The organism is Methylomonas sp. Uni0009 (genome assembly GCF_054188105.3).
Genome location: NZ_JBTAFN010000001.1, coordinates 4,420,132 through 4,477,802 on the forward strand (window position 1 = coordinate 4,420,132; position 57,671 = coordinate 4,477,802).

Annotated in this window: 55 protein-coding genes and 3 tRNA genes (2 of these 58 only partly in view); 16 read left to right on the top strand and 42 right to left on the bottom strand. The window is 47.1% G+C overall.

What is annotated here, in order from left to right; genetic code table 11:
- The 8 genes from nqrM to ACWAU0_RS20440 all read right to left on the bottom strand — a co-directional run.
- Positions 1-152, bottom strand: partial view of a (Na+)-NQR maturation NqrM gene (gene nqrM, locus ACWAU0_RS20405; protein WP_033159346.1) — the 5' portion only. Its footprint begins 37 nt before the window's first position; 152 of the gene's 189 nt are visible here — the first part of the coding sequence; it begins with the start codon at positions 150-152; the stop codon falls past the left edge of the window.
- A gap of 88 nt (positions 153-240) precedes the next feature.
- On the bottom strand, positions 241-1,461 hold the full coding sequence (gene nqrF, locus ACWAU0_RS20410; protein WP_033159347.1) for an NADH:ubiquinone reductase (Na(+)-transporting) subunit F: 1,221 nt from the start codon (positions 1,459-1,461) through the stop codon (positions 241-243).
- 10 nt (positions 1,462-1,471) lie between these two features.
- Complete coding sequence (nqrE, locus tag ACWAU0_RS20415) at positions 1,472-2,080, bottom strand: NADH:ubiquinone reductase (Na(+)-transporting) subunit E (protein WP_101052580.1); 609 nt, start codon at positions 2,078-2,080, stop codon at positions 1,472-1,474.
- Entirely contained in the window at positions 2,080-2,748 is a 669-nt protein-coding gene (locus ACWAU0_RS20420; protein WP_020481963.1) for an NADH:ubiquinone reductase (Na(+)-transporting) subunit D, read from the bottom strand. Before ACWAU0_RS20420 ends, nqrE begins: the two co-directional genes overlap by 1 nt.
- An 8-nt stretch (positions 2,749-2,756) precedes the next feature.
- Positions 2,757-3,620, bottom strand: coding sequence for a Na(+)-translocating NADH-quinone reductase subunit C (locus tag ACWAU0_RS20425; RefSeq protein ID WP_033159350.1), 864 nt, complete (start codon positions 3,618-3,620; stop codon positions 2,757-2,759).
- A complete protein-coding gene (locus ACWAU0_RS20430) occupies positions 3,613-4,812 on the bottom strand; it encodes an NADH:ubiquinone reductase (Na(+)-transporting) subunit B (protein WP_319961502.1) in 1,200 nt (399 codons plus the stop codon). Before ACWAU0_RS20430 ends, ACWAU0_RS20425 begins: the two co-directional genes overlap by 8 nt.
- Complete coding sequence (locus ACWAU0_RS20435; RefSeq protein WP_458137740.1) at positions 4,812-6,158, bottom strand: Na(+)-translocating NADH-quinone reductase subunit A; 1,347 nt, start codon at positions 6,156-6,158, stop codon at positions 4,812-4,814. The genes ACWAU0_RS20430 and ACWAU0_RS20435 overlap by 1 nt, the downstream gene beginning before the upstream one ends.
- A 186-nt stretch (positions 6,159-6,344) precedes the next feature.
- Complete coding sequence (locus tag ACWAU0_RS20440) at positions 6,345-7,073, bottom strand: metallophosphoesterase (RefSeq protein ID WP_458137741.1); 729 nt, start codon at positions 7,071-7,073, stop codon at positions 6,345-6,347.
- 102 nt (positions 7,074-7,175) lie between these two features.
- Here ACWAU0_RS20440 and ispG point away from each other — a divergent pair, with 102 nt between their 5' ends.
- Positions 7,176-8,396 (top strand): flavodoxin-dependent (E)-4-hydroxy-3-methylbut-2-enyl-diphosphate synthase, encoded by a 1,221-nt coding sequence (ispG, locus tag ACWAU0_RS20445; protein WP_319961503.1) that lies wholly within the window; start codon positions 7,176-7,178, stop codon positions 8,394-8,396.
- A gap of 328 nt (positions 8,397-8,724) precedes the next feature.
- Here the strand turns inward: ispG and ACWAU0_RS20450 are convergent, their stop codons facing one another.
- The 3 genes from ACWAU0_RS20450 to ACWAU0_RS20460 all read right to left on the bottom strand — a co-directional run bounded on the left by ACWAU0_RS20450 (position 8,725) and on the right by ACWAU0_RS20460 (position 11,197).
- Positions 8,725-9,897 (bottom strand): NnrS family protein, encoded by a 1,173-nt coding sequence (locus tag ACWAU0_RS20450; protein ID WP_458137742.1) that lies wholly within the window; start codon positions 9,895-9,897, stop codon positions 8,725-8,727.
- A complete protein-coding gene (locus tag ACWAU0_RS20455) occupies positions 9,890-10,705 on the bottom strand; it encodes a ferritin-like domain-containing protein (RefSeq protein ID WP_458137743.1) in 816 nt (271 codons plus the stop codon). The genes ACWAU0_RS20450 and ACWAU0_RS20455 overlap by 8 nt, the downstream gene beginning before the upstream one ends.
- A 102-nt stretch (positions 10,706-10,807) precedes the next feature.
- Positions 10,808-11,197 carry a lipocalin-like domain-containing protein gene (locus tag ACWAU0_RS20460; protein WP_033159357.1) on the bottom strand — a complete coding sequence of 130 codons (390 nt, stop codon included), beginning with the start codon at positions 11,195-11,197 and terminating at the stop codon, positions 10,808-10,810.
- A gap of 197 nt (positions 11,198-11,394) precedes the next feature.
- Here ACWAU0_RS20460 and ACWAU0_RS20465 point away from each other — a divergent pair, with 197 nt between their 5' ends.
- The 3 genes from ACWAU0_RS20465 to ACWAU0_RS20475 all read left to right on the top strand — a co-directional run bounded on the left by ACWAU0_RS20465 (position 11,395) and on the right by ACWAU0_RS20475 (position 14,106).
- A complete protein-coding gene (locus ACWAU0_RS20465; protein ID WP_033159358.1) occupies positions 11,395-12,105 on the top strand; it encodes a DUF6901 family protein in 711 nt (236 codons plus the stop codon).
- A 249-nt stretch (positions 12,106-12,354) separates the two neighbouring features.
- Positions 12,355-12,441, top strand: a tRNA-Leu gene (locus tag ACWAU0_RS20470).
- Positions 12,442-12,549: 108 nt separating this feature from the next.
- Positions 12,550-14,106 (top strand): DUF6538 domain-containing protein, encoded by a 1,557-nt coding sequence (locus ACWAU0_RS20475; protein ID WP_458137744.1) that lies wholly within the window; start codon positions 12,550-12,552, stop codon positions 14,104-14,106.
- A 10-nt stretch (positions 14,107-14,116) separates the two neighbouring features.
- Here ACWAU0_RS20475 and ACWAU0_RS20480 read toward each other — a convergent pair whose 3' ends face one another.
- The 3 genes from ACWAU0_RS20480 to ACWAU0_RS20490 all read right to left on the bottom strand — a co-directional run bounded on the left by ACWAU0_RS20480 (position 14,117) and on the right by ACWAU0_RS20490 (position 16,014).
- A complete protein-coding gene (locus tag ACWAU0_RS20480; RefSeq protein WP_458137745.1) occupies positions 14,117-14,632 on the bottom strand; it encodes a hypothetical protein in 516 nt (171 codons plus the stop codon).
- Positions 14,633-14,815: 183 nt separating this feature from the next.
- Complete coding sequence (locus ACWAU0_RS20485; protein ID WP_458137746.1) at positions 14,816-15,565, bottom strand: hypothetical protein; 750 nt, start codon at positions 15,563-15,565, stop codon at positions 14,816-14,818.
- Positions 15,562-16,014 (bottom strand): AAA family ATPase, encoded by a 453-nt coding sequence (locus ACWAU0_RS20490; protein WP_458137747.1) that lies wholly within the window; start codon positions 16,012-16,014, stop codon positions 15,562-15,564. The genes ACWAU0_RS20485 and ACWAU0_RS20490 overlap by 4 nt, the downstream gene beginning before the upstream one ends.
- A gap of 73 nt (positions 16,015-16,087) precedes the next feature.
- Here ACWAU0_RS20490 and ACWAU0_RS20495 point away from each other — a divergent pair, with 73 nt between their 5' ends.
- A complete protein-coding gene (locus ACWAU0_RS20495; protein WP_129871393.1) occupies positions 16,088-16,837 on the top strand; it encodes an IS5 family transposase in 750 nt (249 codons plus the stop codon).
- Here ACWAU0_RS20495 and ACWAU0_RS20500 read toward each other — a convergent pair.
- The 4 genes from ACWAU0_RS20500 to ACWAU0_RS20515 all read right to left on the bottom strand — a co-directional run bounded on the left by ACWAU0_RS20500 (position 16,818) and on the right by ACWAU0_RS20515 (position 19,321).
- Positions 16,818-16,928 carry a hypothetical protein gene (locus ACWAU0_RS20500; protein WP_458137748.1) on the bottom strand — a complete coding sequence of 37 codons (111 nt, stop codon included), beginning with the start codon at positions 16,926-16,928 and terminating at the stop codon, positions 16,818-16,820. The genes ACWAU0_RS20495 and ACWAU0_RS20500 overlap by 20 nt on opposite strands.
- On the bottom strand, positions 16,909-17,607 hold the full coding sequence (locus tag ACWAU0_RS20505) for an HsdM family class I SAM-dependent methyltransferase (RefSeq protein ID WP_458137749.1): 699 nt from the start codon (positions 17,605-17,607) through the stop codon (positions 16,909-16,911). Before ACWAU0_RS20505 ends, ACWAU0_RS20500 begins: the two co-directional genes overlap by 20 nt.
- 74 nt (positions 17,608-17,681) lie before the next feature.
- Positions 17,682-18,779, bottom strand: coding sequence for an IS5 family transposase (locus ACWAU0_RS20510; RefSeq protein ID WP_458137750.1), 1,098 nt, complete (start codon positions 18,777-18,779; stop codon positions 17,682-17,684).
- A gap of 182 nt (positions 18,780-18,961) precedes the next feature.
- Positions 18,962-19,321, bottom strand: a complete 360-nt coding sequence (locus tag ACWAU0_RS20515) for a type I restriction-modification system subunit M N-terminal domain-containing protein (protein ID WP_458137751.1) — start codon at positions 19,319-19,321, stop codon at positions 18,962-18,964.
- Between the two features lie 197 nt (positions 19,322-19,518).
- Between ACWAU0_RS20515 and ACWAU0_RS20520 the strand changes: the two genes are divergently transcribed.
- Both ACWAU0_RS20520 and ACWAU0_RS20525 read left to right on the top strand, forming a co-directional pair.
- The gene (locus tag ACWAU0_RS20520; RefSeq protein WP_458137752.1) at positions 19,519-20,127 is read left to right on the top strand and encodes a helix-turn-helix domain-containing protein; all 609 of its coding nucleotides are present in this window, start codon (positions 19,519-19,521) and stop codon (positions 20,125-20,127) included.
- Between the two features lie 45 nt (positions 20,128-20,172).
- The gene (locus tag ACWAU0_RS20525; protein WP_458137753.1) at positions 20,173-20,469 is read left to right on the top strand and encodes a hypothetical protein; all 297 of its coding nucleotides are present in this window, start codon (positions 20,173-20,175) and stop codon (positions 20,467-20,469) included.
- A gap of 516 nt (positions 20,470-20,985) precedes the next feature.
- On the opposite strand, the gene ACWAU0_RS20530 is transcribed toward ACWAU0_RS20525, so the two are convergent.
- Together ACWAU0_RS20530 and ACWAU0_RS20535 are read right to left on the bottom strand one after the other, a co-directional pair.
- The gene (locus tag ACWAU0_RS20530; protein WP_458137754.1) at positions 20,986-21,762 is read right to left on the bottom strand and encodes a hypothetical protein; all 777 of its coding nucleotides are present in this window, start codon (positions 21,760-21,762) and stop codon (positions 20,986-20,988) included.
- A gap of 91 nt (positions 21,763-21,853) precedes the next feature.
- Positions 21,854-24,427: a tetratricopeptide repeat protein gene (locus tag ACWAU0_RS20535; RefSeq protein WP_458137755.1), complete on the bottom strand. Its 2,574-nt coding sequence runs from the start codon at positions 24,425-24,427 to the stop codon at positions 21,854-21,856.
- A gap of 550 nt (positions 24,428-24,977) precedes the next feature.
- Here ACWAU0_RS20535 and ACWAU0_RS20540 point away from each other — a divergent pair.
- The 3 genes from ACWAU0_RS20540 to ACWAU0_RS20550 all read left to right on the top strand — a co-directional run bounded on the left by ACWAU0_RS20540 (position 24,978) and on the right by ACWAU0_RS20550 (position 28,925).
- Positions 24,978-26,060, top strand: coding sequence for a hypothetical protein (locus tag ACWAU0_RS20540; protein ID WP_458137756.1), 1,083 nt, complete (start codon positions 24,978-24,980; stop codon positions 26,058-26,060).
- Positions 26,057-28,222 carry a DEAD/DEAH box helicase family protein gene (locus ACWAU0_RS20545; RefSeq protein ID WP_458137757.1) on the top strand — a complete coding sequence of 722 codons (2,166 nt, stop codon included), beginning with the start codon at positions 26,057-26,059 and terminating at the stop codon, positions 28,220-28,222. The genes ACWAU0_RS20540 and ACWAU0_RS20545 overlap by 4 nt, the downstream gene beginning before the upstream one ends.
- 313 nt (positions 28,223-28,535) lie before the next feature.
- On the top strand, positions 28,536-28,925 hold the full coding sequence (locus ACWAU0_RS20550; protein WP_458137758.1) for a hypothetical protein: 390 nt from the start codon (positions 28,536-28,538) through the stop codon (positions 28,923-28,925).
- Between the two features lie 751 nt (positions 28,926-29,676).
- Here the strand turns inward: ACWAU0_RS20550 and ACWAU0_RS20555 are convergent.
- From ACWAU0_RS20555 to hemF, 13 genes are all read right to left on the bottom strand, one after another.
- Positions 29,677-30,759: a phosphotransferase gene (locus ACWAU0_RS20555; RefSeq protein ID WP_458137759.1), complete on the bottom strand. Its 1,083-nt coding sequence runs from the start codon at positions 30,757-30,759 to the stop codon at positions 29,677-29,679.
- A gap of 188 nt (positions 30,760-30,947) precedes the next feature.
- Positions 30,948-31,024 (bottom strand) — tRNA-Pro (locus ACWAU0_RS20560).
- Between the two features lie 70 nt (positions 31,025-31,094).
- On the bottom strand, positions 31,095-31,448 hold the full coding sequence (locus ACWAU0_RS20565; protein WP_020481982.1) for a MerR family transcriptional regulator: 354 nt from the start codon (positions 31,446-31,448) through the stop codon (positions 31,095-31,097).
- Positions 31,432-31,728, bottom strand: a complete 297-nt coding sequence (gene ihfA / locus ACWAU0_RS20570) for an integration host factor subunit alpha (protein ID WP_026146839.1) — start codon at positions 31,726-31,728, stop codon at positions 31,432-31,434. Before ihfA ends, ACWAU0_RS20565 begins: the two co-directional genes overlap by 17 nt.
- Positions 31,729-31,730: 2 nt before the next feature.
- Positions 31,731-34,106 carry a phenylalanine--tRNA ligase subunit beta gene (gene pheT / locus ACWAU0_RS20575; protein WP_458137760.1) on the bottom strand — a complete coding sequence of 792 codons (2,376 nt, stop codon included), beginning with the start codon at positions 34,104-34,106 and terminating at the stop codon, positions 31,731-31,733.
- Positions 34,107-34,121: 15 nt separating this feature from the next.
- Positions 34,122-35,141 carry a phenylalanine--tRNA ligase subunit alpha gene (gene pheS, locus ACWAU0_RS20580; RefSeq protein WP_458137761.1) on the bottom strand — a complete coding sequence of 340 codons (1,020 nt, stop codon included), beginning with the start codon at positions 35,139-35,141 and terminating at the stop codon, positions 34,122-34,124.
- Positions 35,142-35,281: 140 nt separating this feature from the next.
- A complete protein-coding gene (gene rplT / locus ACWAU0_RS20585; protein WP_020481986.1) occupies positions 35,282-35,644 on the bottom strand; it encodes a 50S ribosomal protein L20 in 363 nt (120 codons plus the stop codon).
- Between the two features lie 29 nt (positions 35,645-35,673).
- Entirely contained in the window at positions 35,674-35,871 is a 198-nt protein-coding gene (rpmI, locus tag ACWAU0_RS20590; RefSeq protein ID WP_033158016.1) for a 50S ribosomal protein L35, read from the bottom strand.
- A 159-nt stretch (positions 35,872-36,030) separates the two neighbouring features.
- Positions 36,031-36,555: a translation initiation factor IF-3 gene (gene infC / locus ACWAU0_RS20595; protein WP_081607885.1), complete on the bottom strand. Its 525-nt coding sequence runs from the start codon at positions 36,553-36,555 to the stop codon at positions 36,031-36,033.
- A 22-nt stretch (positions 36,556-36,577) separates the two neighbouring features.
- Positions 36,578-38,485 carry a threonine--tRNA ligase gene (gene thrS / locus ACWAU0_RS20600; protein WP_458137762.1) on the bottom strand — a complete coding sequence of 636 codons (1,908 nt, stop codon included), beginning with the start codon at positions 38,483-38,485 and terminating at the stop codon, positions 36,578-36,580.
- Positions 38,486-38,533: 48 nt separating this feature from the next.
- Positions 38,534-38,610: transfer RNA gene (locus ACWAU0_RS20605), tRNA-Val, on the bottom strand.
- A gap of 74 nt (positions 38,611-38,684) precedes the next feature.
- Positions 38,685-39,632 carry a hypothetical protein gene (locus tag ACWAU0_RS20610; RefSeq protein WP_458137763.1) on the bottom strand — a complete coding sequence of 316 codons (948 nt, stop codon included), beginning with the start codon at positions 39,630-39,632 and terminating at the stop codon, positions 38,685-38,687.
- Positions 39,633-39,867: 235 nt separating this feature from the next.
- The gene (gene hemF / locus ACWAU0_RS20615) at positions 39,868-40,782 is read right to left on the bottom strand and encodes an oxygen-dependent coproporphyrinogen oxidase (RefSeq protein ID WP_458137764.1); all 915 of its coding nucleotides are present in this window, start codon (positions 40,780-40,782) and stop codon (positions 39,868-39,870) included.
- A 266-nt stretch (positions 40,783-41,048) separates the two neighbouring features.
- Between hemF and ACWAU0_RS20620 the strand changes: the two genes are divergently transcribed.
- The 6 genes from ACWAU0_RS20620 (at position 41,049) to ACWAU0_RS20645 (ending at position 46,287) form a co-directional block, all read left to right on the top strand.
- Complete coding sequence (locus tag ACWAU0_RS20620) at positions 41,049-41,516, top strand: ProQ/FinO family protein (RefSeq protein WP_033158021.1); 468 nt, start codon at positions 41,049-41,051, stop codon at positions 41,514-41,516.
- A 507-nt stretch (positions 41,517-42,023) separates the two neighbouring features.
- Positions 42,024-42,770 carry a DUF5765 domain-containing protein gene (locus tag ACWAU0_RS20625; RefSeq protein ID WP_458137765.1) on the top strand — a complete coding sequence of 249 codons (747 nt, stop codon included), beginning with the start codon at positions 42,024-42,026 and terminating at the stop codon, positions 42,768-42,770.
- 133 nt (positions 42,771-42,903) lie between these two features.
- Positions 42,904-43,647, top strand: coding sequence for a TorF family putative porin (locus ACWAU0_RS20630; RefSeq protein WP_458137766.1), 744 nt, complete (start codon positions 42,904-42,906; stop codon positions 43,645-43,647).
- A gap of 119 nt (positions 43,648-43,766) precedes the next feature.
- Positions 43,767-44,327 carry an RNA polymerase sigma factor gene (locus tag ACWAU0_RS20635; RefSeq protein ID WP_458137767.1) on the top strand — a complete coding sequence of 187 codons (561 nt, stop codon included), beginning with the start codon at positions 43,767-43,769 and terminating at the stop codon, positions 44,325-44,327.
- A 4-nt stretch (positions 44,328-44,331) separates the two neighbouring features.
- Positions 44,332-45,039, top strand: a complete 708-nt coding sequence (locus tag ACWAU0_RS20640) for an anti-sigma factor family protein (protein WP_415878449.1) — start codon at positions 44,332-44,334, stop codon at positions 45,037-45,039.
- Positions 45,040-45,045: 6 nt separating this feature from the next.
- On the top strand, positions 45,046-46,287 hold the full coding sequence (locus tag ACWAU0_RS20645) for a S8 family peptidase (RefSeq protein WP_458137768.1): 1,242 nt from the start codon (positions 45,046-45,048) through the stop codon (positions 46,285-46,287).
- Here the strand turns inward: ACWAU0_RS20645 and ACWAU0_RS20650 are convergent.
- The 9 genes in view from ACWAU0_RS20650 to ACWAU0_RS20690 are tightly spaced (at most 20 nt apart) and all read right to left on the bottom strand, a layout consistent with a single transcriptional unit that may run on beyond the window.
- Positions 46,284-47,426 carry a glycosyltransferase family protein gene (locus ACWAU0_RS20650; RefSeq protein WP_458137769.1) on the bottom strand — a complete coding sequence of 381 codons (1,143 nt, stop codon included), beginning with the start codon at positions 47,424-47,426 and terminating at the stop codon, positions 46,284-46,286. The genes ACWAU0_RS20645 and ACWAU0_RS20650 overlap by 4 nt on opposite strands.
- A 13-nt stretch (positions 47,427-47,439) precedes the next feature.
- Entirely contained in the window at positions 47,440-48,963 is a 1,524-nt protein-coding gene (locus ACWAU0_RS20655) for an alginate export family protein (protein ID WP_458137770.1), read from the bottom strand.
- Between the two features lie 14 nt (positions 48,964-48,977).
- The gene (locus ACWAU0_RS20660; protein ID WP_458137771.1) at positions 48,978-49,820 is read right to left on the bottom strand and encodes a polysaccharide deacetylase family protein; all 843 of its coding nucleotides are present in this window, start codon (positions 49,818-49,820) and stop codon (positions 48,978-48,980) included.
- Complete coding sequence (locus ACWAU0_RS20665) at positions 49,810-51,021, bottom strand: glycosyltransferase family protein (protein ID WP_458137772.1); 1,212 nt, start codon at positions 51,019-51,021, stop codon at positions 49,810-49,812. Before ACWAU0_RS20665 ends, ACWAU0_RS20660 begins: the two co-directional genes overlap by 11 nt.
- Positions 51,018-52,820 carry an ABC transporter ATP-binding protein gene (locus ACWAU0_RS20670; protein ID WP_458137773.1) on the bottom strand — a complete coding sequence of 601 codons (1,803 nt, stop codon included), beginning with the start codon at positions 52,818-52,820 and terminating at the stop codon, positions 51,018-51,020. Before ACWAU0_RS20670 ends, ACWAU0_RS20665 begins: the two co-directional genes overlap by 4 nt.
- 20 nt (positions 52,821-52,840) lie before the next feature.
- A complete protein-coding gene (locus tag ACWAU0_RS20675; protein ID WP_458137774.1) occupies positions 52,841-54,118 on the bottom strand; it encodes a phosphotransferase family protein in 1,278 nt (425 codons plus the stop codon).
- Entirely contained in the window at positions 54,115-54,762 is a 648-nt protein-coding gene (locus ACWAU0_RS20680; RefSeq protein WP_458137775.1) for a histidine phosphatase family protein, read from the bottom strand. The genes ACWAU0_RS20675 and ACWAU0_RS20680 overlap by 4 nt, the downstream gene beginning before the upstream one ends.
- Entirely contained in the window at positions 54,746-56,074 is a 1,329-nt protein-coding gene (locus ACWAU0_RS20685; RefSeq protein ID WP_458137776.1) for a phosphotransferase, read from the bottom strand. Before ACWAU0_RS20685 ends, ACWAU0_RS20680 begins: the two co-directional genes overlap by 17 nt.
- Positions 56,071-57,671, bottom strand: the 3' portion of a protein-coding gene (locus ACWAU0_RS20690) for an alginate lyase family protein (protein ID WP_415878459.1). The gene runs 532 nt beyond the window's last position; 1,601 of the gene's 2,133 nt are visible here — the last part of the coding sequence; the start codon falls outside the window, past its right edge — the gene reads right to left on this strand; it ends in the stop codon at positions 56,071-56,073. The genes ACWAU0_RS20685 and ACWAU0_RS20690 overlap by 4 nt, the downstream gene beginning before the upstream one ends.

The following is a 57,671-nucleotide window of genomic DNA, read 5'->3' on the forward strand; positions in this document are numbered from 1 at the left end:
AACTTCTTTCTTTTGTCACATTTCTCACTACACACACAGTTGCCGGTGCCTCCGCAAGACCCCTTGATGGCATTCCGACCGAAAAGCACACCGACTGCCATGACGGCAATAACGATCAACATAAATAAAAATGTTACTAAAAAATAACCCATTTTTTTCTCCTGTTTTTTCTAATCACTGAAACGAAAAAAGGAGCGATCCGAAAATCGCTCCCTGTGCTTCGCGTCAGATTAATACAACTTAACCGCCGAAATCATCCAACATAATATTTTCAGGATCCACACCATTAGCCAGCAGCATGTTAATCACTGAGGAGTTCATGATTGGCGGCCCGCACATGTAATATTCACAATCTTCTGGGTTCGGATGTTTCTTGATGAATTCTTCGAACAATACGTTGTGAATGAAGCCGGTATAACCTTTCCAGTTATCTTCAGGTAAAGCATCTGACAAGGCTACATGCCATTCAAAATTGTCGTTTTCTTTGGCCAGCATATCGAAATCTTCAACGTAGAACATTTCGCGTTTGCTACGTGCGCCATACCAGAAAGTCATTTTACGCTTGGATTTCAGTCTGCGTAGTTGATCGAAGATATGCGAACGCATCGGCGCCATACCGGCACCACCACCGATAAAGACCATTTCAGCATCGGTTTCTTTGGCAAAAAACTCGCCGTAAGGACCGGATACGAACACTTTATCACCTGGCTTCAGGTTGAAGATAAAGGACGACATGATGCCTGGCGGAATGCCATCCGGCGCCCCTGGAGGCGGCGTAGCGATCCTGACGTTCAACATTATTTCTTTTTCTTCAGGATAGGATGCCATTGAGTAAGCACGCAGGGTTGGCTCTTTTACATCCGATACATAACGCCACAGATTGAATTTGTCCCAATCAGGACGGTATTCCTCGGCAACATCCATATCCGCATATTTTGAAATATGTGGCGGACATTCGATTTGGATATAACCACCTGCACGGTAATTGATGGCTTCGCCTTCAGGCAATTCCAACACCAATTCTTTAATGAACGTTGCGACGTTGTCGTTGGACTTAACGGTGCATTCCCATTTTTTTACACCGAATACGCTATCTTCAACTTCGATATCCATGTTTTGCTTGATGGACACTTGGCAAGCCAGACGTTCACCATGTGCAGCTTCCCGTTTGGTGATATGCGATTGCTCGGTTGGCAGAATGTCGCCACCGCCGCTGTGCACTTTCACTTTACATTGACCACAAGTGCCGCCACCGCCGCAAGCTGAGGACACGAACAATTGGTTGTCCGCCAATGCGGTCAACAATTTGGAACCAACTGGTACATGGATTTTCTTTTCGTTATTGATCAGAATTTCCACATCGCCAGAGGCCACCAGTTTACTTTTCGCGCCGATGATCAAAAATACCAGCGCTATCACGATGACCGTGAAGAAAATAACACCTAATGCAATTTCCAGCATTACGATACCCTTATAATTGAATTCCAGAGAAAGCCATGAAGCCCAGAGACATCAAGCCAGCGGTAATAAAAGTGATGCCCAGACCTTGTAATGCAGCAGGAATATCGCTGTATTTCAATTTCTCACGCACACCGGCCATCACGGTAATCGCCAAAGCCCAGCCGAAACCACTGCCTATACCGTATACCACGCTTTCACCAAAATTGTAGTCACGTTCGATCATGAACAAGCTGCCAGCCAAGATCGCACAGTTCACTGTAATCAACGGCAGGAAAATACCCAAGGCTTGATACAGAGCCGGAAAGAATTTATCCAAAATCATTTCCAGAATCTGCACAATCGCAGCGATCATACCGATGCAGCTCAACAAGCTTAAAAAACTTAAATCCACGCCAGTAATGCCTATCCAAGATAATGCATCTTCTTTCAACAAAGTTTGGTAAATGAAGTTATTGGCAGGCACTGTTAGGGTTTGCACCACCATAACGGCAATACCCAAACCCATGGCCGTGGAGATCTTCTTGGACACCGCCAAGAAGGTACACATACCCAGGAAGAATGACAGCGCCAGGTTTTCAATGAAAACCGCTTTAACAAACAGACTGATATAGGCTTCCATTAGTGATGTCCCCCTTCACCGTGAGCAATCGACATGATTTTGAACTCGTTGTGTTCCACCTGTTTGGGTTTCCAGGTACGGAAACCCCAAATGATCAAGCCGATAATGAAAAACGCGCTGGGCGGCAGTAGCATCATACCGTTAGGCACATACCAACCACCATCTTTGACCAAAGGCAGCACATCGAAACCAAGCAGTTTGCCTGAACCCAAAGTTTCTCTGAACAGCGCCACGATGACCAGAATCAAACTGTAACCTAAGCCGTTACCGATACCGTCAACAAAGCTTTGCAGCGGCGGATTTTTCATCGCATAGGCTTCAGCACGCCCCATGACGATACAGTTGGTAATAATCAAACCAACGAATACCGACAGCTTTTTGCTGACATCAAAGGCAAAGGCTTTAAGCAACTGATCGACCACAATAACCAGCGAAGCAATGATGATCATCTGCACGATAATCCGAATGCTGCTCGGTATATGCTCGCGCACCGCACTAATCGCTGCGCTTGAACAGGCAGTAACCGAGGTCAAGGCCAATGCCATGATCAATGAGGTAGACATTTGCGACGTTACCGCCAGCGCCGAACACACACCAAGCACCTGCAGGGTGATTGGGTTGTTATCGACCAACGGTTCGAATAATACTTTTTTAGTTTCTTTATCCATGATAAGTCCTAACCGTTTTTTCTAATTTTGTTTAGATAGGTGGCAAAACCTTCGGTACCCATCCAGTATTGGATCAAATTACTGACGCCACGACTGGTTAGGGTTGCGCCGGCCAAACCATCCACTTTGTAAACAGAATCCGGGCGACTGGAATCGACACCACCTTTCACTAAAGTCAAAGCCACTTCGCCTTTATCGGAATAGACTTTTTTGCCTTTCCACAACGCGCGCCAGTTAGGATTGACTACCTCACCACCCAGGCCAGGGGTTTCACCTTGGTCGTACAGGTTGATACTCTGTACCGTTTGCGCATCAGCTTCCAAGGCTAAAAAGCCGTACATCGTAGACCACAAACCGTAACCGTTGATAGGCAGAATAATGGATTGCAACTGGTCGCCGTTTTTAACCAAAAACACTTTGGTGTATTTGGCTTTTTGACGGATGCTGGCAATATCTTTCTCGACCGGAATCAACTCGTTCTGCGCAGGGTCTTTAGCAGCCTTGCGTTGGTCGTATTCGTCGACATTGATATTGTCTACGTAATCACCCGTTTTCAGGTCGACAATCTTGCTTTCGATTCTTTCCGCAAAGGCTTTATCTATATCAGTACCCTCTTCCAACAAACCAGCCACATCAAGAATGTTTTTCTTCATGTCCAGGGCTTTGTTGTAGCCTTGCAAAGGCCGTAAAGCGACTGTAGCGATAGATACCAATACGGCGCACACCAAACATAAGGCCAAAGCCACGTTGACGGTTTTTTCCAGGCTGTCGTTACTTAAAGCCAGGATTCTGTCGGCGTAAACTCTGAACTGTTCGTAGTACTTGCAGAGCTGCTCGTTGTACTTACAGGTTTTTTTCTCGGCATTAAGCATGGCGTTTGATCCTTCTTCTAATATTTGCTTGAACAACAAAGTAATCAATCAATGGTGCAAACATGTTTGAGAAAAGAATTGCAAGCATCACACCTTCCGGGAAAGCCGGGTTAATAACCCGAATGATGATAATCATCACGCCGATCATGCAGCCGTAAATCCAGCGACCGGTGTCGGTCACAGCGGCAGAAACAGGATCAGTTGCCATAAACACCGTACCGAAAGCAAAACCACCGACTACCATATGCCAGTACCAAGGCATCGCAAACATTGGGTTGGTTGTGCTGCCAACGATATTCAATAAAGTGGACATAGCGATCATACCGATCAACACACCAGCCATAATGCGATAAGAAGCAACGCGAGTGTATAACAAGAATGCTGCGCCCAACATACAAGCTAATGTGGATGTTTCACCCATCGAGCCGGGAATGAATCCCAAAAACGCTTGGATCCAACTGAAACTCTCTTTAATCGCCTCCACGCCACCAGCCGATGCCAACGATAAAGCCGTCGCGCCACTGTAACCGTCCACCGCAACCCATACCGCATCGCCGGAAATTGAAGCCGGATACGCAAAAAACAGGAACGCACGACCTGTCAAAGCGGGATTAAGGAAATTTTTACCGGTACCACCGAAAACTTCTTTACCCAACACGATACCGAACGAGATACCTAAAGCCACTTGCCACAAGGGGATATCAGGCGGCAAGATTAAGGTATACAGCATTGACGATACCAAGAAACCTTCGTTGACTTCATGCTTGCGTACGGTTGCAAACAACACTTCCCAAACGCCACCTACCGCTAAGGTAGTGATGTAAACAGGGAAGAAATACAACATGCCGTGCACCAGACAGGAAATCGGGTTGTACGGGTTGTAGCCGAATAGCGCCATTGGAATGCTGCGCCAGTTGTTGATCGACTCGACACCCATACCCTTCATGGCTAAGTTGGCTTGATAACCCGTGTTGTACCAAGCCATCAAAACACAAAACGCCGTGGCGATTACCACAAACGTCATTGTGCGTTTCAGATCGTTACCGTCACGTACATGGGTTTTTCCGCGCGTTACATCGGATGGCGTGTAAATAAAAGTATCCACCATCTCGTAGAGACCGTAATACTTTTCAAACTTGCCGCCCTTTGTAAAATGCGGCTCTATGCTATCTAAAATATCTCTAGCCGACATTATCCTTCCTTCTCGATTTTAGTTAAATTAGCTCTGAGCACAGGCGCGAAGTCATGCTTGCCTGGATCGACAAAGGTGAACAAAGACACGTCTTCTTCACTCAGTTCCAGGCAGCCAAGAGACTGTGCAGTGTCGGTATCGCCGACTACAATGGCTTTCAATAAAGGTGTAGACAAAATATCCAAAGGCATAACTGTCTCGTACACTCCCACCGGCACAATGGCGCGATTGCTACCATTTTTGTCAGTGGTTAACGGGAACAGGCGATTATCTTTGCGATCTTTGCTCGACACGTACACATTCATAGCCGAGTATTTGTCTTTGCCGGGAACGATCCAACCGAAAAGCTCACGTTCACGACCTTCTTTAATAGCAGAAACTTGCAAACTGTAAGCACTCAAAAATGCCACAGATCCGGCAGCCTCGTGGCCATACAAAACAGAGCCCGAAATTACGCGGTTTTCAACATCTTGCAATTCGCCGGCAACCAAATCGTCCAGATTGGCGCCCACACGTGTGCGTACCAATCTTGGGTTTTTAACCGTTGGACCAGCCAAAGAAACGATGCGTTCTACATTCAGCTTACCTGTAGTAAACAATGCGCCAATAGCAATCACCGCCTGGTAATCAATATGCCATACGAATTTATGGATATTGACCGGATCGATAAAATGAATATGGGTGCTTGGCAAGCCGGCAGGATGCGGCCCGGAAAACTCCGCTACCTGAACGGCTTGATTCGCTACCAAATCAGTGCCAGTCGCTTTGCAAAGATAGGTTTTACCGGATGTCAACTTAGAAACTACAGTCAAGCCATTAGCAAAATCGGCAGCACGTTCCTTGATAATGACAGCAGGATCTGCCGCCAGCGGACGAGTATCTATCGCTGTGACAAAAATTGAACTAGGCGTTGTATCGACAGCAGGGATTTTGCCGTAAGGACGTGTCAGGAACGCAGTCCACAATCCTGATGCCAGCAAATTTTCCTTAACCTGTTCTTGAGTCAAATTGCCTAACTCAGCTTCGCCGTATTTGGCGAAAGACTCTTGCTGATTTCCTTGCAATTCAATGACCACAGACAACAGCGCACGCTTGTCGCCACGGTTAATAGCTTTAACCACACCCGCACCGGGTGAGGTAAAGTTGACGCCAGGATTTTTTTTGTCAGAAAAAAGGGCCTGTCCTAATTTGACCTTATCTCCTTCGGCAACCATCATTTTCGGCTTCAGATCGATGTAATCGGCACCCAATAAGGCGACCGATTTGATGCTGTTACCATCGCTAATCTTTTGTTCGGGTCCGCCTGTTATAGGCAAATCCAAACCTTTCTTTATATTAAATTGCATAGTTAATACGCCTGCTCCCCAGACTAGTTGCAGCAAAAAGCCCATTGCGAAACACCGATCCCAAAGGGCACTTCAAGACAAAACATGTTCATTACATCACAAGTTATCGGCTTTCTCAACGGAAAATCCCAAGGCTTGTAGCCCTTTAAGCCGAGCGATAGCGCCCTGCATAAGTGGAAATACCGCTCAAATATCAACCACTTTATCGATATCAAAACCACTCACATACTTGCGCCCGACATACCCCCGGGTATTGCTTAAGATACGGGCATCCGCTATCCGGTAATCACCCAAATTGTGCACATGACCGTGAAACCAGGCTGCTATTTCATATTCGTGAAATAAAGGCTTCAAGTCATTACAATAAGCCAGCTTTTTAAGTACGTTGGGTGAATCGATCCAACTCCATTCGGTGGGCGCATGATGAGTGACCACTATGGTCCTGCCGGCAAAGGGCGTGGCAAGTTGTTGTTCTAACCAGAATTTAGATTCCCGATGTAGTTCGGTAAAGTGTTTGGGCTCGAAAGTTTGGCCTGCAAATGACACCTTGCGAAAGTCATTCAAGGTATTTCCCAGCACTTCGGCCTTTTCGGCGCCCTCGATAAACAAATTCGTCCACAAGGTGCAACCCAAAAAGCGCACACCCTGGAAGATAAACTGATCTTTTTCCAGGAACTGAATTTGACTGCCCGCACATTCCCTACGCAACATATCGATAGTCTGTTGATATTCGTAACCATAAAACTCATGGTTACCCGCCACATAAACCACAGGCTTGCCGATAGACCTCAACCATTCGACACCTTGTTTGAATATGCCGATATCGCCTGCCGCCACGACCAAATCGGCATCGGTTTCCGGCAGACTCTGCTCGCCAAATTCCAGATGCACATCAGAAAAGTAATTTATCCGCACAATTTGCTCTTTCGTCCTGTTACTAAGGAGGTATAATTTATATCCTAAGTGAATTACTTGGTATTTTTTAGATAACTTTCAGTTTTTGCAGACCACACTTCTATGTCGATTAGCTCCAGAAAACACACCCAACAGGTTTTGGTAGGAAACGTAAAAGTCGGCGGCGACGCTCCGATTGTAGTTCAATCCATGACTAATACCGACACAGCTGATGTTGCAGGAAGCGTTCAACAGATCATGGAATTAGCAACAGCCGGCTCGGAAATGGTCCGCGTCACGGTCGACCGTGAAGAAGCTGCGCAAGCCGTACCGGAAATCGTCAACCGACTGGCACAAAAAGGCTTTTCGGTGCCCATTATCGGCGACTTCCATTTTAACGGCCACAAGTTACTGGAAAAATATCCGGATTGCGCTCAAGCACTTTCCAAATACCGTATCAACCCCGGCAATGTCGGCAAAGGCAAAGCGCGGGACCCACAATTTCAGCAGATGATAGAGTTTGCGATTCAATACAACAAACCCGTGCGGATTGGCGTCAACGGTGGCAGTCTTGATCAAGCCGTGTTAACCCGCTTGCTTGACGAGAACAGACAATTAGCGCAACCCAAAGAATTACCCCTGATCACCCGGGAAGCCATCATACTCTCCGCCCTGGAAAGCGCGGCTAGAGCCCAGGAAATCGGGCTAGGCAAAGACAAAATCATCCTATCCTGCAAAATTAGCGATGTTCAGGAGTTGATCAGCATTTACCAAGACCTGTCCAGCCGTTGTGATTACGCCTTGCACTTAGGCCTTACCGAAGCTGGCATGGGCTCCAAAGGCATCGTCGCATCAGCAGCAGCGCTCGGCGTACTGATGCAACAAGGCATAGGCGACACCATTCGGGTATCCCTAACACCCGAACCCGGCGCAGCGCGCACCAAAGAAGTCATTGTGGCCCAGGAAATTCTGCAAACCATGAATTTTCGCTCCTTCACACCCATGGTAGTGGCCTGCCCCGGTTGCGGACGCACCACCAGCGATTATTTCCAACGTCTGGCGCAAGACATTCAAGGCTATTTACGCGACCAAATGCCTATTTGGAAAGATAAATACAAAGGCGTGGAAGATATGAAAGTCGCGGTGATGGGCTGCGTCGTCAACGGCCCCGGCGAAAGCAAAAATGCCAACATCGGCATCAGTCTGCCCGGAACCGGCGAGTCACCTGTTGCGCCGGTTTTTGAAGACGGTTTCAAAACCGTCACCCTAAAAGGCGAACATATCGCTGAAGAGTTCCAAGCTATAGTCGAGCGTTATATCGAATCGCATTACAGCGCGCAGTAAAAACGTTTCGACACAAAAAAAGGCGGCTGAAAGCCGCCTTTTTTACAACCCTATCAAAGCCCGCTATCACTGACCAAGATCATTACTCCTGCCAGGAACAGACTCGCTTACACCCTTGACGCCGTTGACCAAAGTCAATCCGTCCGACTCATGTTCACATCAAACCTGTCGCGCAATTTGCTTCCATTCACTCTCATTTCATTGACCAGATCGCGCAGTAAACCGATATAGCAACCCTAACACTGTCGCTCCAACAAATTCAATGTATAAAAAATACGGCACGCTTGGACGAGACCATCCGCCATCGCCACTGTTTTTATGAACTACGCTACCCCGGCTGCCCATCCAACCTGGGCGACATCAAAATTGGCGAATAATAAAATGCGAACAAGGAAAACGCCGCCAACCAGCAATAGGTGGACACCATCACCAAACCGCCATACCAGTTTGGCAACAAAGCCGGAAATAACACCCGAAACAACGCGGCCAGATTTATCAGCACAAAGGCCAGCGCCATCACATTCGAGGCTTTTAGCGCCCTGCCGGTATGGCCCAACGCAACGCGGGCCATCATGCCCAAAGTCAAAATACCGATGCCGCCCACAGTAAAGGCGTGTAAAGCCAAAGACTGCGGAACCACAGCAAAAGCAGAGAGGGATACCAAGCCAAATCCAAGGATCAACCAACCATAGCCGATGTACAAAACCCAAAGCAGGGGCACAAACCAAATCCGCGGGTTGTACCAAGCCGCCACTCGCACAATATTAATCACAATCGCCGCTACCGCAGCACCAGCCAACAATGCGCCGGATATATTCAGCATCAATAATGCAAACACCGCCAAACTCACCGCAACAGCGGCTATATCCAATGCCGGATTGCGAATACAAATAACCCCAGATAGCCCCCGTTCGGTAAAAAACGGAAATACCCGGCCAGCGATGACCAAAATCATCGCAACGATAACGGTAACCACCAGGATCAGCCCTAGCGAGGCACTAGCGGCCATACCCAAAACTTGGGCGTGAATCAAACCATTGCCCAAGGCCAATAACAGCAATAAGGCGATAAAAATCAGATTTTGATAGTTGCCAGTTTTTAGAATTGGCTTACCCACAAAATACGCCAACACCGGTAAAAATACGAAATCGACGGTGCCTATCAACAAATCGGGCAATAGTTCGGAATAAAAAGGCAATACCCGGCCATAAATCCATAAAAAACACAGCGACGCCAGTTGATCGGGAGTCACTGTTTGTAAGCCAGTCCAGTTTCTAACTGCTGTTAGTAAAAAACCGGCAATCACCGCTGTGGTGTAGCCAAGCAACATTTCATGAGCATGCCACGTGCTGCCGGTGAAGTAATTATCGATATGCAGCGAACCGTTGGACATTGAGTTCCATACTGCAATCAAAGCCAGAGCTGATAATCCCGCCAGCGCGAAAAAGGCCCTAAAGCCCATCGCAAACAGTGGATAATCAAAAACCGGTTTGTTATTCATGCAAACGCTCCTCCAGCCAATCGATTTCGTTATTCGAGAAGCCGGCAATTATACGCACTTCTCGGTTAAAGGGTCCCTTGGGCTTGCCTTTGAAATAATTCAGTATCAGGTCTTTAAAGCAGTGTTCAGGTTCCATACCGCGCTGTCTGGCCAGATTATTGAACCAGTAAGAACCGCGCTCGACATGCCCGACTTCGTCGTCGTAAATCCGCTGCAAGATAGCCAGACCGGGCTGATCGTCAATAGCGACTAATTTATCCATCATACCCGGCGTCACATCTAATCCGCGCGCCTCCATGCAACGCGGCACTATCGCCAAACGCGCCAAAATGTCATCCGAAGTCTCTTCGGCATGCGACCAAAGCCCGCGATGTGCGGGCAAATCGCCGTAATCGAATCCTAAACCAAGCAAATGAGTGCGAATCAACTCGAAATGCTGCGCCTCTTCGTCGGCGATGATCAGCCAATCCCGATAAAAATCGTCCGGCAAGCCGGGAAATCGGTAAATGATGTCCCAAGCCAAATAAATTGCCACGAACTCGATATGCGCGAGTGCATGAAAAAAAGCCGCTTTACCCTCGTTGGAATCCAGACGACGTTTAGGCATTTCTCGCGGCATCAACAATTTCGGCCGGCTTGGAAATACGGTGTTGCATATCGGCAAGACCGCCCGGTCTGTTTGCAGGGACAATAAGCCGTTATCCAACAACTGCCTGGCTTGATGAGTTAAAACAAGCTTTTGCTCAATGTCGCCATTGAATAAACAATGCTCCGCAAAATCGGATAGGCTTTGGGGCTGCTCTGCCAAAATCGAAGTTCCTGTTTTCTCGCTACCGATGAGTCCATCCCATCCGACAACCACGTAAATAGGTCAAACTAAGCACGACAATATCAGAAGTGCCCGGCGTTTTTATTTTTTAGACATAAAGAAATAAACGGTTTGGCACTTCAAAACCATATTGTTGCCGGATTTTTCGATTGCCTCGCAGGTTTCCATCTTCGAGCGACCCGGCGCCGCCTGTTTGACAATCTTGCCGCCTTCGACGGCGTAATTCAGCACAGCCCGCATTTGGTCAAGTCTGGCATGCGAATCGTTTTCATGGGTCATGCCTTCGATAGTGCCATCGTCTTTAAACGTCCAGGTGGTATTAGAGCTTCGGGCCTTGCTGCCATCACTGGTGTTGGATTCTTTGTCGATTTGCCATGTACCCAAAACATCGGCTTTGGTCAGCTGAACTTCCGCTGTGGCGTGAAAAGATAAAAACAATAAAGCAACAGCGGAGAGTTTAATAAATTGCATGGTAAAGCCTTTTTGAGATTATGTTTTTAGAGCCGTCGATTGTAACACGGAGCCGGAGGCAGCCTCCTTTACTTGAATACCGCAGCTATACTCAAGCCAAACTAGTCAGACGACGCCCCTACAATCGGCCAATAACGCGGCTTAGCCAGGTTAAAATCCATCCAAGAAAACGCACATCACAAGTTTGCTGAATTTATATGTCCGAAGACATCCTACATTTTACCTACCGCTTAAGCGCAGAAGATTACGACAGCGCCGATTTCCTAATCGAAGTTGATAAACAAAGCATGACCCTTATTTCTGCCGCCCCCCCTCCCTATCCTCTATGGACGGAACTCACGTATCAACAATGCCGCAATTGCCCGTTAAAACCGGAGCAGGTTCCGCATTGTCCTGTCGCGATTAATTTGGTGTCACTGTTAAATTTATGTGGGCACCTAGTGTCCCACAAGCAAATGGCTGTAGAAGTCATTACCGATAGAAGAACCATACGCGCCGAAACCACTGCTCAACATATCGCCAGTTCGATTCTAGGCTTAATTATGGCCACCAGCCCGTGTCCGCATACTGAATTTTTAAAGCCAATGGCACGTTTTCACTTACCCTTGGCCGATCAAACTGAAACGATTTACCGAGTAACCACGATGTTCCTATTGGCACAGTATTTTCGGCAAAAAGACCACCTACCCTATTCCCTGGAACTGGATGAACTGCTCGCGCTATATCAAAACTTACAAGTTATCAACCTCCATTTAAGCCAACGGTTAAAAACTGCGATTAGCGAAGATGCGGCGGTAAACGGCGTGATTTTACTGGATTTATTGTCAAAGTCGGTTTCTTGGTCAATCGAAGACGGTCTTGAGGAAATTCATCATTTATTCGATGGATACCGCAAATTAGCTCAATAGTCTGCCGACAAAAACTTTCTTGCACAAACTATCGCTCGCCAATGGAAGCAGCCAAATAGACCAAGCCACCCTAATACCCAAGCCACTGCCTCAGAACGACTGCATCACCTGGCGACAACAACCAATCCTTCAGGAGTGCCGACGTTAAGCTGCTCAGCGATGTGTATAATCATGATGTGTATAATCATAAGGTTGACACATCCCATCCATACACTTATAATAACCAAATTACTTACCTAGATAAGTAATGCCGAGGTGGTGAAATTGGTAGACGCGCTAGCTTCAGGTGCTAGTAGGGGTAACTCTGTGGAGGTTCAAGTCCTCTCCTCGGCACCATAACTTATTGATTTTCCTCATATTTTTCATGAGGAGAGTATTCTTCTTCCTTGTTACACAACTTGCCACACATTTTGCTACACAAGATGTGCTGATGAGGAGAGGAAAATGCTCGAAAAATCCCCGCACAAATATCTCTGCCAGCGAAAGGACATCCTGTACTATCGCCGCAGAATCCCCTCCCTTCTAAAATCTCACTTCAATAGACCTGAGTTCATCGTTTCGCTAAGGACTTCAAATATTAGCGATGCAAAAAAACTTTGTTCTGGATATGATCGATACTTTGACGATCTGATAACAAACGAAATCCTCAGAAATATGAGTTCCAGACGCCCTCCTAACGCGATAGACTTCACCGTTAAACAAACAGTCGCTCCTGATGGTACCGTCACCAATGAAGTCGAGATAAAACCTGAAGACATAAAAGCATGTTTAGATTCAGGAATGTCCCCTGAAGAATCCGCCGCATACTTCCGCGAATTATCCAGAATCAATAACGAACTGCACTCATCTAAACCACTACAAGATCCTGCCGAGAACAAGACCGCTCAATCAACGGCGAAATCAAACGAAACAAGAACGAAAAAGGGAAATCCAGCAGCGAATTCCGCGAAACATAGTTTGAGCGAAATTATTGAACGCTACTATGACGATTTGAAAATCGTTAAGTACGGAGAAGATTGGAAGCCTTCGAACAAACACACTACATTTTTTCGACGTCTAATTGAAATCACTGGCGATAAAGCAATCAGTGAAATCACAAGAGATGATGCAAAACAGGTACTAAAGCAATTGAAGCTACTACCTGCAAATACAGCAAAGTATCGAGGAATGACAGTCGATAAAATAATTTCCCTAAACATTGATGAAGAGAAGTTCACTACGAAGACCATCAATGATCATATGGAGATGTATAGCAGATTGTTTAAATGGATAGTATCTGAATACAAAGAATATACGGACAATCCATTTGTTGAATTACGAGTACAAGCCAACAAGAAAATAAAGCAGAATCAACGTAGACAGAGCTTTACCAGTCAAGATCTAGTAAGAATTTTCTCTACAGAGCTTTATACCAACGGTCAATATGATTCAGTTTACAAGTTTTGGACACCATTGATCGCATTGTACACTGGCGCAAGAAATGCAGAAATAGCAGCACTTTACAAAGAAGATATAAAACAAATTGACAATAACTGGGTATTTGATTTTAACGAAAATACAAAAGACAAGCGGTTAAAATCAGCGAACAGTTTCCGGAAGACACCCATTCACCCCCATCTTATAGAAATTGGATTCATAGACTTTGTAGAATCCTGCAACGATAATCATAGACTATTTCAAGAATTATCCAATTGGACAACTAAGGATGGATACTCAAGACCAATCGGAGATTGGTTTAATCGAGAATACTTGGTAAAACTAGGTATATACATTAAAACCAAAAAAGTGTTCTACTCCTTCAGGCACACAATGACGTCCGCATTGGATAGAGCCGGCGTAATGGATTATATAACTGAACAAATATGCGGAAGAGAAGCAGGAAATAACACTCTTGGAAGAGAAAATTATGCCGATGACGTTAGTGTTGCAAGATTATTAACAGAAATAATTAAGGTGGACTTTCGTAATGAACTTAGCAATGTTCGCTGGATACCAAAATAATATAAATGATCTACAAATAAAGCCTTCTAATAGAGTCAATCACCATATCATTCATAGTTCCTAAATGACTATTTCGAACTATTTTCATTTGGTTGTTTATATCAATGGCAATAGCAGAAAAGGCATCATTACTACCCAGCAATTTATCAGGGAATATTGCTGACGCTAATGATGATTTAACACCATCATAGAACATATGCTGAATGGCAAGTTGATTGATTTTATCAATGTTATCTTCTGATAACTCAATCATTACCGGATAATAACCAGACAATCTCGCCATTGTAATGTTTTTATCATTCCATTGGTCAATGATATAGATATGTTGACATCTATTGTCTTCTGCAAACTGAACCAGAATATTCAATCCACCGATGAATGAACGTTCACCATCATAAGTAAAGTCAAAATCATGATCCTGCCCAAGCTGAAAATATCCTGGTGGATAATGTCTAACAGTTGCATTGCTGAATGTTGTGTGGATGATTTCTTGATGGTTATGGGAGAATAGAATAAGATTGGTCACAAAATCATAAAATTATAAAGTTTAGAGATGTATTTATATAACTATGATAGGCTGTGAACAATTAATAAAAGACATTTAAGTTCAAAGATTGGCACCTCAAATAGGTCGATCTCAAAACTGTTAAAGTTCAGGTACAGTTAAGAATCGAGACATTTCTGAAAAGATCTTAGCTCATTTCTTTGCCTAGCTTCCATATAGTGTAACAATTGCAGAGGAAAGTTCAGTCATAGCAATATTAAAATGCTCACACTCATTAATTACCTTTGCGATGTTTGCAACGGCTCTATCTGATAATTTTTTGTAGTTGTTAGCTGCTTTATTTGGTTTTTTGATATTTTCTGGAACATCTATTTGCTTAACAATCTTATGATCTAGAATTGCCAAATACTTTCCGATATCTTCATGCGATTCATAATCTATTGAAGTTTCTGGGCAGATGCCTGCTGCAAGCCAACACTCTATTGACTCAACAGAAACAGCAAGAACATGTTTATGATCTTGCTCCGAATCATCAAGCCACAACCATTCTTGAAGAAAACTCCTAACAAAAAAACCTTTTTCACGAGGCGTGTCTGTTTGAGCTGGCACTGGAGTTATATTTGTTTTATCACCAATTCTAAGATATATATCGGAATCCATTTGTACTAAAATTATATCGCATATAAAGTTATCCATGTCATTAGCAAACATGGCAGATCCAAGAATTTGATTTTTTCGAACTTGTGGTGTATTGCGTTGACACCATTTATATATCATTTCCCAGCCACCATTAAACGATCCAGAAGAAGTTATATCTAGAGAAGGCTGAAGATCAACAAACGTTAGTGCATGACCAAAATTTTCAATCTTATTAAAATATTCTACTATGAATTTTTTGAGAACAATCTGATCACTTGGTCCCTCGGAAACAATGCCAATCTTGATTAAACTCATAATCCTAACGCACCCTTTATTTGTCCCTCAATCCATAATTCAGATAGATTTCTACCACCAGACATTTTTATCCAATCAGATCTTTCCATCCCTTTGGAAGGCTGCAACCTATTTACTTTAGTAGCACCATCTTTTTCGCGTCCAACAACAAATATCCTCTGATTATCATCAAAAATATCAAAAGCATCGAGAGACGTGGGATTATGAGAAGTAAGGAATATTTGCTTAGGACTAATTGTCACATCGCTATGATCACTAGCACATAATACGTATATTATTGTTTCTATTAGTTTTTTGGTAATTGCTGGATTAAGAGCGTTGTCTATATTATCAATTGCAAAAATTGCAGGAGTTTCCCTGTGCAGCAATAATACGACTAAAAATAATAAATATAGTGTACCTTCAGAGCTATCGTATGCAGACAAATAATTCCTAGGGGCTGTTGCCATTTTGTCATAATCCCTTTGAAAATCGATTGGCGAGCCATATTGATTGAGTTTTCAATCAAACGATAACTAGCGAATGCCACGCCAACTGCTTACAGATACCCACTGGGAAAAGCTAAAAACGATTATGTTGAGTTTCAGCATTTACGACAAACCCGGTCTTCGGCAAACGGTCGAAGGGATTTTTTATCGCTTGCGTGTTGGCTGCCCTTGGCGAGACTTGCCCGTCGCTTTTGGCAAGTGGAATGCCGTGTACAAGCGCTTCAATGCCTGGTCACTGCAAGAAAAGCTGAGGGGTATCTTTCAAGCGCTAGTGATTGAGCCTGATTTGGAATGGCTATTTATTGATGGCAGCATTATTAAAGCCCATCAACACAGTAGCGGCGGCGCCCATGAAAATCCAACAGCCATCGGGAAATCGGTCGCAGGCAACACGACCAAAATCCATATGGCGGTTGATGCCGGTGGACTTCCCATCCAGTTTTCGATTACGGGGGGCGAAGTACATGACTGCAAAGAAGCGCCGGAATTTGTGGCCAAGCTCCCCCAGGCGGGCTACATGATTGCAGACAAAGGGTATGACAGCGAGCCGTTACGGATTCAAATTCGAGACCAAGGCACAGTCCCCATCATCCCAAGAAAACAAAATTCAATAGTCGGGAATGAGGAAATGGACTGGTGTCTCTATAAATATCGCCACCTCGTTGAAAACGTATTTGCGCGACTGAAACATTTTAGAGCTATTGCCACCCGATATGACAAACTAAAACGCAATTTTGAAGGTGCTATCGCCCTGGCTTGTGCATTTATATGGTTACCGATGTGAAACGGCAACAGCCCCTAGCTTTTAATTTTGCTTTGACATTGTGTTTGATAGTCCAATCAATGGATGCGTTTTCACGTATCGCCTTCACCACTGGTTTTACTGGTTAATGCACCCTTCGCCAGTACCACACCCGCTTTACCATTTGGGGACAGGTGGTAAATAAAATGCTGTAACCAGGCGAAGTTAGCATTACCAACGGGTGGTGTACCGTATTGCCAGCGTCCATCGGTTCGTAACAATTCACCACTCCAATCACTAACATTGAAGGGAGGATTAGCAATAATAAAATCTGCCTTCACATCTTTATGGGCATCATTCAGGAATGACCCCTCATTGTTCCATCTAACTTGTGAACTATCGATACCCCGGATAGCAAGGTTCATTTTTGCTAACCGCCAGGTGGTTTGGTTACTCTCCTGACCATAGATGGAAATATCATTGATTCTGCCCTGATGTTCCTCCACAAACTTTTCGGATTGTACGAACATCCCACCGCTGCCGCAGCATGGATCAAACACCCTACCTTTATAGGGTTCCAACATAGCAACCAATAATTCAACGATGCTACGGGGTGTATAGAACTGACCACCTTGTTTACCTTCCGCTAACGCAAACTCCCCCAGAAAGTATTCGAAAACGTGTCCTAGAACGTCAGCACTACGCGCTTTTGCATCACCTAACAGGCTGGTGAAAAACCCGCCGATATTTCCCCTTACCCACGATGTTCGTGATTTTTTCGAGTTGAAATCGGTCATGACATCGAGTTTCAAGCGTTTTGCCCCGGTTTCAAGGGCTTTTTATTCGCCTGAAGCCGTCTGTGGACGGTTTTCAGGCGAACTCCACCCTAGGCGGGTGCACTCCACGCCGGTTTCGGCGTGAACACCAATAGGTTGAGCATGCGCGTCAGGTTGTAGGCGGCAAAGCAAAACAAGGCCTGACCCGCGACTTTGGCTAAGCCGATGTGACGGGTTTTGCGCAGGCCGCCGACCGTTTTGACCCAGCCAAAGGCTTCTTCGACGATTTTGCGGCGCTTGAGACTTTGGGCGTAACCTTTGCCGCGCGCGGTGCGGCCGTCGACGGCACTGCCAATCTTTTTGCGGGCCACATGGGCTTTGATATCACGGGACTCGAGTCCGTTGACGAACGCCGGTTGGTCATAGCCTTTGTCGGCACCGACGCTGCCACCTTGGGGCACGCGGCGTTTGATCATTTTTTGCGCGGCTTCGATTTCGGCGGTGCCGGTGGCTTGAGTGGTTTCGACATCGACAATCAGGCCGTTGCGATTCTCGGACAAGGCATGGGTGATGTAACGCAGTTTGGCCTCGGTGTATTCGCCTTTCTTGTAAAGCCGGGCTTCGGGATCGGTTGTACTTTGATGGGTGGCGTTGCTGCGCTTTTCGCCACTGAAGTCGATCTCGGGATTGCGGCCGGCGGGTTTATCGGGACCACTACCATCTTTTTTGACGAAGCTTTTGTGCGAGGCCCAGGCTTCAATGAGGCTACCGTCGACACTGAAGTGTTCGTCGGACACCAGATTTTGCCATTCGGCTATGGCCAGTACCCGCTCAAAAAATTCGCGACTCAGGGCTTCGGACAGCAGGCGTTCGCGGTTGGCACTGAACACTGTGCGTTCCCACACGGCGTCGTCGATGCCCAGACCGACAAACCAGCGAAACAACAGGTTGTAGTCCAGTTGTTCCATCAACTGACGCTCGCTACGGACCGTATACAGGACTTGTAACAGCAAGGCGCGCAGCAGTTTTTCAGGGGCAATCGAGGGACGGCCTGTGTGCGAGTAACGCTCGGCAAAGACGGCATCCATCGAGGCCAATACGCCATCAACCAGTAGCCGTAAACGACGCAACGGATGCTGTTTGGGAATACGGTCTTCCAGGCCAACATAGCTGAACCAGCTGTTTTGAATGGCATCGTGTCCGCGCATTGAAAGGCTCCAAATTTAGGTAGCCTATTTTAACAGTTAGCCGCTCATCTATGCCTTAGCTTACTTGGCTTTTCGAGTTTTTCACCAGCCTGCTAATGCAATGTTACCCACCAAATCAATTAACCCTCCCAAACTGGTAGGATCGAGATTTTGACGGGCAAATACTTTGGGCAGTACACCCTTTAACGATGGGTTCTCCTTTTCGATAGCATCCATTGCACCATCAACAAAAGTCCGATATCGGGTTGCTTTGCTTTACCCAGCAGATAGGACCAGCGTGCCTCCATCGGTACGAAGAAGATGTTTTCACCGGAATATTCATCCTTATCTTCTGGATCAGCGCCGGCATATTCACCTTCACCAGCCGCTAATTTACTGAACATCTCTTCAAATGCATCCGAGATATATTTCAGGAAAATCAACCCCAGTACGACGTGTTTGTATTCGGCGGCATCAATGTTCTTACGGAGCTTGTCAGCTGCTTTCCACAGCTGTTTTTCTAACGGTTCTTCTTTAGCGGGTTGTTTGGGGGCTTTCGCCATTGACTGTCCTTTTTGAATGATATCCTGATGACTACAGGGTGGTGAACTAATGTTATCTCAAGGATAGCAATAGATGATCGGTTCAGCAAATACACCCATAAACGCAAGTGGCATCACATAATGCATTGCTTCTGTACACTATAAAAATCAAAAATTGCTAAACTATCGTTTACATTTCAACTCATTTTTAAAATCAATTGTTAAACAATCGTTTACCTTCCAATCTGGGCAATTCTCTAAAAACTGTTAGGAAAAACCAAAGTCTGAAACAGTTAGATATAGCAACAAAGTGCGCGTTTTCATTACCCACTATTATCAAAGCAGAACAAGGACAGGGATTATTTAATAGTTTTCAAACCATAGCGAAATGTTTGGATTATGAAATTTCGGGGCGCACTTTACCCAGTGCTGAATCATTAGGCGAAAGCTTAGCAATACTCAGGGAACGTCAGAAAATATCATTACGGTCACTTTCCGAACTGACCAAGGTGAGTGTTCCAACGATATTAGCAATTGAATCCAATCATCCAGGTCATCTATTCCCTATAGAACAGATCGCAACAGCATTGGGTGCTGGATTGTTTCTGCATCCTATTGGTACACCATTGCCATTTTATAAGACAACGGCTATCAGTAGTAATTACCAATCATGGTCAACACCACCGGAAATATTAGACAAATTATATCCAATAGTGGGTGGGCAATTTGATTTAGACCCTTGTAGTACTACTAAAGACAAAAATAAAGCACCCGTCAAAGCGAAGATTCATTATACCGGTGAAGATGGAGACAATGGATTGATCTAACCTTGGTATGGCAAGGTATTTGTCAATCCACCTTATGGTAAATCATTGAAACAATGGATTAAAAAATCTCATGACGAAACAATGATGGGAAATATCAAGCTTTGCATCGCTGTTATTCCTGCTAGACCCGACACCATCGCTTGGCATAATTGGATTATCAATAAAGCAGATATATTTATGTTGAAGGGGCGTATCAGATTTGCAGCTGAAGGTAAGAATGATGTTGCCCCTTTTCCGTCAGCAATCATAATTTGGAATGCTAATTCAACCACTATTCAGATGATGCAATCAGCATTCCCAAACGCATGGCATATTTCACCAACCCATTCTGCATTATATTAAATCATGTTGATCACGATACATTGATATCGTCATACATTACTTATTGATTTTATATATTTTGGGAACAGACCATTAATCCATGTAAATGAATTTTTAACAAAAAACTCATTTTAGATTGAAAATGTAAGCGATTTTTTATCAAATGCTGTTCATCAACTATTCATTCGACTGTTTCTGGATGTATTTGCAAATTCCAATTAAATCCACCGCTGATTCCTATTTCAAAACCACCATTCACCCCGTTCAGTAACTTGCTGCGTGTCGCGATTGTAATTTGCTTTATTCAAATTATTAAAAACCGACACTCCGTTTCAATCTATATTAACTCATTCTTGAACTAAAAAATATTTTTACGCAGATCCTTATAAGTGCATTGAAGATTCATATTCATACATAGATTATGGAAAGTTAATGCGGTTCAGTTATTGGGTGCAAAGGTAACTAAGGCATGAACATATATAAAAATACGTTCGTGGTTAGATGAGCAATCGCTCAGTGCGGGAAGAAAAAATGAACTTAGTGACCATTAACTTTTTTATATTTTTGTATTTCAGATTCCAACCTTAATTTGGCTTCATTCTTTGTGATACCTAGTTGGCCAGCTAGAAGTCCTACATAATTTTCGTGATTCAAGTTAGGTTCGAGAATACTATCTAAAACATAAAATCGGAACTTAATACCATCAGGGACATTCCCATTGGAACTCATAATTCTATCTCTTACTTTATCAAGAATTTGATTCGCAATATTCGATGCACCATTATGGAAGTTATATTCAGCAAGTATCATCAAAGAGTTTACATCAGTTTGCATCAAAAGATCGCTGTTTTTTCTAATAGAGGCTACAGCATGACTCAAATCACCTGTTGCGATAGAAAGATTGAACATTTCCTCAATTTCGGGCATGGAAAGGGTGGGTTTTTCGTCGAGTTGAGCAATTCTCTGTGTTGCAAATTCCTTTTCATCAGGAAATAAGTATCCATTTTTTCGATACTCTTGAAGCACAGTTCTGCTTATGTCTGGTATAAGTTTATCGAAAATCTTCTTTTGATTTTCTAATTGCTTTATATCATATTTCAAAGATGCTAATTCTAATTGATCTATAGTGGCTTTGAATGTCTGAACACCGGTAGCTATAATCATACTAAAAAATGCAACAACTCCAATAGTAGAAAGGCTACGTTCAAACCAAGGAAGTTCATTTTGTTGCAACTTTGAAAGTTCTACAAGATGCCCTAATGTTTCGGCAGTAATAGGGGATACATCAGTAATGATCCTTGCGATAGAGTACATTTTAGACTGTCTATATATAATCAAAATCACTATCAATACGAGTAGTATAGTAGCTATGCTAAGCAATAATATTATCATGATATTTAAAGCTCTATGGTACTTTATTGACTATGTTATTGATTTCCACTTCTTCAGCGGGCTTCCCAGATATTGTATTATTATCAATTGAATTTGTATCTAAGATTGATGGAACGAATTCTTTTATTAAATCGAACAATTCCTGGCTTGAATCTATTAACCGTCCAAAGTTATTATCTCTATGGAGCTCCAATAGATTTAAAGTTCCAAGATAAAGCTTCTCATTTGGGGCAACATTTTTAAGAATTAACTTCATCTCTCTAATAAAAAATGAATTAGGAAGTTCTCCTAATTCGCCGCCGGGAATTGAAGCGAGGTTGCTTAACTTAGCGGCTTTGGGGGAGAAAAACCTAGAATATAGAACCCCCGAAAGATTTGCGGATGTTTTAATATTATCGACATCTTCCGATTTATCCTGATATTCTTGCAGTAATATTTTAGCGATTATATCAATCCTCTCAGATAAATCTGAGTAATCACTAATCACATCACAAATACGCTTCATTAAACCAATTGTTTTAATATCTGTATTTAAATAAACGAGCTTAGACTCATTTTCAATGAACCAATTTATCGCACGTTTAAGATTTTTAATATCTGGATGTTGGCTATATATAAATCCACTTACTGGTTGCTCATAGATTATTTTTATGTTCTTTAGAAGTTCGTTTTGGCTTGGTATGTTAATATTTGCAAGAACAAACTTTAGCAAATATCCAACGTATGGACTGGCATCATTATCAACAAAATCAGATTTATTATAGAACTCCAGAATTGTATCTAACGATTTCTGATACTGTTTAAAATAAAAATATGAAAAAGCTAACCTGTAATATGCGTCATCTGTGGCAGGAAACCAAGGATATTCGTTTATAAAGCTACGCCATTGCTCAGTCTCATTAAAAGATGGTGGGAACTTGATATAACTGGGGGGCCATGTTTTTCCAGTCTCGGTATAATCGTGACTTGCAAGTGATATATATTTATCCGAAGCTGCGCTACCAGTTGTGTAGTTATTTACAAGATAAATTTTATTTTTTGGCTTAGCTAGACCCATAAAAACGTGATCTAAATAACCTTTTCCAAGGTCAGAATTATAATTTATTAGTATTACTATGATAGATTTTTTTACCTCACTATTCTCTATTTTGGTTATATCTTTATTTAGTATAGCCTCCGAAAAATGCTCAACAAGACCTATATTGTTGGCCTTTGCCAATGTACCCAAGGCTTCAATTACTGGCGTCGGTTTATCAATCAACCTTAAAAAGATTGTATCACATAGTTCATAATCACTTTCACTTAGGTTTGATCCAGCATGAGTAAAAATCCTCACAATATCTTTATCGTCAATATTTCCTAGGTTTGTTATCAAAGAATCCTTCAAATTTCCGCTATAACTCCCATTAAACAATAGTAGAGAAATCAGCTCTAATGACTCTGGTTTTATTTTTTTATCCTCTCCAAAGATTCTGCTTTCGGATGCAGCATATAATTTGATACTTAAATCTTTATCACTCTTAACAACATCTTGATCCAATAAATCAACCATTCCGAGATAAAAATCCATATCTCCGATGTTTTTGTTCTCGGTAAGAAAATCTACTGACAATCTAATATTGTTTTGGAGAAGCCAAGTAAATATTGTATTGAAGTTTTCAGGCAAGGGGTTTATCTTATAACTATAAACCATCGCATAACCTAACTGGTCTTTCAGCTCTGGGCTATTATGTTTCGATATAAAGCTTATAGCTTGGTCATAATTTCCGTCTTCAATGACCTGTTTGAGATAAGTGGTAAATTTTTTTGTAGGAGTAATTGGGTAAGATTCCAAGTAAGTTAGCTTTTGATCTTCTTCCATACTAAAAAAATTATGCTCTAGAAGCATCGAATTATAAAAGTTATCACTTACTTTGGAATGTAAATAAATCCAATCTCGGGTGTTTTTATTATATGCAGGAATTCCCGGCAATAATATCAAAATTCTACTTACTATCTTATTAGGTTCTTCGTTTGAAAATAATTCAATTACCCCTTTATAACTTGGGTGTCTTCTATACTCCATCCCCTCTAGAAACCCCATTCCTAAAAAATACAAAAATAGGGAAGCAATAGATGCTGTAATTAGTAGTGCCTTTTTTTTATACCCTCTTGATTTAATGCCAATCAGCTCAATACTGGGTCTAGATTTTTCAATTATTACGTCGATTTCAGTTGCTTCAATTGGCGCGTGAGAGGCCTTCTCTGTCTTATCTTTTATATTCGATACAAGGATATCTGATTCTCCATTCTGCTCGCTAACCTTATATATTATTTCCCTAGTTTTTCTATCATAAGAAATGATGCGTTCATCGTACTTTTGCTCGTGCTTTATAACGTACTTAATCATCAAAATCGCATTGGCAACGTCTATTATAAGTTCACTTCGAATGTAATTTAGTGTGTTTCCAATAATCGAGGCTAGCAATTGCACTAAAAATTTTATAACTCTATCTAAGTCAGGCTTGATACGATCTGAAATATATATTCCTGTTAATAAAAATGTAAACATCAACCCTAAAAAGGTAAAAATAGACATTTTTTCCATTTCAAGTATCCTATGAGGTTTGTCAGTTCACTATAATTGTTTATTTACTATTGAACATTATATTAAATTTACTATAAAAATATTATATGATATTTTTTAACGCTAAGTAATTCTAAATTATTAAGCATACTATATATATTTGGAAATGAATTATTCACACGAGGAGCATTAGCATCTGCCGAAGTATAATATAGATACTCGGCGGCTGTCGCTTTAGAGCCTACCCCTTCGTCACGTCAAATAATATTTAATCATACTTTCTATTAATATGAATATTCAATCTATAATTTATAAACTCTGTTTAGGTGGGCGATTATTGCTCATCCCGCTATAATGCATTGAATACGTTTTATAAATAGTCGTCAAATGATAAATAACTATGAGGAATTCATTTCTTCATATCATTTCCAAAATTAATTGCATTCACCGGTTGGTTGAGACGGCCATCTCAACCAGCATTTTAAACGGAGAATGTAATGACTATGCAATTAATCCGATGACACTATACCTGCATAGTGTATGACCATAAGTGTCTCGATGGTGAATCAATATGGAAAAATATAATCAGACTACGGATGTAGTCATACCACAACTTTATACCGTATCTATCAATAAGAACTGGTGGAGCAAACCGTTAGTCGCTTCAAGTATAGCCGGCAACACCTATCATACCAACCAGGGTGGTAAGAGAATCAATCTTGCTAAGGGTTGGGAAACCGTTCATCTACCATTCGCGGATATTTTCAACCATCTCACTGTAGATGGGTTTCCAATCTGCGCATCATTGAGGAATGGCTATCGGAAATCCACTAACTTTATCTGTCATTCCATTGCAATGGTTGACATTGATCATGGGCTAACCCTTGAAGAATTAAGGGCAAATCCGTTCTATGTTGAATATGGTACCGGGTATTATGTAACACCGTCTCATACCGATGAACATCCACGATTCAGGGTATTATTCGCGTTAGAGCATCCAATCGATCATCCTGATGATATGACATGGTTGTATACCATCCTGCTTCAGATTCTGGGCGGTGATAAGGCGTGTAAAGATGCTTCTCGATTTTTCAACGGTACCCAACATTGCCCTGATAAAGCTTTAAACGCTGATCGCCAGTTACCTACATCGGTTGTAAAGACGCTGATTGAGGATCACAAGAATCGGGCGTTGGTAATATCCCCCCCAACATCTCGGAATCGTCAGGGTTGTGACACTCAAAACCATACGAGTGCAACCCCATCGTTACCAGCATCCTATACCTTGCCAAGTACCCATGAAAAATCCACCATTATCCAGTTACTTTTACAGACATTCTGTGGATATTATCCAACCTGGCGTGACATCGGTTGGGGTATGAAATATGCCGGGTTCAGTCTGGAGGATTACCAAACCGTTACCTCGTCCATTATGAATAAAAAATCAGCAATTGCCGCGGCAGCACTATGGAACAGTCACCAACCCGTTGATCAGGTAATCACCCTTGGTACAGTCATACATTATTTGTATGAACAGTTGGGTGAAACAACCGTTAAAAGCAAATTGATGTTGGCAAGGATTGAGCGGGAACAATCGGAGAATGAAAGGATAAAGGAAAGGCTTGCACAATTGAAACAAAGGAAGGTGGCATGATGACCAGCAATAGCATGTCGCAAGCTGATTTCAATCAAATGGTCTTGCAAACCCGATTACCTAGAAAAAAATCGGACAAAAAACGTTACCTATCAACGTTACCCAAAGATGCGTTGATGGATCTTGTGGAATACCTTGCTGAGTATCACCCAATCCTGGTTGATGATGCAGCAAATATCCTACTGGAAAAAATCCAAAAGGATGACTATCGACTGTCCTACTATCATCGGTTATCCAGTGGCGCCATTAAACCCTTTACACTCGCTGATGATCATTGGGATGTTGTTAAATCGACTGATTTCATCAGTGTTGACGACTACGGAGATGGGAAACGTGTACTGCTGAATGCGGATATGAGTATGGGTAAGAATTACGCGCCTAAACACGCGAAAATCGCCCATCGATTGCTAGCACCGCTACGTTCCATCGTTGGTCAGCAGGGCAGCAGAAATTGCGTACAAACGGATATGGTTACTACCTATGATCAATCTAAACGATTGCTCGATATGGCTTCAAATCATGAAATTGATGTGACAGATGAAATTTTGATCATCGATGAAGTGCATAATTTTTTACTGGCGGATTACCGCCTAGAACCGTTACACAATGTGCTGAAATTGATGCAGCTACCGTGGAAACAGGTTGTGTGCCAATCGGCAACCATTGGTAGTGATGATTTTGATGGAATTATTGAGTTTGACAGCAGGATACGTATCCATAAAACCGTAGCACCTGATTTGATGTATTACCGTTTGCATATCGGTGACCCCCATCATGCATTGCAACAATTCATCTATTTTTGGCTGCAACATCCCAATAAATCTCTGATACTCCATAACAATACCGAGACGTTACTGGGATTCAAACAGCTTCTAAATCAGGTCCCCAAGGACGATGGTAGCCATCTTGTTGTTGAAATTGTAAACGCCGACCTATGCAGAACATCAGGATCATTTGCCCATCGTCTTACCAATGATGGTGAATTCCAAATGGATGAGGTGGATATTGTTCTAGGTACCACCTCTTTAGTGGAAGGTATTTCGATCCAGGATAATATCGATGTAGCGAATGTGTGTGTCATCGGTAAGGAACCGGTGCAGTACATCAAGCAATTGTGCGGACGCTTCCGTAAAGCATCAACAGTTCATTGTCTGCACATTGCAACCAACAATCTCGATGAAGATGTATTTGATATTGATCAATGGATTATTGAACAGGAGCGTTTATCCGCAATGGCAAAAGAGACCGCTACCTTCATGACCCAACAGTACCGCGCTTTCAATAGCAATGATCATGCGGCATTTGAGAAGTGTTTAAGCATGGATTTTAAACGTCAAGGCATATTGTTCGATTCAACATCTAATCAGTATCTGGTTTCACCGTTATCAACATTATTCATATCCGCTGAAGCTAAACACAAACAATTTTACGCTAACCGTGATTATGCCAACCAGGTTCTAAAATCGTTGGGGTTCACTGTCTGCAAATTTCAATCCTACGGAAAAGATGAGGAATTTATCAATCTTTCTAAAGCGACTCGAAAGCAATGCCGTGAAAACATCAAGGAGATGCGACGTGCAGAATCAACGTTGATTCTCAATCTTATGTTCAAATCTACTGAAAATAATCATGTCAACATAGAAAAGGTTGAACGATTATTAGAGATATATGACAAAGAATTAACAGCATTTCAAAAACGTATTATGGCAGTGTTAAAACAGATTGATACCAAAAAGGTAACATATGATTACCTAGTAAATGCCATTGAACGTTTAGAAAATGGTCAAATGTGTGATGAAACTATCATTATGCATGCGAACGCAAGTGCAGCAGAGTGTGGCATTATCAGTGAATTAGAAAAACGCTATCCATCAGGCACTAGAATATTACCCGCTGAAAAATTGCAGATTGTTGCTGATATTATTGAGTCATTGATCCGTCACATCATGAATGCAACCCATATCGATAAGCATGATGCATTCCAGTTCGTTATTAGATTGCCGCGATGGCGAAAACTAGCAGATAAGATAATATTGAATAATGGTATTGTGAGTTGCTCTTGTAATCGTCCAGTAAAGATATTGAGAGATTTTTTACCTGAATTCATCATACAACAAGTGCAACAAATGAATCTAAAATATTATGTATTAGTCATTGTCTGATGATAGCTACTTGTTAGGGACAGACCTTTTTATTATTTATATATATAAAATAAAAAAGCTACGTCTCTAACAAGGAGATGATAGCTCCTGTTGTCATTCAAGAACTGTATTTCAGCTATACCCATTGATCATACAAGTGATATTTTCAAACACTAGGTGAAAAATAAATATCCCTTGATATATCGGTTTTTTGATTGTTTTTTGTAATTATATTTGATTATTGTTCGAAATATAATCATAAAAGTTCCTCAGCCGCCTCATACACCACACCACAGAAACGCATCGGCAACAACTATCACTAGGATAAATACATATGCTGCAATTTATCAAGGTGATTCAAGTGAACTTAAACAGACTTATCAATAAAATATATGGCGCATCTCTCCCAATAATGGGCGGATGTGGTGAAAGCATTAATGATGCCATAATTCTCTATTATGTGAGCATTATAGATTCATACAAAATCGAGCAACATGTGCTGGATTTGATGATGACATTGCAAGATTATAGCTATGAGCTAATACAATCAGAAATGCTAACTATCGACAAGAAACAATATGACAAGATACAGTTGAAGATAGAATGCAAACTGACGAGAAAAATATTTGTTAAAAATTATTATTTCAACATTACAAACTGCAAGATTTTCGATCCTGATCTGGAATATTATCCACCAGAATCATTGATAAAGAGCTTTCTATAATTTTGTACGATAAAAATATATGATACAAAATATTATTATGGAATCGTACAATTTACCATTTTACATTACAAAATCCATTCAAGATGGCAATGGATATTCATTCAAGCATTCAATTACTTTCGAGCCGGATTATTTAATCGACTTTGTAAAACTTGAATACAAAATCATACGATACATTTTTTCATTACAAAACGTATCATACAAAATATTAGAGCAAACCTTAATTATCACCGGAAGACATCATGTTTTCGATGTATTCAGCACCAAGATTAGCGATGAAGCTAACAAAAAAATCTACTTCGACATAACCGCAGTATTCGGGATCGAATCACGCTGAAGACAACAGCTTTGACAACATTAAGTGTTATACATAGAATGCTACTCAATCTGTTACACACTTTCCGAGGAGAGTTGTGAGCAGAGTAGGCTGCGAAGAAGATATTTTCTTAATTATCATTAAGTTATAGTGCCACCTTGTTTTAGAGGAACCTCAAGTCCTCTCCTCGCACCATTTTTATTTTCTTCTTGCGGAAACCAGCAAGACAGAGATTAAAAAATCCTTATAGATTTTCTCGTAGCTACAAACGATGTAGCAGTCAATTATAAAGTCAATACTTATTTAAAATTTTTGTGGGTTCATATACCCGCCAAATTATCTCTCTATCGGGAGATTCTCCGCCAAATAGCATCGACCCAATTCTCAGATCAAATTCAGTATATAACTGCCTTCCAGAAACGCAGGTAAGAACGCTTATAGAGATAACGCAGAATAGCTATCGTTATCGTCAACCGCCGCTGAAACGCGCGCAATTAACTCCAAGTTGCTATTACGCTCCATCATACCCCCTATAGCCAAGGTAACAATCATCGCTTCGAACGGATACACCAAATGAGCACGGTAGCGTTGGTAATACGTTTCTTCATCCAAGTCGCTAATCCCGTGACTAGCTAACGCCGTCATGTATAGGTTCAGCAATTGTTTTTCATGAGCACGCCGAGACTCCGGCTTCAGCGATGTCGCTAAAAAATAAGCGAGGTCACTAACACCCTCCCCCATCCGCACCAATTGCCAATCCAGAAAGCCGGGCTCAGAGTGATTCCAAAATAGATTGCCTGGATGACAATCATGATGCACCAAGGTCTGCACACCGGTTGCCAATATCCTGGTGATTCGCCGCCGATCCGCTGCATAGCGCAACGCGGATCTATGCAATTTGTTGGGCACCAAGCGCCCGGCGCGATCAAGGCCACGCTTCATCAAGGGCACAGCCAGCAAGGTACCCATATGATTCTCGACATTGTAACTAAAACCGTTTAACCAGCGATGCGTTTTCAATAGCCCAGCATTGCCCCAATAGTGAGCATGAAAACCGGCTAGCTTTTCAACCACCTGCTGAGCTTGTTCCAAAGACAGAGCGTCTGCGGTAAACCCGGGCCTAAATCCCAGTTCATCCAAATCCGCCATTACCAATGTAGTACCGCGCCCTAACACACTTTCAGCCGCTAAAATTTGCGGCACACTCACCGGAACCCCCTGAGAAAGCGAATTATAAAAATGAACTTCCTTATGCAATAACCGGGGTATGGCGGTAATCGCTCTGGACTTAATTGCCAGCGACGGCGTTTTTACAAACCACCGACTTGGAACGACGCCGATGGCGTCATGATTCACGGTTAGCCGCAAGCGCGTCGATGTGCCAATATTGACGGATTGAATATCTACTGTACGTACTTTGGCACTGGTTGCGTATCTATCAACAATACGTTGCGCCCATTGCCTAGATAATTGATCCGGGTGATTCACGACAATATGATCTCTAAAACGGCTCAACATCGGATTAGGCCTGTCTCAAATATTTGATAAATCGAAATGTTAGCCGCCGTATTCATTCAATTTAACTTTATCGATCAATCAGTGATTAATTATCAAAAACGCCATGTATTCCTATAGTTTTTCAAGCAATAAAAAACCCGCCAAGTCAAGTAACTTGCGGGTTATTCAATATTCAATCTCAAAAAACTTGGTCGGGACGGCGGGATTCGAACCCACGACCCCTTGTCCCCCAGACAAGTGCGCTACCAGGCTGCGCTACGCCCCGAAGTTTATGATTAAACCAATGCCCACCTAGGACAGCAAGCCGAACATAATATCATATTATTTGGGAAACGCTATTTCAGCAGCTCCAAAATATCTTCCAGCTCGCCAATCATCTGATGAATAAGTTGTTTGGTGCGTAAACTGTCTTCCTTGGCGCTACCACTCGCCAGATGAGCACGCGCACCACCTATTGTGTAACCTTGCTCGTATAACAAAGCGCGAATTTGTCGAATCAACAACACGTCATGGCGCTGATAATAACGGCGATTTCCTCGGCGTTTTACCGGACTAAGCTCGGTGAACTCTTGTTCCCAATAGCGCAATACATGGGGCTTTACCGCGCAGAGGTCGCTAACTTCGCCAATCGTAAAATACCGCTTGGCCGGAATAACCGGTAATTCGTTATTATTACTGGGTTCCAGCATACGCTTCTACTCGAGCTTTCAATTTTTGCCCTGTTCTAAAAGTCACCACACGCCGCGGAGTGATGGGAATTTCTTCACCTGTTTTGGGATTTCTACCCGGCCGACCACTTTTGTCGCGCAATTCAAACTTACCAAACCCGGAAATCTTCACTTGCTCGCCGCTTTCCAGACTTTTTTTAATTTCGTCAAAAAACAACTCTACGATTTCTTTGGCTTCTCGCTTGTTTAAACCGAGGTCTTCAAACAACTTCTCTGCAATATCTGCTTTAGTTAATGCCACAATCACTCCCTCAATTTTGCATTCAGTTTAGCCGCTAAAGTGTCCAGCACTTTGCGAAATATAGCATCAATTTCTGTGTCGGTAAGCGTTTGCGTAAAATCCTGCAAGAGTAAAGCTAACGCGACACTCTTATAACCTTCGGCGACGCCCGGTCCGCGATAAACGTCGAAGATCGATATTTCGCGTATCGCCGTCTCCATGCATTCTTCAATTACACTGGTGATTGCGGCAGCTGATACAGCCTCTTCCACCAATAAAGCCAGATCGCGGCGTACAGAAGGGTATTTGGATAATGTACTAAATTTAGGCACCTTGCGTTGCAATACGGCATCCTGTTCGAGTTCAAACAAGAATACCGGACTATCGAAACCCAATTGCTTTTCGAGCGTTGGGTGCAACATGCCCAATAAACCTATCACTTCGCCATGTTGGTTTTTGATTTGCGCGGTTTGACCGGGATGTAAAGCCGGATGTTGGTAGGCAACAAACTCAGCCACAATACCCGTCAAACCAAATAACGCTTCGACATCAGCTTTCACATCGAAGAAATCCAGCTTTCTGTTTTTTTCGCCCCACTGTTCGGGATTAACGGAACCCAAGGCCAAACCGGATAACATTTTTCGCTGTTGAATTTGCCCATCTTGATAGAAAAACCGCAAGCCGGCTTCGAATAAGCGCACTCGATTCTGTTGGCGGTTGATATTGTACAAAGCCGCATTCAACAAACCGCACCAAAGCGTAGTGCGCATCACGGCTAGTTCAGAGGATATAGGGTTTTGAATCCGGATAAATTCTTCACCAGGCGCGACGGCATTTTGCATTGCCTCATCGACAAAACTGTAGGTAATCGCTTCCTGATAACCGCGATCTACCAAGCAATCCTGCAATCTCGCCAATGGCAACTGCGCCTCGGGCGCTTTACCAAGCTCAGAGCGCATCAACAAACTGCTGCTAGGCAGATTGTTATATCCATAGATTCTGCCGATTTCTTCCAGCAAATCTTCTTCGATGGCAATATCGAAACGAAAGCCGGGCGGGGTAATTTCCCAGCCGTTCTCGACTACTTGAACCTGCATACCCAAGCCTTCGAACAGCGCATGCACTTCATCGTCGCCAAATTGAATGCCCAACACCTTTGTAATACGTTGGCTACGCAGCTTTACCGGCATTCTGGCGGGCAGTTCGGCAGTGGAAATAACCTCTTGAACCGGTCCAGGACTACCGCCGGCTATTTGTAGAATCAATTGCGTGGCGCGTTCGATCGCCCGGCGTTGCAAGTTAAAATCCACACCTCTTTCGAAGCGGTGCGAGGAATCGGTATGCAAACCAAATTGGCGGGCCTTGCCGGCGACATCAATGGGCGTAAAAAACGCACATTCCAGGAATATATCGCGGGTTTCGCCAAATACGGCGCTGTCCTTACCCCCCATCACGCCGGCCAAGGCCAAGGCTTGCCGTAGATCGGCTATGACCAGTGCCTCGCCGTCCAGCTCTATGGTTTGGTCATTCAATAAAGCCAAGGACTCGCCGGCCCGACTACGTCTAACCACGATAGGCGCACTCAGTTTATCGGCATCGAAAGCATGCAGCGGTTGGCCCAATTCGATCAACACATAGTTGGTAACATCAACAACCGGGCTTAAACTTCTAATACCGCAACGGCGCAGACGCTCCTGCATCCAGAGTGGCGTGACCGTAGCAGGATTGATGTTTTTGATCAAACGCCCCAGATAAACCGGGCAAGCTTCCGTGACTTCGACTTTAACTTCCAGGGTTTCCGTGTGCTGCGGTTCGACAGTAGTAAACGTCGTAGCCTGAAACGGCAGATTGTTCAAAACCGCCACTTCCCTGGCGACGCCTTCGACGCTCAGGCAATCTGCGCGATTTGGCGTTAAGCCCAATTCGATCAAATTGTCGTTCAGCGCCAAATAGTCGCGAATATCGGCACCCACCGGCGCATCAGCGGGCAACTCCATCAAGCCTTCGGAACTAACCGCCAAACCCAATTCCTTTTCCGAACACAGCATGCCGAACGACAATTCGCCACGCAGTTTGGATTCCTTAATTTTGAAATCGCCGGGCAATATCGCACCAATCAATGCTGCCGGAATTTTCAAACCGGGCCTGACATTGCTGGCACCGCAGACGATTTGCAATGGTTCGGCTTGGCCGACGTTGACCTGACAAACCTTAAGTTTATCGGCGTTTGGATGTTGAATGGTGGAGAGTACTTCGCCAACTACCACACCGGAAAATTCGGCGGCAACAGACGTCACGGCATCGACTTCCAGACCGGCCATGGTCAGTTGCGCGATTAATTCGGCGGTGGCGATAGGCGGATTGACCAGTTCTCTTAACCAAGCTTCACTGACTTGCATGATGACTATCCACCGTTAATTAAACTGTTGTAAAAATTTCAGATCGTTTTCGAAAAACATCCGCAAATCGTTGATACCGTATTTCATCATCGCCAGACGTTCGACTCCAGTTCCAAAGGCAAAGCCGGAATACACTTGGTTATCGATACCGACCGATTTGAATACTTCCGGGTGAATCATGCCGCAACCGCCCACTTCCAGCCAGCCCGTTTGTTTGCAGACGCGGCAACCTTTGCCGTCGCACATTACGCAGGACACATCAAATTCGGCGGAAGGTTCTGTGAATGGAAAATAAGAAGGGCGAAAGCGCACGTTGACTTCTTTTTCGAAGAAGGCGCGCAGAAATTCAAAAATCACACCCTTCAGGTCACCGAAACTGACATCAGTATCAACCAAAAAGCCTTCGACCTGATGAAACATAGGCGAATGCGTCATATCCGAATCACAACGGTACACGCGGCCCGGTGCGATGATTTTCAAGGGCGGCTTTTCGGATTCCATCACCCGAATCTGTACCGGCGAAGTGTGAGTTCTCAATACGGTGTGCGCATCGAAATAGAAGGTATCGTGCATCGCCCGCGCGGGATGATGCTCGGGAATATTCAAGGCGCCAAAGTTATGGTAATCGTCTTCGATTTCCGGGCCTTCGACGATATTAAAGCCGGCCTCAGCAAAAATTTTAGCAATCCGCCGCAAGGTGATCGTAACAGGATGCAATCCGGATACGGTTTGGCCGCGCCCCGGCAGGGTTACGTCGATACATTCGCTAGCCAAACGCGCCGCCAATTCGGCATTTTCCAAAGTCGATTTCCGAGCCTCTAACGCCTCTTGAAAAGTATTTTTGGCATCGTTGATAATTTGCCCGACACTGCGGCGTTGCTCGGGGTCCAGGCTACCCAACTCCTTCATCTGCTGAGTGAATAGACCTTTTTTGCCTAGATAATTGACTCTGACCTGATCCAGTTGGCTAAGGTCTTGTGCATGTGCAAGCGCTTGTAATGCCTGCGTAACAATATCTTCGATACTAGCCGACACGACTCAGCTCACTTTTGTCTGCAATTGAGGGAAATTCCAAAACGATAGGTTTCCGCCAACGAGATTTGGCGGAAAACTCCCCATCAAAAACGGGGAGTCGAGCAATTAAACCGCTCTTTCAAAGCGGCTTAATGTTTTCCTTACGGTTTGCTTTGGTTTGCTATAGCCACTTTCGCAATCGCGCCGAAAGCGTCGATGTCGCGTACAGCCAAGTCGGCCAATACTTTGCGATCGATCGCAACATTGGCTTTATTCAAACCGTTGATCAAACGGCTATAGGAGATACCGTACAAACGTGCGGCAGCGTTGATACGCACGATCCACAAGGCGCGGAATTGGCGTTTTTTCTGTTTACGGTCGCGATAAGCATATTGACCGGCCTTAATGACCGCCTGCTTGGCGACGCGGTAAACCCGGCTACGGGCACCGTAGTAACCTTTTGCCAGTTTTAAAATCTTTTTGTGTCTTGCTCTAGCGGTGACTCCGCGTTTAACTCTAGCCATGTTCTACTCTCTCCAATATCAATGATAAATCAACTGTACGGCAGCATACGCGCAACCAATGGCGTATCCGACGGATGAAGAATGGCTGTTTTACGCAGTTGTCTTTTACGTTTGGTGGTTTTTTTAGTCAAAATATGACGTTTATGCGATTGTTTGCATTTAAAACCGCCGCTTCCAACTTTCTTGAAGCGCTTGCCTGCACCACTATGGCTTTTCATTTTTGGCATTTGTTTTCTCCAATGATTAAAAGTAAAGTCCTTGAGACAAAACCCAGTGAGGCAAAATGCTTGGCCCCATTGAATTTCCGGACACAAAAGCATCCTTCAACCGATTCGTTCCTGAATCGCCTTGCCGTTTTAAAAAACGGCTAAAACCGTGTGATTGAGTTATTTCTTTTTCTTCGGGCCCATCACCATGACCATTTGCCGGCCTTCCAATTTCGGAAATTGCTCGACTATGGCCATTTCTTCCAGATCGGTTTCGATACGTTTCAACAAGTCCATGCCAAGCTCACGATGAGTCAGCTCACGGCCTTTAAAACGCACGGTGATCTTGGTTTTGTCGCCTTCGTTTAGAAATTTGATCAGGCTGCGCAGCTTGACCTGGTAATCGCCTTCTTCGGTACCGGGCCTAAACTTGATTTCCTTGATCTGGATTTGTTTTTGCTTTTTCTTGGCGGCTTGCAGTTTTTTGTTTAACTCAAACTGGTATTTGCCGAAGTCCATGACTTTGCAAACCGGCGGATCGGCATTGGGCGATATTTCGACCAGATCCATATTTGCATCGTAGGCGAGCTGTAACGCTTCGTTTATTGAAACAACCCCGACTTGTTCACCTTCAGCGCCTACTACCCGAACCCGCCTGGCGGTAATTTCGGTATTTAAGCGCGTTGCATCTTTTTTAGAGCTGATACCCTAATCCTCCAAGTTGTTATTATTTTCGATCCGCAATCTGGTTCCTCAAGCGTTCGCCAAGTTCGCCAATTGACAGACTTCCTAGATCCTCGCCCTGTTGTGTGCGTACACTAACAGTCCGAGTTTCTAATTCCTTGTCGCCGATAATCAAAAGATACGGCACTCGCTGCATGGAATGCTCGCGGATTTTAAAGCCTATCTTCTCGTTTCTCAAGTCAATTTTGACTCTAAGACCTTGTTTTTCAAGTTCTCGCCGCACCTGCTCCGCATAATCGGCATGGCGGTCGGTGATATTCATCACCATCACCTGCACTGGCGCCAACCATAGCGGAAAAGTTCCGGCATATTGCTCGATCAAAATTCCGATGAAACGCTCCAAGGAGCCCAAGATTGCCCGATGCAACATTACCGGCACATGCCTGGCGCTATCTTCGCCTATATACGAGGCATCCAGCCTTTCCGGCATCGAGAAATCGACTTGTATAGTACCGCATTGCCAGACCCGACCTATACAATCTTTCAAGGAAAACTCTATTTTAGGACCGTAGAAAGCACCTTCGCCCGGCTGCAATTGCCAATCCAGGCCTTTAGTGTTCAAGGCCAATTCCAGCGCGCTTTCCGCTTTATCCCATACCGCATCGTCACCCACTCGATTTTCCGGACGAGTTGACAGTTTGATAATCACTTCCTCGAAACCGAAATCCTTGTATACCTCAAACAACAGATCGATAAACGTGGAGACTTCGGATTGAATCTGATCTTCGGTACAAAAGATGTGCGCATCGTCCTGCACAAAATTCCGGACCCGCATCAAGCCATGCAGAGTGCCGGATGGCTCGTTACGGTGACAGGAGCCGAATTCAGCTAGGCGCACCGGCAAATCCCGGTAACTTTTAATACCTTGATTGTAAATCTGAATATGGCAAGGACAGTTCATCGGCTTCACCGCATAATCGCGGCTTTCCGAATGCGTGGTGAACATCATCGCACTGAATTTATCCCAGTGACCGGATTTTTCCCACAGCGTGCGATCAACGATTTGCGGGGTTTTGACTTCGCCATAGCCATTGACGCGCAATTTCTCGCGCACGTATTGCTCGATCTGCTGATATATGGTCCAACCCTTGTCGTGCCAGAACACCATGCCCGGCGCTTCTTCCTGGGTATGAAACAAATCCAGGGCCTTGCCGATTTTACGATGATCGCGCTTTTCAGCTTCTTCCAGACGATGCAGATAAGCGGCTAATTCCTTAGCATCGCCCCAGGCAGTACCATAAATGCGTTGCAGCATTTCGTTCTTGGAATCGCCGCGCCAATAGGCGCCGGCAATTTTCATCAATTTAAACGCTTTTAATTTGCCGGTGCTGGGCACATGCGGACCGCGGCACAAGTCGGTAAAGTCGCCTTGTTGGTATAAAGACAAATCTTCATTGGCAGGAATCGAAGCGATAATTTCAGCTTTGTATTTCTCGCCTAAACCTTCAAAAAACTTTACGGCTTCGTCGCGCGACAACAGCGAACGGCTAATGGCAATATCTTGCGCAACCAGTTCCGCCATTCTCTTTTCGATAGCCGTCAGATCTTCAGGCGTAAAGGAACGCTCAAAGGCAAAGTCGTAATAGAAACCGTTTTCTATCACTGGACCGATGGTTACCTGTGCTGAGGGGAATAACTGTTTGACAGCCTGAGCCAGCAAATGCGCTGTGGAGTGGCGGATCACATCAACACCCTCCTCATCCTTGGCAGTGACGATTTGCAAACTCGCATCGGAATCGATCAACGTGCTGGCATCTACCAATTTGCCATTTACTTTACCTGCCAACGTCGCTTTAGCCAGACCCGTACCAATAGACAGGGCCACATCCATTACAGATACCGCTTGGTCGAATTGACGCTGAGAGCCGTCGGGCAAAGTGATTACAGGCATTTTCGATTCCACAATAAAAAAAGCACCGTCATGCGGTGCTTTATGTTTTGGTAGGCGCGAGTGGACTCGAACCACCGACCCCCACCATGTCAAGGTGGTGCTCTAACCAACTGAGCTACGCGCCTAAAGTCTATCGTTCGAGCCGCGCATTATAACGACCTAAACCGTTTATGCAAGCTTTTTCTATAGCAACAACGGTTCAAGCTGTAGCAGTTAAGATAGAACCCTTAGCAACAGAGGCCGGAGTGTTACTCTCGCGATTACCTGACAACTTGTTTAGAAACTCCAACAAAGTCGGTTTTTTACCATTCCCCGGAGTTCCCAACACATTCACTAGATCGTTAAAACTATCTTGCAATTCTTTATATTTGCCACTAGTTTCACCGGTAGCATCACCCAAAGCCGCGATCAAATTTTGCAAATTATCGGTGAATTTACCATAGCCATTTCGACCTACCGCTTTGTCGCTATGTCGACCGTCATCGTCGGAGCCGTGACGACGATCAGCACTGTATTTCAAAGCCTGACGCAAATCGTGCAAGAAGCTGTGCAACGCTTGGCGTACATCGGCAACAGTTGCGCGTGGCGCGGCAGTAGGTGTGGTCGTTGCAGATCCGTTGGTCGTCGTTGCTTGCGTACCCGCATTATTCGTTACGCTAGTTGACGGTGTCGCAGCCGTTGTTTGTCCGGTTTGAGTCGTACTCGTTGTTGCAGGCGTCGATGTAGTCGCGGCCGATGCGACCTGTTTTGGCGGCGTTTGAGTGGCACTTGCATCGCCTTGCGCCGCTGTAGCTGGTTGCTTCACACCTCTTTGTTTCAATACCTGCCTTAAATCCTGCAAAAAGGTCTGCAACAATTGCCCAAGATTGGATGAATTATTTTGACTGCCGCCAGCGTTGCTCTCAGTGGCGTCATCGGCGGCAGAATCACTATTACCGCCAGGAATATTCAATCCAAAACTTTGCAATGTTTGTATGACATTGCGCATGAACGCCCCACCACTATGATGATGCCCATGCTTCTCCCCTCTCCCGCTTACCGCCGGACGCTCTTGATCGTCATCGTTGTGCGTACTTTTGGTGCTGGATATGCTGATGGTGGTTTGCGATACATACAATGATGTTGTCAATGAATTGATCGTAGTCATTAGATTCACCTTGACGCTACATAAAAACAAATGGCGGATAGCCAAAGACAGGACAGATTCAAATCACTTCCTATATTTTGGCGATTACAACCATGCCGTTTCTTTTAGCGGCAGAAATTTTGTGAACTTTAGCTAACTATCCAAAAAAAAGACCAAACACGCTTGACTGAAAACAAAACCTTGCGAACAAATCTTGCTAAGACATTCCGAAGCACTGTTACTAACCAATTTCCGCCTAAATTGCCAGCCAGTTTTGTGGGCGTAAAAATGTGTCGTATAACCGGGCTTCCTGACTACCTGATTCAGGCCGCCAATTGTATTGCCAATGCGCGACCGGAGGCATGGACATCAAAATCGATTCGGTCCGCCCGCCAGATTGCAGCCCGAATAGAGTCCCCCTGTCGTACACCAAATTAAACTCGACATAACGCCCACGTCGATACAATTGAAAATTACGCTCCCGGTCGCCATAGACCGTGTCTTTACGCTTTTGCACGATGGGCAAATAGGCATCCAGGTAATGATCGCCAACACTCTGCATAAATGCAAAAGCTTGAGCAAAATCGGGCTCGTTCAAATCGTCGAAAAACAACCCGCCGACGCCACGAGTTTCGTTGCGGTGCTTTAAAAAGAAATATTCATCGCACCACTTTTTATAACGTGGATACACATCCTCACCAAACGGCAGACAAGCCTGACGCGCCACTTGATGCCAATGCAACACGTCTTCTTGGAAAGGATAAAACGGCGTCAAATCGAAACCACCACCAAACCACCAAATAGCCGGCTCACCGTCTTTTTTGGCGATAAAAAACCGCACATTGGCGTGCGAGGTCGGCACATAAGGATTGCGAGGATGCATCACCAGGGACACGCCCATCGCTTCAAATTGCCGATTGGCTAGCTCGGGACGTTTGGCGGTTGCCGATGGCGGCAGATGACTGCCAAACACGTGCGAAAAATTAACCCCGCCTTGCTCAAATACCTCACCATTCGCCAACACCCGCGAACGCCCACCACCACCTTCGGCGCGTTCCCAGGCATCTTCAACGAAGCGCGCGGTGGGTTCTTCCGCTTCTAAAGCAGTGCAAATTCGATCTTGCAACTTCAGCAAATACGTTTTAACTGCGGATATATCGTTCTCAATCATGATAAAGCACTGTCCCGTCGATAGTAATTTTACTCAGCAACCGCTATGCGGCAGCCCTCTGAGCGCAAATTACCACAATAAGCATTCCGCAAACACTTAAGTCGGTTCTCCGGAAAACCCCGGCAGCACCCGATAAAGTGCGGAACGCTATGTTATTTATCTAAGAAATTGTTAGCCGAGCGCACCAAAATTCGATTGCACTATTGGCTTGATGTTTCCCGATGTACAATCTGCTTTTTATTCCTTGATAAAAGTGTGGATACATTATGGGATTTGAAGAACTAGCAGCGCTTAGAGATGAACTTGCCAAGCAAGCAGCTGCCAATAAACCGGTAAAACGAGAAAAAAAGATAGCGGAGAAATCGCCTATCAAAAAGACCGGCAAAGCTGACGCGCTAGTCGCCATTATCGGCTTGCTGCAAAAGAATTTTCCCTTGGCATTTCCCAAAAAACCCGCTGCCAAACTGCCCTTAAAAATAGGCATCCACAAAGACATCCTGGCCCATGCCGATCAACTCGGTGCAGATAAAAACCAACTCCGCACCGCACTGAAGGCCTGGTGTTGGGGACATCGATACTGGGATTGCCTGACAGAAGATGCCGTCAGAGTGGATTTGCAAGGAATGCCGGCCGGCCAAGTAACAAAAGCAGATGCTGAACAAGCGAGCAAATTAAAAGCGCAACGGCGGAAACAGCCAGAAGCCGTCGAAGCATTACCTACAGGGTCAGCATAAGTTTTTCTCATAAAGAGATTGCACACACCAGGATAGCGCGACTTCAAACTATTGATTTTCCAAGACTTTAAAGCACGTATAAGCACCGAAACAAGTTATTTCCAAAGCCTGCTTGCCGATGCGACAGCCCGTCCCCATCCAAATCTCAGAACCAATCGATACGCGCTTAGCACCCAAAGTTGTCTCGGGTGCTTACCGACCTTGTCAGTTCCCGGAAAATTTTTGTCATAAACCCTGAATAAGCCATTAGAATGCGCAAATATTCTGCAAAAATATTGTGGAATCACAACGTATCGACTGCAACATTTGCGTCGTTTTCTTCGCGCGATCACGCCTTAGGTTAATCCCCCCAAGGCAACCTCTTCACGACCAAGCCCAAAAAGCAAAAGTCGGCAACACAGAGCCTTAAAGCCCCTCGGCATCTGCCAGGCGTTACTCTTATACCCTTTTCAAACTCCGACACTGGATCGCAGTTTACCCGATCCTAGATTATTCCCAGGGGGAATTATGTGTTGGAGTGGCGAGGCATCAGCCGCGCTTGCCTTAACCGGCTTTGCGAGCACTGCTTTTTTTTATCGGCGCGGCGAATCCCAGGTCTTATGCCTGGCACTGGCCTACTTTTCCCTGATGGAATTACTACAGGCCTATACCTATTCGGTGATAGACCAATGCCTAAATCCGAACAACCAGATTGCTACGTTTTTGGGATATATGCACATTGCGTTTCAACCGTTTTTTGTCAACGCAGTCAGCATGCATTTCATCCCGGAACCGTCACGAAAACGCATCGCGCCGTTTGTCTATATCTTGTGCTTTGCAGCGGCCACTGTTTTCATGATGCGAATTTATCCATTCCAATGGAGCAGTTTTTGTTTTGACCACTACTACCAATTTCTACCGGGCACTCACCTTAAATTCTTAATGCCCTTTTGCGGCACGGAGATTTGCTCCACATCCGGACAATGGCATATTGCCTGGGCCATACCGGCCAGCGGCAGCATTCAGATGGCTAACAGTTACGTATACGCCGCCTTTCTGATGCCCTTGCTTTACGGCTCATGGAAACTGGTGTTGTATCATTTCACGACCGGCCCGCTGTTGGCCTATTTGACAACCAACGATATGAACGAATGGGCTGCCGTATGGTGTCTATATTCGATAGGGCTGCTGCTATTGTTAATTAAAACACCCATCCGCCACTATCTGTATGTAACCAACTGGTACGGTTGCCGGTATCCGCAGTTTTTTAAATAAGTTGATCAATTCACCACACATCCCTCAAGTTTGTTGAAGGTTCAAGCCGACTAGGAAATAATGCACAAAAGGGTAGTTCTATACTGACAGCCAATCACTGACAATGCCCGCATAAATCTCAAACTACCCAGCCATGGACACAGATAAAATCTTCCGCAAAGGCGTGTTTGCAATCTCCATAGGAATTTTCGGCGTATCCTCGGTTTTAACTTGCGCTCAAGCGGAATGGCATGGCGAACTGACGTTTCTCAGCGATTACTTATACAGGGGCTATTCCAAGAATCGCGGCAACCCGCTGGCTCAGGCGCATATCGATTACCAGGACGCTATGGGCTGGTTCGGCGGCGTAGGCGTTTCACAAATCAGCTTCGACGACCGTCGCTATAAAAACCATGCCGATGTCGAAATCAAACCCTATCTGGGTTGGAGCTTGCCGTTAAATCGCGACTGGCGTACTGAATTCTCGGTAACCGGCTATCTGTTCGACGGCAAGATTTTTGGAAAATATGCCGATTACGCCGAGTTTTACGCATCCCTACACTATCAGGACTGGCTCAGCGGCACCGTGTCCGTTGCGCCTAACGCCTATCGCCGCGACGCCACTGTGCTGAATTACGAACTCAAATATCGCCGCGACATTCTCGACAACCTACAATTTTCAACGGGATTGGGCTACTACCAAGCCAACAAACTATTGGATGAGGATTATTTTTATTGGAATGCCGGGGTCTCCTGGTTCATCACCAACAATCTGGCACTAGACTTACGCTACGCTGACGTTCATCTGGACAATCATCAAGAAGATACCCATCACCACGAGTTTTATCCGCGCTTACAGGACAACAAGTTTTTAATCTCCGTGACCGCCGGATTTTAAATAATCCCCCTTTGAACCTTCCGGCTTCGCGGCGGAATACACTCGCACACCACGCTAAAATCACCGGAACCCAGGTTTGAGCCATGCTGCGTTTAGTCCCTAACTTACATCGACCACCCATGCCCGAACAGCCCCAAATCGGCCCGGACGAATACGCCCTGCTGCAACGTATCGGCGAAGGCGATACCGCCGCGTTCGAAGCCTTCTACAAAAATTACTATCCAAGGTTGTTTCGTTTCATCTTGCGCATGATGCGCCAGCCCGAAGCGGTAGAGGAATTAATACAGGAGACCTTGCTGGTGGTTTGGGAAAAACCGCACGGCTTCAACCATGAGAGCAAAATTTCCACCTGGGTATTCGGCATCGCCTATCACAAAACCTTGAAAGCCATGGCCAAAAGCGCCCGGCGCGACAACGATGTCGATATCGACTTCTTGATAGAAACTATCGGCGATCCAAGCGCAAATCCAGCGAATAATTGGGAAAACCAAGATTGCTTAAACTATGCATTAGCCACTTTACCGCCGGACCAACGCGCCGTCATCGAATTAACCTTTTACCACGGCTTGTCTTACCAGGATGTCGCCAGAATCCTGGATTGCCCGGAAAATACCGTCAAAACCCGCATGTTTCATGCCCGCAGGAAACTGCAGGTTTTTGCCGACGCACAGGAGAAATAAGGCCATGAACTCACAGATTTCCTCATCTACTACTTCCCATTCGGACATCGTGTTGTTACTGCCCTGGTATGTCAATCAAAGCCTGACAGTTAACGAACGCCAACAGGTAGACCAACATTTAAAAAGCTGCCTAGTCTGCAGACGCGAACTACTAACTTTGCAAAAACTTGCGGCAGCCGTGCAACAAGCAGCCGATCTGGACATAGCCGCTGAAGCCTCTTTTGCCGGCCTGCGTGCCAAAATGCAAACAGCCAGTCAAGTCCCGCGTAGCAAACAGACCGACATCCCAAGCGAACAACTGGGTGGCGGCAATATAAAACCATTCAGCGCGGGCCAGGGATTTTGGCGAATCGCCAGCAATACCGGTAAAGGTCTGGCTATTGCCGCATCCTTGTTATTGGTTACACTACCGGCTGCCGTGCAGTACCTGCACCCCGCCAATACCACCGATTATCACACGCTGTCAGCAGCCAAACCGGACGCCGGTGCGACCGGTCAGATACGTGTGGTATTTGCAAAGAATCTGATGGAAAAAGACATAGACGCCGCGCTTAGCCAAATTGACGGGATACGGGTAGATGGACCGAACAGCGTCGGCGCCTATACTGTCAAAATCGCCACCGGCAAGCCCGATGCCGACATGGCCGGCGCCTTGGCATTGCTCCGCAGCCGACAGGATGTGATACTGGCCGAACCGATTTTACAACCGTAACCGATCATGAAATTAGTGCGCTTAAATCTGTTTATTTGCTTGATCGGGCTGCTTAGCGCCTGCGCGAGTACCAGCGATTTATCGCGGCTGGGCGACAGCAACACTGCGGAAGAGCGGCGTCTGCTGGTCACCTTTACCGACCGCAGCATTGACCGCGCGTTGCCGGCCAACAGCTTGGACGGTTATCGTTTGCGGGGTCAATATGGCAATTCCGGCTGGAGCGAACATATTGCGCAGGAACTGGCCGAGCGCCATCATTTGCAGTTCGTCGCGCAGTGGCCGGTGACCACATTGGGCGTCAGCTGCGTGGTATACGAGGTACCGGACACCCTGCCCGTGCAACAGGCAATAGCGGAGTTGCAACAGGACAGGGACGTGTCGTCCGTCCAGCAAATGCATAGTTTTCAGGTATTGGGTAAACAAGCTGCGCCGACTCAAACCTACAGCGACCCTTATCTGCATTTACAAACCGGATTCAACGCCCTCGGCATAGCCGATTTACACCGCACCACCACCGGCCGGGGCGTGCGCATTGCAGTGATTGATACCGGCGTAGATACCGAGCACCCGGACTTACGAGGCCGGATCAAGTATTCGGAAAACACCGCACCGGAACCCAGCGATCATAATTTGGCCGATATTCACGGTACGGCGGTAGCCGGCGTATTATCCGCTCATCCCAACAACGGCATAGGCATAGCCGGTATCGCCCCCGAGGCGGAAATCTTGGCATTTCGAGCCTGCTGGCCGGAGAAACCCAACTCGTTGGCGGCACATTGCAACAGCTTTACCTTGGCTTTGGCCTTAAATCAAGCTATCAGAATGAATAGCCATATCATCAATCTAAGCCTGAGCGGCCCCGAAGATCCTTTAGTGCAGCAGTTAATCGAGAAAGCGTTGACCAAAGGCATTATCGTGGTTGCGGCAGTCCCTAGCCAGGACCAAAGCGGTGGTTTCCCGGCCAACATCGCCGGTGTGATAGCCGTTGGTCAGGAAAACAACGGCAACCACCAGCACATCGCCGCGCCTGGTAAAGACATTCTGACCACCGTGCCGCACCAAGCCTACGACTTTATGAACGGCAGTTCCTTCGCCACGCCGCACGTGGCCGGCATGGCCGCTTTGCTGTTGCAATTGCATCCGAACTGGAAAACGGCGGACATCAAACGCCGGCTGGGGAACGACGCATCGACCGCCAATTTGCTGGATTCGAGCACCGCCCTCGCCTCTCCGGAACGCACGCACTAGTCTTTACAAAATCCACAGTCAAGAATCGCCCTTATTCGCCGACCAATCTCTGCCGCGCCGTTAATCGCTATGGCCTGTTGCGGATAAGTTTGGTTTATCGTTTCCATTATCTTGGTACTTAGCCTCTCGGGCACCAGATCCATTTCCGTCAACGGCAACACAAAGCCCTTAGCGGCCAGTTTCTCGATCCGCAAACCTTGCTCGCTATTGCCGGCGTAAGGATACGCCAACGCCGGCGTGCGGGTGCTGATCACGTCCATCAAGGTATTATCTCCGCCCAGGCTGATCGACAACGCGGCGGCTTGTAAATTTTCCTGGAAGTTGTGCAAGAACGAGACGACTTGTACATTCGGGCTGGCGACCAAAGCTTGCAATTCAGCGATTTCCGTTGCCGAAGCTCGGGAGCTGGTAATCACTAAAAACTGATATTCCGGCAGCAGCGGCGCGGTCCGGATCGCGGCGCGCAACAGCGATTTACCGATTTCGCCGCCGCCCTGGCTGACCACTATCCGGTTTCGTCGTACTGGCCAGCTTGTTGGCGGTGGCGGGCTGACGTAGCCCACGTAAACCAAACGGTCGGCAATTTCGGTGGTCAGGCTAAAGGTTTCCTCGAAGCGGACAATATTCGGATCGCCGCGCACAAACACGGTATGGATATGCTCCCGCACCAGTTTGACCATGCGCCTTTCTGCGTCCAGCGGCGCCGGCACCAAGATTTCCCGGACAAAACAAAAAATCGGAATCGCCCCGCAGCGCTGTCTGACCTTGGCAAATAAACCCAGAATCTCTTGTTTCAAGCGGCGCCGGCCGAACGGGAAAAATTCGACCATTACCGCATCGTAAGGCCAGTTTACAAACTGCTCGATAGCCGCCGCGCGTTTGGCCCAGATACGTTCGATGGGCTCATCGCTGTCCGGCGCATAAAGTTCGTCGTTGGTGCTATCGATCAAAATGGTCGGCAAACGCAGATGCCGAAATCCCGGCAATTCCGGCATCTGCTGTAGGCCTTGGCCGCCGTGGATCAAGTCCACATCGGCGTAAGCCGATAACTCACGGATCACCAGAAGGCTGCTGGTCAAATGCCCCAGGCCAACCAGGCTTTGGCAATAAAACAGAATTTTGCGGCGCTTTGCGCGCATGGCAAACAAGCCGCTAAAAGCTGTATTTGAAGGTCAAATCGAGCTGAAAGGAATTATTGCCTTCCAACGCGCCAAAAGCCGGACCGGCCATGAAGACAGAACCGGCAAATTGCACCTGCAAATGTTTCCATTCGTCCAGGGACAATACCAAATCGAACTCGTCGCCCAGCGTGCCGCTGCGGCCGTTGGGCGTGGCGCGAATTCGCGAATCGCGAATCACCGACGACGGCGTGGCCTGTTCGTAGTGGTGGTAAAGCAAATCGATAGAGCTTTGCTCGGAGATCGGAAAGCCCAGCGCCGCAGTCATGATGTTCAAATTCGATAATTCCGGCCGAAATAACTCACCGTAATAACGAAAGCGCTGGCTGCCGGATAATTTAATCTTGTTGTTATGGATTCCGGATTGCCGATAAGCACTATCGGTACCGTCGTTGGGATTGGTGTCGCCGGAGCCGTAGGCATAGCCCACGGTCAGATAAGGTTCCAGGAACAAGTTACTGTACCAAGTGATGCCGGCGTCCATACCCCAGGCTGCGACATGCCGCGGCGTTTGCGCTCTGACCCTTGAGAAATTGCTGTTGATATCGGTAAAGGTCTGGGTGGTCTCTTCACCGAATACCAACGCTGAATCCAGCCAATAGCCGATTTTACCGACATGTTCGATTTTGAATTTGCCCATCGCCCGGCCGCCGAACCAATTTAAATCGCCGTCGCTGGCGTCTTTACGATTGGCGCGGATCAAATCGCCGGGGCGTTGGTTGTCGGAATTGTCGAACTGACTGAGAAAAAACAAGGACAAGTTTTGCTTCGGGTCCCATTGCCAGACCATATCGCCCATCAACCGCACCACCCGGTCGCTGAGCGGATCGATAAAATCCTGATCCGACTGCTTGGAGCCCAACTCCTTGGCAATCGCCAACTCGGCGAACAGCGTGTCTTCGCCGAAATAAAGCCGCGCCGCGTCCAGTTCGTCGTTCCACCACCATTGGCGCTTATCGGCAATACGTTGCCGGCCCAATTGCAGACTAAAACCCGAATCCAGGATTTGGTGAATAAACAGCCAGGCCTGAGTTAGTTTGATGCCGGCCTCGTATTGGTCAAGACCGCTTTCGGTATACACCTCCGGATCGTAATACACATCGGACTGCACAAAAAACGATAGCGATTTCGACCACTGGTAAAACAACTCCAGCTTTAAATCTTGATAAACGTTGGCCACGTCGTCATCGCGGCGCGGGTCCAGCCGCCGGTCTTCCACGTAGCGCGGTTCCAGTTCGTAAGCGCCGCCGATAGTCAGCGGGTGACCGAACACATCGACCTTGAACTGGTCTGCCGGCCGTTTGTCGCCGGGGTTGATACGTAGCGGCTCTTTTCTGACGGTATCGCCGTTATCCTGGCGGAAGGCGTTGTCTGCGCGTTTTGCGGAAGCCCCTGCTTGTTGGAGACTCGCGTCGGCAAACACAGACAGGCTGAGCAAGGCGCCGCCGGCCAGCAGGGCCGACTTAATTGTTGTTATTTTGAAGGGTTTGGAGCTCATCAGTGGAACGAAAATCAGTGGATGGGTTTATCCGAGGCGAGGCCGAAGGGCGTCAACGGCTTGACCGGGGAATCAAGCGCCAAAGCACGGGTCGCCATATCGACAACGTCTGCGGGACGTAAAAATTCACGCATCAAGCGGCAGCGCGTATTGGGATGTCCGCGGAATAACTGCAATAAGGCTTGCAGATGCTCAAGGTCGTCACCGTCCATCACGGCATGGTGCAACATAATGCCCAGTGGTAGCGGGTGCGACGGATGCAACGCCTCTGCGATGGCTTGGCCCAGCGCCATCCAGGGCTGAGCGGATTTGATTCTGATCCCGCACCAATCAATAGCCACCGGAATTTCCCGTAATCTTCCGGTATACAGCGGCGCGGCGCCTAGGTTGCGCGACAGGGCTTGGAAACCCAGTTTGATCAGGCTATCAGCCGTGGTTTGGCTGCAGCGGTTCCAAGGCGGCGTGAAGATGCTGTCCAGCGCCGACCCGAACAGGCACTCAAGCTGGTGTTTGCCAGCCAATAAATCCTTAAATTGCTGCTCTTCGCTACGACTGATGCCGAATTCGCATTTGCGGCCGTGGTTTTCATGGTTTTGATGGCTGCATCCATGTTGATGTACGCCCAACAGAAACGGATTTCGCCGCCAACACCCCAGCAGCGAGTCCGCCAGCGACTGGCTAAGAGCATCGGGAATCACCGCAAGATCGATGGGCGTATGGCAATCCCGAAAGCAGTCCAGCAAGGCATAAAGTCGGTCATCATCCCAACCAGCGTCGTCGTCGCGAAAGAAAATCTGGATGGCTTGTTCTCGGTCATCCAAGGCCATACGCACAGGTCTGAGCCAATCAGCAAGCATGGGCATACTCCTTTGATTGAGCTTCTGGGATAGAGTCGTTTTTGCTGGCCCGCAAGTCCTGAATCAGGCGTACGGTGGTATCGGCCCCAGCCAAATCGAGGCCGGCGGGATTGGGGTAAAAATCCCTTAACTGCAAAATCCGCTCGGCCAAGCGTTGGCCGGTCAGTTCGGCTGGATTCAGCATTTCGACCAAGCCCAATTCGGCTAACTTCCGCGCCCGCTGAATCTGCTCGTCTTCCTGACCGCGCACGAACGGCACCACCAGCGCTGGGGTACGCGATTCCAGAATGTCCATCACCGTGTTGTAACCACATTGGCTCACCGACAGACTGTGCGCCTCCAACAAAGGCTGTATGGCCGGTACCGAGCACACTAATGTCAAACCCTCAATACCTTGGGCCTGCGTCACTAAAACCTGCCAATCCGCTTCCGGTAAAAACGGCCCGGCGACGATGGTCATCGGCAGCTTTTCCTTAGCCCAATTGATGGCATGAGCCTGAAGCGCTGCTTGAAACAACGGCGCACCGACCATGCCGCCACCAGCCGACACCAACACTCCGCGCCGTGGCGGTTTGACCTCAGGCGGCACGCGACCGGGAGCGACAAAACCTGTGTACAGCAGCGGAGTTTGCAAGGGATGGCGCGGCTTAAAACTGTCTTCCAAACGGGCAAACCTGGGATCGGCATGCACCAGCAGGCCGTCGAAATAGCGGTCGGTAATCCAGCGGGCGCGTTCGTCATGGCGGCTTTGATCCTTGCGAGCGCTGACCATGATGTCGCGCAGACTGCACAAAACCAGCGGCCGGTCCTGCTTATCCCGGCGGGCAGCCTTTAACAGCGGCAGCAACTCGCCGGCCAATTTCTTGCGGCCGAACGGGAACAGCTCAATCAATACCACTTTGGGTCTGAGCATTGCGTACTCATCCAAAATTATTTGCTTGCGAGCGGTCAGCGCTTCTTCGACGCTGTAACGGTCATCCTGACTATACAATTGATGATCCTCGCCCATGCCCAGCGGCGGCAGATTCAACATATCCAGGTCGCCAGCAGTTGTCTGATGATCGGGAGCGCGACCGCCGTTCAGAAATGTCACCCGAAATTCGCGGCTCAAGGCATTGGCCAAAGTCATGGCTCGGACCCAATGGCCCATGCCCAGTGAATGCTGGCAATACAGCAATAAGCGCGGTTTGTAGTGGTTCATGCGGCACGCAATCCGTGTTGAAGTTTATACAGTTCGTGATAATGGCCGCCCATCTGCATCAAGGCTTCATGACTGCCTTGCTCGACAATCACGCCTTGCTTCAACACTAAAATCCGGTCGAAATGGCGGATGGTGTGAAATTGATGGGCAATCACCAGCACGGTTTTGCCGCCGTGCAGCTGATCAATGGCATCGCGGATCAGTGCTTGAGACTGGGCATCCACCGCCGAAGTCGGCTCGTCCAAAATCAGAATCGAAGATTGGCGCAACAAGGCCCGCGCCAGACACAAGCGTTGTTTTTGGCCGCCGGACAGATTGCCGCCGCTCTCGCCCAACACCGTGTCGTAACCGTTCGGTAGATTGCGGATGAATTCGTCGGCGTGCACCAGACGCGCGGCGGCTTCGATGTCGTCAATCGTGGCATCCGGGCTGCCGTAGCCGATGTTCTCGCGAATGCTGGTGCCGAACAGTATCGAATCCTGCAATACCACACCGATTTCCCGGCGCAACGCGGTCCGCTGGTAACGATCAACTTCGATGCCGTCGATGCGCACAACGCCCTGTTGCGAATCGTAAAGTCGAATCAGCAAGCGGGCGATGGTGGATTTGCCGGCCCCGGAAGCGCCAACCAATGCCACCCGTTCGCCCGGCTGAATATGAAACGAAACATCCCGCAGGATGGGTTTGCCGGTCGGATAGCCGAACGAAACATTGCTAAACTCGATTTCGCCGCGCAAGCCGCTGGGCACTATGGCATCCGGTGGGTCCTGAATGTCCGGCTCGGTATCCAGAATTTCGCTGATGCGTTCGATGCTGACGCTGGCCTTGGAAAAACGGGTGGCCAAGCGGGTGATTTGCCGAATCGGTTGATACATTTGGGCGATGTACGAGCTGAACACCAGCACATCCCCTGGCGTCAGCACCCCGTCGAACACTTGCAAACAGCCAAATAGCACCACGATACCGGTGCCGATGGCGCTGATGATTTCGATCATCCGTGTCGCCCCGGCCTCGATGCGCGCGGTACGCACGCTTTCGGTCATCGACTGGCTGCTTTCCACATCGAAACGCTCGCGCTCGACATCTTCCATGCCGTAGGTTTGCACCAGCGGCACCGCGTTCAACAGTTCGCTGACCCGCGACGCCAAGCGGCCTTCATTATGGCGTTGCTTGCGCGCCGAGCGCTTGACTCGACGGTAAATCAGCACGATAGCCAGACACAGCAGCGGGAAACTGGCCAGCACGATCAAACTCAGTTTCACGCTCAGGCTGAACATGATCGCGAACATGCCCAATACGGTCAGCACGTGGGTGGTAAAGGTCAAAGCCGAGTCGGCGTAGACGTCCTTCAAGGTATTGGTATCGCTAGTCAGTTTATTCAGCAACTCGCCTGACGGCGTGCTACTGTGAAATGCCAGCGACAAGCGTTGCAAATGGTCGAACAACTCGCTGCGCAAGGTGTAGACCAATAAATAGCCGATGCGGGAGGTCAGGAACAGTTGGTAGTAGGAGAAAACTCCCTTGAACAAAGCAATCAGCACCATGCTGCCGCAGAGTATCCACAGCGCCTGCTCGCTGCCGCCGTAGAGCAGGGGTTGCGCGGCGGCCAGATGGGCCGGCAACGGATGATTCAGCAACACATGATCGAAAATCAGCTTCAGCGGCCACGGCACGATCAGGCTGGTCAGGGTGGAACCGAGAATGCAGACAATCGCCGCGACGATACTGCCACGGACCCGGCGCAGATGCGCCCACACGATTTGTCTGAAACGGCTGTTCGATTGAGTGGGGTTGGTCATGAACGGTTTTCCCGGTGAATTCAGTCGGCCAGCGGCCAGGGACGCAAAGCCAGCGCAATAAAATCAGCGACCCGTTGCGGCGCCGCGGGTTTTTGCTGGATGAAGCAACGGTAAGCGCGGGTCAGTAACTGGCCGCGCAGATGCCAGGCAAAGCGTTGCGGGTCGGTTGGGTTGTGGCTGGCGGCTGAGTAGGCTGTAAACAGTGTTTGAACGAGCAGGTCTATCAAGGCAATCGGATAGGGATAGTTGTATAAATCCGCCGCGAAATTGGCCAAATCCTGCAACGAGTCGCCCAGCGCCAATTCGTCGTAATCGAACAGCGCCAAGCGGCCGTCCGCCAACACCAATAATTGATCGATATGAAAATCGCCGTGGATCAGGCCTAACACTTCAAACTCTGGGCAATCTTGGCGTAACTCGTTGAGTAACCCAGTCAGCGCCGGTTGAATGGTGGGATAGGCATGGCTCAATTTATCGGCTTTCTTGAGCCACTCTTTTAGCTGTTGCTGCGAGGTGATGACCGGCAGAGGCGGTGGTGTGACTTGGTGAAAAGCGGCAAGTGCGTTAGCTAAGGCCGGGATTTTCTCTGCGACATCGACTGTAAAATCCAACTCGGTTAGCATGTGGCCCTGCAAGCCTTCTAACCATAAAGTGTGGCGATCGGCGTCGTAAGCTAAGGCTTCAGGCATGACAAAGGCTACGGCCGATTGGCGTTGCAGCGCCCGCAGGTTGGTATAGACCGCCCGACCTTGTTCATCGGCATACGTTTTGCCATAAACCACACGCGCCGGCGCTGCGTCGCTGGCAGCAAAGCAATATCGCGCCGTGCAGCGAATTTCCGGCCGGTAATTGACGATCTCGATAGCCGATATTGGCCGTTGTCCCAACTCGGCAATCTGCCGACTATCCATCAACTCCGCCAGCCAGGGCATCGCCGGATCGTCCGGAAAGCGCCAGCCGACCATGTCCAGCTCTGCAAGATGTATCGCCCGCTCGCCGTTGGCTTGCGCTTCGGTGTAGGCCTGCTGGCTGCGGTTGCCTAAATAGGCGCGGGCGTAGAGTATGCGCTGCTCGGCGGTCGTTTTGGCTGGATGGCACCCGCGCAGATGGTAAACCAGCGATAAAAACGAGCGCTCGCGGTTTTCGGCCAGCCGATAAGTCTTGTAACGCGGATGCTGAATCTCGCAGCCGGTCACTTGCCAGTCGCCTGCTTGGCATTCGGGCAAATGCTGTTGCAGCGCGGTGGCCATCAGATCGCCATCCAGCAAGGGGGCAAATTGCGCCAAGGGGTTAATCATGTGCGCAACCCCGCATAGCGCCGGCCATGCTGTTCGCCGCCCAGGCGTATCGTCATCACTTCCGCGGTGCTGTGCAAATCAACGGCGTACAGGTATTTGTTTTTGACGTTGATCTGGGCTACGCCGGCAAAATCGGCACCCAACAAATGGTTTAAGATGATTTCGTTGGTGTTGCGATGCGCGACGATCAACATCGCCTTGCCGCCGCCGGCCAACATGGCTTGCAGGCTGTTCAGTACCCGCGCGCTAAAATCCGCATACGCTTCACAACCGGGTACGCTGAAGCCATATTTATCCTGTTCGCGTGCCGCCCATAACCGGCTGGCTTCCGGATCGCGTTCATCAACATGCCGGCCTTCCAGGATGCCCAGGCCAATTTCCCGCAGACCCGCCAAAGTCTTGATGGGCAAGCCCTGCAAGGCAGCGGTGGGTGTGGCGGTTTGTATGGCTCGGATCAGGCTGCTGCTGTATATCGTGCTCAGAGTTTCCTGTTTCAGCACGTCCGCCAAGGCTTCAGCTTGCTGCATGCCTTTGACGGATAATTTCGCATCGGCCTGACCGGAAATCCGTTGTTGCAGATTCAATTCGCTTTGGCCGTGACGAGCCAAATAAATCCGCCGTGGCTGATCAGATGAATACATCATCCGCTCCAGTAGCCTGCCCACAACGCGCCGCGAACATATCGCTCAGCGCCAGATAATGTTTGATTTGTTTGAGACGGGTTTCGTCCAGTTGGCGCAAACTGCGGCGCACCACTTCGTGTATCAACGCGGCGGCGACCTGCCAACGTAAATCGGCCAGACTTAGTGTTTCCCGGCGATGGCGTTGGTAACTCAACACCAAGCGATTGACCAGGGGATGGATGGATTCAATCGAGGCCGCATCGCGGATGCCGTTTAAATAAATATTGGCGATCAGGCTGGCCAGATCCAGCATGGGGTCGCCGAGGCATACGCAGTCCATATCGATCAAACCCAAGCGCTGACCGTCGTACAAAAAATTATTCAGTTTCAAGTCGTGGTGCAGCGTTGCCAGATCAGATGGCGTTTGACGCGGCTCTTGGTCCAACAAATTGTTTACCGAGCGGGCAATAGGCCCAGCCCATTCGGGGCGAACTTGTTCAGCCAGGGTTGGCGTGGCTAACAAGCCTTGCACCACATCGGCTTGCGTGTAACGTCTTGCTGTATCGATACGACAGGCTTGCAAGTCCGCCACGCAATGTCCTATCCGCTCTACCAAGCCATCTCCGCCATCCCCCTGCAAATCAGCCCAAGTCAAAGCCTGACCGGGCAGATGGGATTGCCAAAGCGTCAGCGTGTCCACGTCAAAAGCCAGCGCCTCGGCGCCCCAGCTAAATGGCCCATTAAGCTGGCGCATTACGGCAAAGGTTTCGCGGCCCGCGTCATCCGCATAATTTTTGGCGTACAGCAGTCGCGGCTGCGCCGATTCGCCGGTATGCAGGCGGTAACGAATCATGCAGGAACGCTCGGCAAGATAATGCAACACCTCGGATTGCAAACCTTCTACAGGCGTGCCAAGCAAGTCGGCAGCTTGCAGGCGGACCGCCACCGCCGCGTGGTCCAGCAACGTGGGCAGATGGCGCAGTTTGCGATCATACGGAAACGCCCATACCAGCATGGCCGGATGTTGTATCAGCATCAGCGCTCCTTTTGCCAAGTCCGGCCGTTTAGCGAGTTCCCGTTCAAACTCGTGGTTAACCTCGGCAGGCGAGCATAAGCGCCCGGTGGCAAAGCGGGTGCGCGGATGGCCGGATTGACCTACCCACCGATACCCCACCAGTAGGCTCTTCCCCGGTTTGTAACGTTTTTCGCCGATCTGCCAGCCGCATCCGGACGCTGGATTACCTGCACCGTCCAGCAGCCAATCCAGTAAAGGCCCCATCAAGGTCGGATTCAATGCTGTCGGCATCTGCGGATATTGCGGATCTTGATTCATGCCGCTCGCTCCCAAGCCTCTGGCAGTGTGGGATTGGTCGGGCTTGACCGATAATTCAACGTTAGCGGTTTGGCGATGCTGTTTAGTAGCGTGCGGCCGGCAATGCTCAGACTTTCGGCGGCATCGGCTTGCAAGCTGACGATCTCTCCCAGCGGATTGCGACGTACGAACAACAGCCGCGCCCGGCAGACAATATCCGCAAAGCGGTATTCCGCAGGCTGGTTGAGATGGCTAACAAAAAAACAGTCGCGATAAACCGTGTCGGCGGTCTTTAAGCTAATACTCAAGGCCATGGCCTGCATTGGCGTTGCCGGATGCGTTGACTGGCTGACCGGCAAGCTGTCGATCCGGATGTCCGGCGCGTCATCCCGGTAGGGGTACAGCACGGTTTGAAACCAGCGGGTACCGTCGCCCTCTTGGCTGAAACTCAGCACCGGCGCGGCGTGTTTGACGCCATACTCCGGCGAAAACCAGCCCGATTCAATGCGCATCGCCACCTCGGCACGCGGCGCCTGCGCGATTATTAGGTTAGGCAGGCAAACGCCCTGGCCTTGCCGATTATTCAGGGACTGAATTGGCGCTGACCATGGTGGCGGCAGATGAAAAAATTGTTGGTAGCGATGACTGGTACAGCCGCTTAGCAGGTCGCTGATAATCCAGTACTCGTTTTCGGCAAAGAAGATGCTGCGCTGATGATCGACTTCGTAACGGGGGCTCAGGGCGCGGCCATGCACAAAATCAAAGCCTTGATTGGATTCAAAACGAATTATCGCGGCATGGGGTTGCGGGCCGACCGGCTCATGGCATTGGTAGGCCATTTGATCTTTGCCATCGACCATGACGGTGTTGTGCGCGGCGGTGCCTTTAAACGCATACCGCCAATTGACATCGTCGCTTGGGTGTTCGTGATAGGTAAACCGGCCCGGATCGACTATCAAGGAACGGCCGAAAGCGGCCATTTCAAAACTTAATAAGTCGTAATGGCCGTGGCTGCCAAAACCCAAATCGCCGCAATCGAAAAACAGGTAACGGCCGTCCGCATAAGGCCGTTCGGCCCAGTCGCTGCGCAGAATGCAATAACCGCTGTCGGCAAACAGCCGCGAGCGTTGCGCCGGCGGCCGGCCTTGTTCGCCTTGGCTAAGCACATAGCGCAGCGCGGCGCTGGGGTAATAGCGTTCGGCTTTACCCAGTAGCGACAAGTAGCTGTTGACGTCGCCGTCGTTGATGGCCGGTAACCAACCGTCGGGTTTGTGGGCGTAAATCGAAAAGTCCAGGGCTTTACGGAAAACGGCATCGACTGGCTCGGGCAAGCTCACGCCATTTAAATCGGCCAGTTCGCGAACCCGTAAAAAGTTCTTCAACACTGTATGGTGATAGTCGGTGGACAGCTCTTTTTGTACGCCGTCGGCCAGGAAATCCTGGCGTAGATTGGCCAGCAGTTCGCGTTGGGCAAAGGCCAGTAACTCTGCCGAGGCGCTGAGCTCCGGAAATATAATTGCAACCGTGAAAATCGCTGACAGCTCGATGGTGCGGTGATTGCCTTCCGGGGTTAGATTTCGGCTGAGAAAGACCGCCTGTGACTGTATCGAATGCAAAA

Excerpts from the sequence above, each read along its gene's own strand:
- thrS (WP_458137762.1), bottom strand. The coding sequence starts at position 38,485 with ATGCCTGTAATCACTTTGCCCGACGGCTCTCAGCGTCAATTCGACCAA.
- ACWAU0_RS20680 (WP_458137775.1), bottom strand. The coding sequence starts at position 54,762 with ATGATGTATTCATCTGATCAGCCACGGCGGATTTATTTGGCTCGTCAC.
- ACWAU0_RS20450 (WP_458137742.1), bottom strand. The coding sequence starts at position 9,897 with ATGAATAACAAACCGGTTTTTGATTATCCACTGTTTGCGATGGGCTTT.
- ACWAU0_RS20610 (WP_458137763.1), bottom strand. The coding sequence starts at position 39,632 with ATGACTACGATCAATTCATTGACAACATCATTGTATGTATCGCAAACC.
- ACWAU0_RS20420 (WP_020481963.1), bottom strand. The coding sequence starts at position 2,748 with ATGGATAAAGAAACTAAAAAAGTATTATTCGAACCGTTGGTCGATAAC.
- ACWAU0_RS20665 (WP_458137772.1), bottom strand. The coding sequence starts at position 51,021 with ATGAACCACTACAAACCGCGCTTATTGCTGTATTGCCAGCATTCACTG.
- ACWAU0_RS20535 (WP_458137755.1), bottom strand. The coding sequence starts at position 24,427 with ATGGAAAAAATGTCTATTTTTACCTTTTTAGGGTTGATGTTTACATTT.
- ACWAU0_RS20625 (WP_458137765.1), top strand. The coding sequence starts at position 42,024 with ATGTGTTGGAGTGGCGAGGCATCAGCCGCGCTTGCCTTAACCGGCTTT.
- ACWAU0_RS20490 (WP_458137747.1), bottom strand. The coding sequence starts at position 16,014 with ATGGCAACAGCCCCTAGGAATTATTTGTCTGCATACGATAGCTCTGAA.
- ispG (WP_319961503.1), top strand. The coding sequence starts at position 7,176 with ATGTCGATTAGCTCCAGAAAACACACCCAACAGGTTTTGGTAGGAAAC.
- hemF (WP_458137764.1), bottom strand. The coding sequence starts at position 40,782 with ATGATTGAGAACGATATATCCGCAGTTAAAACGTATTTGCTGAAGTTG.
- rpmI (WP_033158016.1), bottom strand. The coding sequence starts at position 35,871 with ATGCCAAAAATGAAAAGCCATAGTGGTGCAGGCAAGCGCTTCAAGAAA.
- ACWAU0_RS20485 (WP_458137746.1), bottom strand. The coding sequence starts at position 15,565 with ATGAGTTTAATCAAGATTGGCATTGTTTCCGAGGGACCAAGTGATCAG.
- ACWAU0_RS20640 (WP_415878449.1), top strand. The coding sequence starts at position 44,332 with ATGAACTCACAGATTTCCTCATCTACTACTTCCCATTCGGACATCGTG.
- ACWAU0_RS20515 (WP_458137751.1), bottom strand. The coding sequence starts at position 19,321 with ATGGCGAAAGCCCCCAAACAACCCGCTAAAGAAGAACCGTTAGAAAAA.
- ACWAU0_RS20510 (WP_458137750.1), bottom strand. The coding sequence starts at position 18,779 with ATGCGCGGACACGATGCCATTCAAAACAGCTGGTTCAGCTATGTTGGC.
- ACWAU0_RS20430 (WP_319961502.1), bottom strand. The coding sequence starts at position 4,812 with ATGTCGGCTAGAGATATTTTAGATAGCATAGAGCCGCATTTTACAAAG.
- ACWAU0_RS20635 (WP_458137767.1), top strand. The coding sequence starts at position 43,767 with ATGCCCGAACAGCCCCAAATCGGCCCGGACGAATACGCCCTGCTGCAA.
- ACWAU0_RS20425 (WP_033159350.1), bottom strand. The coding sequence starts at position 3,620 with ATGCTTAATGCCGAGAAAAAAACCTGTAAGTACAACGAGCAGCTCTGC.
- ACWAU0_RS20550 (WP_458137758.1), top strand. The coding sequence starts at position 28,536 with ATGCTGCAATTTATCAAGGTGATTCAAGTGAACTTAAACAGACTTATC.
- ACWAU0_RS20475 (WP_458137744.1), top strand. The coding sequence starts at position 12,550 with ATGCTCGAAAAATCCCCGCACAAATATCTCTGCCAGCGAAAGGACATC.
- nqrE (WP_101052580.1), bottom strand. The coding sequence starts at position 2,080 with ATGGAAGCCTATATCAGTCTGTTTGTTAAAGCGGTTTTCATTGAAAAC.
- ACWAU0_RS20655 (WP_458137770.1), bottom strand. The coding sequence starts at position 48,963 with ATGAGCTCCAAACCCTTCAAAATAACAACAATTAAGTCGGCCCTGCTG.
- ACWAU0_RS20620 (WP_033158021.1), top strand. The coding sequence starts at position 41,049 with ATGGGATTTGAAGAACTAGCAGCGCTTAGAGATGAACTTGCCAAGCAA.
- ACWAU0_RS20495 (WP_129871393.1), top strand. The coding sequence starts at position 16,088 with ATGCCACGCCAACTGCTTACAGATACCCACTGGGAAAAGCTAAAAACG.
- ACWAU0_RS20540 (WP_458137756.1), top strand. The coding sequence starts at position 24,978 with ATGGAAAAATATAATCAGACTACGGATGTAGTCATACCACAACTTTAT.
- ACWAU0_RS20685 (WP_458137776.1), bottom strand. The coding sequence starts at position 56,074 with ATGAATCAAGATCCGCAATATCCGCAGATGCCGACAGCATTGAATCCG.
- ACWAU0_RS20660 (WP_458137771.1), bottom strand. The coding sequence starts at position 49,820 with ATGCTTGCTGATTGGCTCAGACCTGTGCGTATGGCCTTGGATGACCGA.
- pheT (WP_458137760.1), bottom strand. The coding sequence starts at position 34,106 with ATGCAAGTCAGTGAAGCTTGGTTAAGAGAACTGGTCAATCCGCCTATC.
- ACWAU0_RS20630 (WP_458137766.1), top strand. The coding sequence starts at position 42,904 with ATGGACACAGATAAAATCTTCCGCAAAGGCGTGTTTGCAATCTCCATA.
- ACWAU0_RS20555 (WP_458137759.1), bottom strand. The coding sequence starts at position 30,759 with ATGTTGAGCCGTTTTAGAGATCATATTGTCGTGAATCACCCGGATCAA.
- ACWAU0_RS20465 (WP_033159358.1), top strand. The coding sequence starts at position 11,395 with ATGTCCGAAGACATCCTACATTTTACCTACCGCTTAAGCGCAGAAGAT.
- ACWAU0_RS20460 (WP_033159357.1), bottom strand. The coding sequence starts at position 11,197 with ATGCAATTTATTAAACTCTCCGCTGTTGCTTTATTGTTTTTATCTTTT.
- rplT (WP_020481986.1), bottom strand. The coding sequence starts at position 35,644 with ATGGCTAGAGTTAAACGCGGAGTCACCGCTAGAGCAAGACACAAAAAG.
- ACWAU0_RS20670 (WP_458137773.1), bottom strand. The coding sequence starts at position 52,820 with ATGACCAACCCCACTCAATCGAACAGCCGTTTCAGACAAATCGTGTGG.
- nqrF (WP_033159347.1), bottom strand. The coding sequence starts at position 1,461 with ATGCTGGAAATTGCATTAGGTGTTATTTTCTTCACGGTCATCGTGATA.
- ACWAU0_RS20545 (WP_458137757.1), top strand. The coding sequence starts at position 26,057 with ATGATGACCAGCAATAGCATGTCGCAAGCTGATTTCAATCAAATGGTC.
- ACWAU0_RS20565 (WP_020481982.1), bottom strand. The coding sequence starts at position 31,448 with ATGCTGGAACCCAGTAATAATAACGAATTACCGGTTATTCCGGCCAAG.
- ACWAU0_RS20645 (WP_458137768.1), top strand. The coding sequence starts at position 45,046 with ATGAAATTAGTGCGCTTAAATCTGTTTATTTGCTTGATCGGGCTGCTT.
- ACWAU0_RS20435 (WP_458137740.1), bottom strand. The coding sequence starts at position 6,158 with ATGCAATTTAATATAAAGAAAGGTTTGGATTTGCCTATAACAGGCGGA.
- ACWAU0_RS20530 (WP_458137754.1), bottom strand. The coding sequence starts at position 21,762 with ATGTACTCTATCGCAAGGATCATTACTGATGTATCCCCTATTACTGCC.
- ACWAU0_RS20675 (WP_458137774.1), bottom strand. The coding sequence starts at position 54,118 with ATGATTAACCCCTTGGCGCAATTTGCCCCCTTGCTGGATGGCGATCTG.
- ACWAU0_RS20650 (WP_458137769.1), bottom strand. The coding sequence starts at position 47,426 with ATGCGCGCAAAGCGCCGCAAAATTCTGTTTTATTGCCAAAGCCTGGTT.